Source organism: Microbacterium testaceum (genome assembly GCF_003075375.1).
Lineage (GTDB): Bacteria > Actinomycetota > Actinomycetes > Actinomycetales > Microbacteriaceae > Microbacterium > Microbacterium testaceum_E.
The window spans coordinates 1-57,214 of record NZ_QDFT01000014.1; the positions used below are offsets into that span (position 1 = coordinate 1).

General features: G+C 70.7%; 50 protein-coding genes and 4 tRNA genes (1 of these 54 cut by a window edge). 20 read left to right on the forward strand and 34 right to left on the reverse strand.

Translation table 11 applies throughout. The features are described 5' to 3' along the window. Nucleotides 1-328 precede the first annotated feature (328 nt). Both DC432_RS07420 and DC432_RS07425 read right to left on the reverse strand, forming a co-directional pair. Nucleotides 329-1,864: a tyrosine-type recombinase/integrase gene (locus tag DC432_RS07420; RefSeq protein WP_116537326.1), complete on the reverse strand. Its 1,536-nt coding sequence runs from the start codon at nucleotides 1,862-1,864 to the stop codon at nucleotides 329-331. 123 nt (nucleotides 1,865-1,987) lie between these two features. After that, nucleotides 1,988-2,074: transfer RNA gene (locus DC432_RS07425), tRNA-Ser, on the reverse strand. A gap of 116 nt (nucleotides 2,075-2,190) precedes the next feature. Between DC432_RS07425 and DC432_RS07430 the strand changes: the two genes are divergently transcribed. Together DC432_RS07430 and radA are read left to right on the forward strand one after the other, a co-directional pair. Beyond that, nucleotides 2,191-3,144 (forward strand): L-lactate dehydrogenase, encoded by a 954-nt coding sequence (locus tag DC432_RS07430; RefSeq protein WP_116537327.1) that lies wholly within the window; start codon nucleotides 2,191-2,193, stop codon nucleotides 3,142-3,144. Nucleotides 3,145-3,229: 85 nt separating this feature from the next. Further along, the gene (gene radA, locus DC432_RS07435; protein WP_116537328.1) at nucleotides 3,230-4,597 is read left to right on the forward strand and encodes a DNA repair protein RadA; all 1,368 of its coding nucleotides are present in this window, start codon (nucleotides 3,230-3,232) and stop codon (nucleotides 4,595-4,597) included. Between the two features lie 1,008 nt (nucleotides 4,598-5,605). Here radA and DC432_RS07445 read toward each other — a convergent pair. The 6 genes from DC432_RS07445 to DC432_RS07470 form a co-directional block, all read right to left on the reverse strand. After that, a complete protein-coding gene (locus tag DC432_RS07445) occupies nucleotides 5,606-6,016 on the reverse strand; it encodes a dehydrogenase (RefSeq protein ID WP_108320442.1) in 411 nt (136 codons plus the stop codon). Nucleotides 6,017-6,042: 26 nt separating this feature from the next. Then, a complete protein-coding gene (locus DC432_RS07450) occupies nucleotides 6,043-6,759 on the reverse strand; it encodes a FadR/GntR family transcriptional regulator (RefSeq protein ID WP_116537330.1) in 717 nt (238 codons plus the stop codon). A gap of 24 nt (nucleotides 6,760-6,783) precedes the next feature. Then, complete coding sequence (locus DC432_RS07455; protein WP_116537331.1) at nucleotides 6,784-7,563, reverse strand: 3-oxoacyl-ACP reductase; 780 nt, start codon at nucleotides 7,561-7,563, stop codon at nucleotides 6,784-6,786. Nucleotides 7,564-7,670: 107 nt separating this feature from the next. Further along, on the reverse strand, nucleotides 7,671-9,026 hold the full coding sequence (locus DC432_RS07460) for an aldehyde dehydrogenase family protein (protein ID WP_116537332.1): 1,356 nt from the start codon (nucleotides 9,024-9,026) through the stop codon (nucleotides 7,671-7,673). Continuing rightward, on the reverse strand, nucleotides 9,023-9,802 hold the full coding sequence (locus DC432_RS07465; protein WP_116537333.1) for a gamma-glutamyl-gamma-aminobutyrate hydrolase family protein: 780 nt from the start codon (nucleotides 9,800-9,802) through the stop codon (nucleotides 9,023-9,025). Before DC432_RS07465 ends, DC432_RS07460 begins: the two co-directional genes overlap by 4 nt. Next, on the reverse strand, nucleotides 9,783-11,138 hold the full coding sequence (locus DC432_RS07470; RefSeq protein WP_116537334.1) for a glutamine synthetase family protein: 1,356 nt from the start codon (nucleotides 11,136-11,138) through the stop codon (nucleotides 9,783-9,785). Before DC432_RS07470 ends, DC432_RS07465 begins: the two co-directional genes overlap by 20 nt. Nucleotides 11,139-11,285: 147 nt before the next feature. Between DC432_RS07470 and DC432_RS07475 the strand changes: the two genes are divergently transcribed. Next, complete coding sequence (locus tag DC432_RS07475) at nucleotides 11,286-12,821, forward strand: amino acid permease (RefSeq protein ID WP_116537335.1); 1,536 nt, start codon at nucleotides 11,286-11,288, stop codon at nucleotides 12,819-12,821. Between the two features lie 168 nt (nucleotides 12,822-12,989). Here DC432_RS07475 and DC432_RS07480 read toward each other — a convergent pair whose 3' ends face one another. The 3 genes from DC432_RS07480 to DC432_RS07490 all read right to left on the reverse strand — a co-directional run bounded on the left by DC432_RS07480 (nucleotide 12,990) and on the right by DC432_RS07490 (nucleotide 16,870). Next, entirely contained in the window at nucleotides 12,990-13,649 is a 660-nt protein-coding gene (locus DC432_RS07480; protein ID WP_207770779.1) for a hypothetical protein, read from the reverse strand. A gap of 114 nt (nucleotides 13,650-13,763) precedes the next feature. Continuing rightward, nucleotides 13,764-14,273 (reverse strand): amino-acid N-acetyltransferase, encoded by a 510-nt coding sequence (locus tag DC432_RS07485; RefSeq protein ID WP_108319684.1) that lies wholly within the window; start codon nucleotides 14,271-14,273, stop codon nucleotides 13,764-13,766. A gap of 71 nt (nucleotides 14,274-14,344) precedes the next feature. After that, nucleotides 14,345-16,870: an ATP-dependent Clp protease ATP-binding subunit gene (locus tag DC432_RS07490; RefSeq protein ID WP_108319682.1), complete on the reverse strand. Its 2,526-nt coding sequence runs from the start codon at nucleotides 16,868-16,870 to the stop codon at nucleotides 14,345-14,347. Nucleotides 16,871-17,059: 189 nt separating this feature from the next. On the opposite strand from DC432_RS07490, the gene DC432_RS07495 reads away from it, so the two are divergent. Both DC432_RS07495 and DC432_RS07500 read left to right on the forward strand, forming a co-directional pair. Next, nucleotides 17,060-17,686 (forward strand): hypothetical protein, encoded by a 627-nt coding sequence (locus DC432_RS07495; protein ID WP_116537336.1) that lies wholly within the window; start codon nucleotides 17,060-17,062, stop codon nucleotides 17,684-17,686. Beyond that, on the forward strand, nucleotides 17,683-17,916 hold the full coding sequence (locus DC432_RS07500) for a helix-turn-helix domain-containing protein (RefSeq protein WP_116537337.1): 234 nt from the start codon (nucleotides 17,683-17,685) through the stop codon (nucleotides 17,914-17,916). Before DC432_RS07495 ends, DC432_RS07500 begins: the two co-directional genes overlap by 4 nt. 231 nt (nucleotides 17,917-18,147) lie before the next feature. Here the strand turns inward: DC432_RS07500 and DC432_RS07505 are convergent, their stop codons facing one another. From DC432_RS07505 to DC432_RS07520, 4 genes are all read right to left on the reverse strand, one after another. Continuing rightward, complete coding sequence (locus tag DC432_RS07505; protein ID WP_116537338.1) at nucleotides 18,148-19,062, reverse strand: hypothetical protein; 915 nt, start codon at nucleotides 19,060-19,062, stop codon at nucleotides 18,148-18,150. 81 nt (nucleotides 19,063-19,143) lie between these two features. Next, complete coding sequence (locus DC432_RS07510; protein WP_116537339.1) at nucleotides 19,144-19,863, reverse strand: hypothetical protein; 720 nt, start codon at nucleotides 19,861-19,863, stop codon at nucleotides 19,144-19,146. Between the two features lie 76 nt (nucleotides 19,864-19,939). Beyond that, nucleotides 19,940-21,406 (reverse strand): cardiolipin synthase, encoded by a 1,467-nt coding sequence (gene cls, locus DC432_RS07515; protein WP_116537340.1) that lies wholly within the window; start codon nucleotides 21,404-21,406, stop codon nucleotides 19,940-19,942. Nucleotides 21,407-21,468: 62 nt separating this feature from the next. After that, entirely contained in the window at nucleotides 21,469-21,666 is a 198-nt protein-coding gene (locus tag DC432_RS07520) for a hypothetical protein (protein ID WP_108318032.1), read from the reverse strand. A 133-nt stretch (nucleotides 21,667-21,799) separates the two neighbouring features. Here DC432_RS07520 and DC432_RS07525 point away from each other — a divergent pair, with 133 nt between their 5' ends. Continuing rightward, complete coding sequence (locus tag DC432_RS07525) at nucleotides 21,800-22,948, forward strand: DUF4192 family protein (RefSeq protein ID WP_165801217.1); 1,149 nt, start codon at nucleotides 21,800-21,802, stop codon at nucleotides 22,946-22,948. Here the strand turns inward: DC432_RS07525 and lysS are convergent. From lysS to hpt, 12 genes are all read right to left on the reverse strand, one after another. Continuing rightward, nucleotides 22,899-24,419 (reverse strand): lysine--tRNA ligase, encoded by a 1,521-nt coding sequence (gene lysS, locus DC432_RS07530; protein WP_116537342.1) that lies wholly within the window; start codon nucleotides 24,417-24,419, stop codon nucleotides 22,899-22,901. The genes DC432_RS07525 and lysS overlap by 50 nt on opposite strands. A 99-nt stretch (nucleotides 24,420-24,518) precedes the next feature. Next, entirely contained in the window at nucleotides 24,519-25,373 is an 855-nt protein-coding gene (gene panC, locus DC432_RS07535; RefSeq protein ID WP_116537343.1) for a pantoate--beta-alanine ligase, read from the reverse strand. Continuing rightward, entirely contained in the window at nucleotides 25,370-26,089 is a 720-nt protein-coding gene (locus tag DC432_RS07540) for a DUF2520 domain-containing protein (RefSeq protein WP_108318342.1), read from the reverse strand. Before DC432_RS07540 ends, panC begins: the two co-directional genes overlap by 4 nt. Next, complete coding sequence (locus DC432_RS07545; RefSeq protein WP_243393065.1) at nucleotides 26,086-27,654, reverse strand: PH domain-containing protein; 1,569 nt, start codon at nucleotides 27,652-27,654, stop codon at nucleotides 26,086-26,088. The genes DC432_RS07540 and DC432_RS07545 overlap by 4 nt, the downstream gene beginning before the upstream one ends. Next, on the reverse strand, nucleotides 27,651-28,265 hold the full coding sequence (locus tag DC432_RS07550; RefSeq protein WP_431739676.1) for a PH domain-containing protein: 615 nt from the start codon (nucleotides 28,263-28,265) through the stop codon (nucleotides 27,651-27,653). Before DC432_RS07550 ends, DC432_RS07545 begins: the two co-directional genes overlap by 4 nt. A 34-nt stretch (nucleotides 28,266-28,299) precedes the next feature. Further along, nucleotides 28,300-28,785 (reverse strand): DUF3180 family protein, encoded by a 486-nt coding sequence (locus tag DC432_RS07555; protein WP_116537344.1) that lies wholly within the window; start codon nucleotides 28,783-28,785, stop codon nucleotides 28,300-28,302. After that, on the reverse strand, nucleotides 28,782-29,300 hold the full coding sequence (folK, locus tag DC432_RS07560) for a 2-amino-4-hydroxy-6-hydroxymethyldihydropteridine diphosphokinase (RefSeq protein WP_116537345.1): 519 nt from the start codon (nucleotides 29,298-29,300) through the stop codon (nucleotides 28,782-28,784). Before folK ends, DC432_RS07555 begins: the two co-directional genes overlap by 4 nt. Next, nucleotides 29,297-29,665 carry a dihydroneopterin aldolase gene (gene folB / locus DC432_RS07565; RefSeq protein WP_116537346.1) on the reverse strand — a complete coding sequence of 123 codons (369 nt, stop codon included), beginning with the start codon at nucleotides 29,663-29,665 and terminating at the stop codon, nucleotides 29,297-29,299. The genes folK and folB overlap by 4 nt, the downstream gene beginning before the upstream one ends. Continuing rightward, complete coding sequence (folP, locus tag DC432_RS07570; protein ID WP_116537347.1) at nucleotides 29,665-30,456, reverse strand: dihydropteroate synthase; 792 nt, start codon at nucleotides 30,454-30,456, stop codon at nucleotides 29,665-29,667. The genes folB and folP overlap by 1 nt, the downstream gene beginning before the upstream one ends. Then, a complete protein-coding gene (gene folE / locus DC432_RS07575; RefSeq protein ID WP_116537348.1) occupies nucleotides 30,453-31,040 on the reverse strand; it encodes a GTP cyclohydrolase I in 588 nt (195 codons plus the stop codon). Before folE ends, folP begins: the two co-directional genes overlap by 4 nt. Before the next feature lie 6 nt (nucleotides 31,041-31,046). Next, nucleotides 31,047-33,050 carry an ATP-dependent zinc metalloprotease FtsH gene (gene ftsH, locus DC432_RS07580; protein WP_116537349.1) on the reverse strand — a complete coding sequence of 668 codons (2,004 nt, stop codon included), beginning with the start codon at nucleotides 33,048-33,050 and terminating at the stop codon, nucleotides 31,047-31,049. 134 nt (nucleotides 33,051-33,184) lie between these two features. After that, on the reverse strand, nucleotides 33,185-33,736 hold the full coding sequence (gene hpt / locus DC432_RS07585) for a hypoxanthine phosphoribosyltransferase (RefSeq protein WP_108318754.1): 552 nt from the start codon (nucleotides 33,734-33,736) through the stop codon (nucleotides 33,185-33,187). 105 nt (nucleotides 33,737-33,841) lie between these two features. Here hpt and DC432_RS07590 point away from each other — a divergent pair, with 105 nt between their 5' ends. Further along, nucleotides 33,842-35,140: an MFS transporter gene (locus tag DC432_RS07590; RefSeq protein ID WP_116537350.1), complete on the forward strand. Its 1,299-nt coding sequence runs from the start codon at nucleotides 33,842-33,844 to the stop codon at nucleotides 35,138-35,140. Between the two features lie 7 nt (nucleotides 35,141-35,147). Here DC432_RS07590 and tilS read toward each other — a convergent pair whose 3' ends face one another. Further along, nucleotides 35,148-36,146, reverse strand: a complete 999-nt coding sequence (gene tilS / locus DC432_RS07595; protein WP_116537351.1) for a tRNA lysidine(34) synthetase TilS — start codon at nucleotides 36,144-36,146, stop codon at nucleotides 35,148-35,150. Between the two features lie 105 nt (nucleotides 36,147-36,251). Between tilS and DC432_RS07600 the strand changes: the two genes are divergently transcribed. Beyond that, nucleotides 36,252-36,785 (forward strand): inorganic diphosphatase, encoded by a 534-nt coding sequence (locus DC432_RS07600; RefSeq protein WP_116537352.1) that lies wholly within the window; start codon nucleotides 36,252-36,254, stop codon nucleotides 36,783-36,785. A gap of 60 nt (nucleotides 36,786-36,845) precedes the next feature. Here the strand turns inward: DC432_RS07600 and DC432_RS07605 are convergent, their stop codons facing one another. Further along, nucleotides 36,846-38,279: a peptidoglycan DD-metalloendopeptidase family protein gene (locus DC432_RS07605; protein WP_116537353.1), complete on the reverse strand. Its 1,434-nt coding sequence runs from the start codon at nucleotides 38,277-38,279 to the stop codon at nucleotides 36,846-36,848. A 213-nt stretch (nucleotides 38,280-38,492) separates the two neighbouring features. Between DC432_RS07605 and DC432_RS07610 the strand changes: the two genes are divergently transcribed. From DC432_RS07610 to DC432_RS07625, 4 genes are all read left to right on the forward strand, one after another. Further along, nucleotides 38,493-38,565, forward strand: a tRNA-Glu gene (locus DC432_RS07610). A 30-nt stretch (nucleotides 38,566-38,595) separates the two neighbouring features. Beyond that, nucleotides 38,596-38,669 (forward strand) — tRNA-Asp (locus DC432_RS07615). 64 nt (nucleotides 38,670-38,733) lie between these two features. Beyond that, nucleotides 38,734-38,806 (forward strand) — tRNA-Phe (locus DC432_RS07620). 352 nt (nucleotides 38,807-39,158) lie between these two features. Further along, complete coding sequence (locus DC432_RS07625) at nucleotides 39,159-41,219, forward strand: MDR family MFS transporter (RefSeq protein WP_243393066.1); 2,061 nt, start codon at nucleotides 39,159-39,161, stop codon at nucleotides 41,217-41,219. Nucleotides 41,220-41,371: 152 nt separating this feature from the next. Here the strand turns inward: DC432_RS07625 and DC432_RS07630 are convergent, their stop codons facing one another. The 3 genes from DC432_RS07630 to DC432_RS07640 form a co-directional block, all read right to left on the reverse strand. Next, complete coding sequence (locus DC432_RS07630; protein WP_116537354.1) at nucleotides 41,372-42,955, reverse strand: AMP-binding protein; 1,584 nt, start codon at nucleotides 42,953-42,955, stop codon at nucleotides 41,372-41,374. A 104-nt stretch (nucleotides 42,956-43,059) separates the two neighbouring features. Continuing rightward, nucleotides 43,060-44,268 carry a chromate efflux transporter gene (chrA, locus tag DC432_RS07635; RefSeq protein WP_116537355.1) on the reverse strand — a complete coding sequence of 403 codons (1,209 nt, stop codon included), beginning with the start codon at nucleotides 44,266-44,268 and terminating at the stop codon, nucleotides 43,060-43,062. A gap of 40 nt (nucleotides 44,269-44,308) precedes the next feature. Next, entirely contained in the window at nucleotides 44,309-45,265 is a 957-nt protein-coding gene (locus tag DC432_RS07640; protein WP_116537356.1) for a Gfo/Idh/MocA family protein, read from the reverse strand. A gap of 110 nt (nucleotides 45,266-45,375) precedes the next feature. On the opposite strand from DC432_RS07640, the gene DC432_RS07645 reads away from it, so the two are divergent. From DC432_RS07645 to DC432_RS07680, 8 genes are all read left to right on the forward strand, one after another. Beyond that, on the forward strand, nucleotides 45,376-46,527 hold the full coding sequence (locus tag DC432_RS07645; protein ID WP_116537357.1) for a polysaccharide deacetylase family protein: 1,152 nt from the start codon (nucleotides 45,376-45,378) through the stop codon (nucleotides 46,525-46,527). A 159-nt stretch (nucleotides 46,528-46,686) separates the two neighbouring features. Beyond that, nucleotides 46,687-47,814, forward strand: a complete 1,128-nt coding sequence (locus tag DC432_RS07650; protein ID WP_116537358.1) for a glycosyltransferase — start codon at nucleotides 46,687-46,689, stop codon at nucleotides 47,812-47,814. A gap of 55 nt (nucleotides 47,815-47,869) precedes the next feature. Then, nucleotides 47,870-48,127, forward strand: a complete 258-nt coding sequence (locus tag DC432_RS07655) for a glutaredoxin family protein (RefSeq protein ID WP_108319259.1) — start codon at nucleotides 47,870-47,872, stop codon at nucleotides 48,125-48,127. 10 nt (nucleotides 48,128-48,137) lie between these two features. Then, the gene (locus tag DC432_RS07660) at nucleotides 48,138-49,076 is read left to right on the forward strand and encodes an amidohydrolase family protein (RefSeq protein WP_116537359.1); all 939 of its coding nucleotides are present in this window, start codon (nucleotides 48,138-48,140) and stop codon (nucleotides 49,074-49,076) included. A gap of 37 nt (nucleotides 49,077-49,113) precedes the next feature. After that, nucleotides 49,114-50,367, forward strand: a complete 1,254-nt coding sequence (locus DC432_RS07665; RefSeq protein WP_116537375.1) for a kynureninase — start codon at nucleotides 49,114-49,116, stop codon at nucleotides 50,365-50,367. Nucleotides 50,368-50,415: 48 nt separating this feature from the next. Next, entirely contained in the window at nucleotides 50,416-52,167 is a 1,752-nt protein-coding gene (locus DC432_RS07670; RefSeq protein WP_116537360.1) for a cation:proton antiporter, read from the forward strand. A 94-nt stretch (nucleotides 52,168-52,261) separates the two neighbouring features. Then, the gene (locus DC432_RS07675) at nucleotides 52,262-53,014 is read left to right on the forward strand and encodes an SDR family NAD(P)-dependent oxidoreductase (protein WP_116537361.1); all 753 of its coding nucleotides are present in this window, start codon (nucleotides 52,262-52,264) and stop codon (nucleotides 53,012-53,014) included. Between the two features lie 99 nt (nucleotides 53,015-53,113). Next, on the forward strand, nucleotides 53,114-53,590 hold the full coding sequence (locus DC432_RS07680; RefSeq protein ID WP_116537376.1) for a dehydrogenase: 477 nt from the start codon (nucleotides 53,114-53,116) through the stop codon (nucleotides 53,588-53,590). Between the two features lie 169 nt (nucleotides 53,591-53,759). Here the strand turns inward: DC432_RS07680 and DC432_RS07685 are convergent, their stop codons facing one another. Together DC432_RS07685 and DC432_RS07690 are read right to left on the reverse strand one after the other, a co-directional pair. Then, on the reverse strand, nucleotides 53,760-56,099 hold the full coding sequence (locus DC432_RS07685; protein WP_116537362.1) for an ATP-binding cassette domain-containing protein: 2,340 nt from the start codon (nucleotides 56,097-56,099) through the stop codon (nucleotides 53,760-53,762). Between the two features lie 250 nt (nucleotides 56,100-56,349). After that, on the reverse strand, nucleotides 56,350-57,214 hold the 3' portion of the coding sequence (locus DC432_RS07690) for a DEAD/DEAH box helicase (RefSeq protein ID WP_116537363.1). Its footprint extends 695 nt past the window's final position; 865 of the gene's 1,560 nt are visible here — the last part of the coding sequence; its start codon lies beyond the right edge, outside the window; its stop codon occupies nucleotides 56,350-56,352.

Here is a 57,214-nt window from a genome sequence, read left to right on the forward strand (position 1 = left end):
GCACCGCTGCGTGCGCCTCCATGCGCGAAGCTGCGTACAGCGGCACCTCACGCCGGGCATCCTCGCGGCGCTTCTCCAGTTCGTTGGCTGCCCAGTCGCGCAAGGCGTGCCAGTCTTCGAGCGTGGGGGCTGCGGGAGCGTCGATATGTGCCATGAGCGGCCACTATGAACGGCCCTCAGCCGCTCCACAACCAACCGCTACGACTGCCCTGAGATGCGTCTGAGTAGCCGTGCAGGCTCGGGCGTGGCTAGGTGGTTCTCCACAGCTTCGAGCAACATTCTCCAGTGCATGCGGCTACCGCGTACGCCATCATGGGGCTGCGCCTGCTTAGCGTGAGACTGTCTGGAGCGATGCTGGAGGCTCATCATCATCGGGCACGACCTCCGTCGGGTCGTCGTTCTGGTGCGGTGCCACCACCGGCGCAGGGTGGAACATGTCGAAGAACACCGACACGTCGCCTGCTGCCCGCTTTGCCCGGTCATTGTGCGAGTAGGTGGCGATCTGCTGGTCCGCGCCCTTCTCGCTCCATCCCATGGTCGCCACGAGACTTTCTCGCGATGCGCCCGCCTCGATGAGCATGGTGGTGGCGACGTGGCGCAGGCTATGCACGGTCAGCCCGCTGTCCTTCTTGAAAGCTTCGATCATGCCGTAAAGCTGTTCGCGGTCGCGCTGCCCGTAGCGCGGCTGCCCGAGGTAGCTCTTGGTGCGAGGGTTGCCGTCCTTGCGTAGAGTCGGGGGACCGACTGTGAAAAGCAGCTTGTCGAGGCCTTCGCCCGCCACTGGATTGAAGAGGGGGTCCTGTCGAAGCTTGCTTTGCGCAGCCCGGTGGGTCACTAGCACCTGCCATACATGCTCGGGTATCACGATCTCTCGCACACCACTCTCCGACTTCGTCTTCACGAGCGCCCAGTAGGCCTCAGACTTCGGGTTGGTGCACCCACGGGTCTTGCGACCGCAGGGGAATGCGCCGAGCTTGGCGTCCCATTCGCCGCACCCGTGCTCACCCGCGACACGGGCGAGCTGGTGCGAGATCACCACTCGGCGCGTGCGAGTGTTACCGCTCCTTCTCGTGACGAGGCTGTCATCGGTCATGCCCAGCACCTCCGACTGCCGAATGCCGACCATGGCGAGCAGCCAGCGGGCGCTTTCACCGATCTTCTCTGCTTCTGCGAGCAGGTAGCGGTTGAGGTATTTGGCCGCCTGGCGAAGCTCTTTGACCTCTTCGGTGGTGCGCTTCTTGCGCCCATCGGGAGCTTTGATGCCCACCATCGGATGCGCAAGGATGATGCCGTCGCGCTGAGCGACATTGAGCGCCCCCTTCAAGGCGATATGCACCTGCCGGATGCTGCTATCGCCTAACCCCTTACCGGGAAGCGTGTCCTTGAAGAATGTTCGAAGCTTCGGGTAGGTGAGGGTTCGGACTGGTTCGTCACCGAAAACCGGAAGTATGTGCTGGCGAATGCGGCTGTCATACATGCGGTACGACTGCCACGCGAGGTCACCGTCGTCGTTCTTGGTTTCGAGCCACGTTGCCATCACATCTCTCACCGTGACGTAGGAAAGCTCCTCTGGCACGGTCAAATGCTCAGGCCCAAGTTGGCCATACGCTACGCGCTTTCGCGTGACTGCTTCTTCGAGTGCGCGTGCAGCATCAGCAGCGGTCTTACGCTGCACGGCAACGGTCACCGTTTTGCTTCCGAGTTTTATGCGGCGCACCGCGCGGTAATAGGTGTACACACCGCCATTCGGAGCCGGAAGCTCCCGCACATGCACGCTACCCATGCCACAGATCGCGCGCCGCGGCTGCCGTTTATGTGCCGCGTGCTTTTTTCGGTCCGCCGCCCCCACGTCGTCCGTCGTCATTGCGCCCCCCAATCGCGCTTATGTACACACATCTTGTACACATATTCAGGGGAGCGCAACAACTAAAAAGGGCGCATAATCACGCGGATTTTGACAATCTCGCGTGATTATGCGCCCAAAGTGCGGTGACGGTGGGATTTGAACCCACGGTAGGGGTGAACCTACACAACATTTCGAGTGTTGCACCTTCGGCCGCTCGGACACGTCACCGCGGACAAGCTTACGACACTCTGCGGGATGCCGCGAATCGGCGCCGGCGGCATCCATTCCTCCACCGTCGAGCCACCGCGCTGGATGCCGCCCGGGGCCGCTGCCAGGATCGAGCCATGAGCGTGATCGAGAACTCCAAGCTGACGGTCGTGGGCGCGGGGAGCGTGGGCGCGAGCGTCGCCTATGCGGCCCTCATCCGCGGGTCGGCCCGGCACGTCGCCCTGTACGACATCGCCGCCGAGAAGGTCGAGGCCGAGGTGCTCGACCTCGCGCACGGGACGCAGTTCACCGGTTCGAGCGACATCACGGGCGGTGCCGACGTGTCGATCGCCGAGGGGTCGCATGTCGTCGTCATCACCGCCGGCGCGAAGCAGAACCCGGGGCAGACGCGCACCGAACTCGCCGCCACCAACGCCCGGATCATCGGCGACATGATGCCGAAGCTGCTCGAGGTCGCGCCGAACGCGGTGTACGTCATCGTCACGAACCCGTGCGACGTGCTCACGGTCCTCGCTCACGAGAGGACGGGGCTGCCGGCATCCCGGATCTTCGCCTCGGGCACCGTCCTCGACACCTCTCGCCTTCGCTGGAAGATCGCGCAGCGCGCGGGCGTCGCCACCTCCAGCGTGCACGCGTGGATCGTCGGCGAGCACGGCGACACCGAGTTCCCCCTGTGGTCGACGGCCACGATCGGGTCGGCGCCGATCACCGAATTCGACCTTCCCGACGGTTCCCGTTTCGACGAGAAGGAATTGGATGCCATCGCCGTCGACGTGCGCGATGCGGCGTACAAGGTGATCAAGGGCAAGGGTGCCACCAACTACGCCATTGGACTGTCCAGCGCTCGCATCGTCGAGGCGGTCCTGCGCGACGAGCACGCGATCCTGCCGGTCAGCACGGTGCTCGACGACTTCCACGGCATCAGCGGCACGGCTCTGTCGGTGCCGTCGATCGTGTCGGCGCGCGGAGCGGTGCCGCTGGCGGGCACCCCCTTCTCGGACGCCGAGCTGACGCTGCTGCGCCGTTCCGCCGACGCTCTGGCCACGGTCGCGCAGTCGCTGCACGACTGAGCCGTCCGCGCGGCGGGCCCGTCGACGGACGAGGGATGCCATGCCCCGGCGCGGCGATGTCGGAGGCCCCGCGTAGCCTGAAGCCATGGCATCCCGTCGTCCTGCAACCGCCCCCGCGCCCTACCGGTGCACCGAGTGCGGATGGACGACGGTCAAGTGGGTCGGGCGCTGCGGCGAGTGCCAGTCGTGGGGCACGGTCGTCGAGGCGGCCGAGCAGACGGGCATCGTCCGCTCGATCACGCCGGTCGCGCCGGGGGCGGCGCGCGCGGCGCGGCGCATCACCGAGATCGACACGCAAGACGCCCCGCGTCGCACGAGCGGCGTCGGCGAGTTCGACCGCGTGCTCGGCGGGGGCATCGTGCCCGGCGCGGCGATCCTGCTGAGCGGCGAGCCCGGCGTCGGCAAGTCGACGCTGCTGCTCGAGGTCGCGGCGCAGAGCGCCCGGGCCGGACGACGCGTGCTGTACGCCAGCGGCGAGGAGTCCGCGGCGCAGGTGCGCCTGCGGGCCGAGCGCACCGGCGCCCTGCACGACGAGCTGTTCCTCGCCGCCGAGACCGACCTGGCCACGATCCTCGGCCACATCGACGAGGTCGAGCCCGGCCTGCTCATCGTCGACTCGGTGCAGACGGTGTCGTCGGCGCACAGCGACGGCGCGGCCGGTCAACCCGCCCAGGTGCGCGAGGTGGCATCCGCCCTCATCCGCGTCGCGAAAGAGCGCGGGCTCCCGATCATCCTCGTCGGCCACGTCACCAAGGACGGCTCGATCGCCGGCCCCCGCATCCTCGAACACCTCGTCGACGTGGTGTGCCACTTCGAGGGAGACCGGCAGACGTCGCTGCGTTTCGTCCGTGCGCTCAAGAACCGCTTCGGCCCCACCGACGAGGTCGGGTGCTTCGACATGACCGGCACCGGCATCGCCGAGGTCGCGGATCCCAGTGCCCTGTTCCTCGGCCACGGCGAGCCCGAGCCGGGCACGTGCGTCACGATCGCGATGGAGGGGCGGCGCGCACTTCCCGTCGAGATCCAGGCTCTCGCCGTGCGACAGACGGCCCCCAACCCGCGGCGCATCGTCAACGGCGTCGACTCCTCGCGCGTCGCGATGGTGCTCGCGGTGCTCGAGAGCCGCATGGGTCTCACCCTGTCGGACCGCGACGTGTACGTCTCGACGGTCGGTGGCGTCCGCCTGGTCGAACCGGCCGCCGACCTGGCGATCGCGATCGCGGTGGCCAACGCCGTGAAGAACCGCAAGGTGTCCAAGCGGCTCGCCGCGATCGGCGAGCTGACTCTGACCGGCGAGATCCGCAACGTCACCCAGGCCGCGCAGCGCGCCTCCGAGGCCAAGCGGCTCGGCTACCACACGGTGCTTGACGCCTCGTCGCGCAAGCTCGCGCAGGCGCTCAACGAGCTGCAGGTGCGCGGCGTGCCCCGCGACGACAGCGAACCGGGGTTCTGAGCGGTCGGCAGCACGCGGCACACCCGAAGCGGAGCGGCGCCCCGACGCGGCATCCGGGCGCGGTCGGCACTTCGTCGACGCTCCGGCGCGGGGCGAGGTACCGACGCGGTGCGGCATCCGGACGCGACCCGGCATCCGGACACGGTGCGGCACCCGGACACGGTGCGGCACCCGGACACGGTGCGGCATCCGGACGCGGTGCGGCGTCCGGACACGGTGCGACCGGACACGGTGCGGCACCCGGACGCGGTGCGGCGTCTCGAGCCCGTCGGACTCAGCGACCGGGAGGCGCCGAGCGGCGACGGCGGTGCGGGGAGGTCATCCCCAGCACGGCGGGGATGACGAGTCCGGCGGCGCACACGGCACCGGCGATCAGGTACTCCATGCCGTCGAGTCTTCCACGAGTCCCTCACCCGCGCGACTCGGGTTTTTCACCCCGCCGGGGTCGACGGGCAGTCGAGCGTCGCCCACCACCGCTCGGCCGCACGGCAACGTGCGTGCACAACGGCGGGCCGTGTCGAAAACAGTCGGACCCGGCGATCCAGTCTCGGCGTGTCGTCACTCCGCCCCGCCGTTGTGCTCGCACCGCGCCCCACGGCACCCGGTCGGCGCACCCGGACCGCCCGGGGTGACGAACCGACGAGCCCTCCCCCTCGCCGCGAACCAGCCGTCCCTGCTGAGCACAACGGCGGGGACTTGACGAGACACGCCGCGTTGGGCCGTCGCAGCCCCGGCGTGTCGACACTCCGGCCCGCAACTGTGCACGGGGCAAGACCCGGCCACCGCACCCGGACCGGCCGGGGTGACTAACCGACGCCCCGCCGCGAACCGGCCGTGCCTGTCGAGCACAACGGCGGGATTCGACGCGACACGCCGCGTTGGGCCGTTCCCGCCCCGGCATGTCGACACCCCAGCCCGCAGCTGTGCACGCGGCCAGACCCGGCCACCACCCCAGCCCGCAACTGTGCACGCGGCAAGACCCGGCCACCGCACCCGGCCCGCGAACCCTCAGGCGTCGAGCGCGGCGATGAGGTCGGCCGGCGCTGCCTGGATGGGGTGCGGCCCGGCGATGTCGATGAAGACCGTGGTGATGGCATCCTGGTGCGCTCCGAGGAACGACCGCAACCACTGCGGGGACTGCAGCGCCACGTGCGGGGGGAGCGTCTCGGGCTTGTGCGCGGCGTCGCTGAACAGCAGCAGGGCGACCTGGCCGGTGTCGGGGGCGCGGTAGGTCCACACCTCGCCGACGCTCAGCGGGTTGTCGGCGTCGCCCGGCGTCATCAGCGGCACCACCGTCGGTCCGTGCCGCAGCGCGAAGGCGATCGCCGCCATGTCCTGGGTCTGCAGGGCGTCGGTCAGCGCGGTGTTCTTGAAGTCCATGTCGTGCTTCTTCCCCTTGCGCTTCTTGCTCCCGGCCATCCTCCGAGCCTAATCCGGCGGAGCGATCAGGCCAGGAATCCGCGAAGCAGCGACTCGGATCCGGCGAGGTGGTCGCGCATGGCGGCGTGGGCGGCATCCGGTCTGCCCGCCAGGATCGCCGACACGATCGCGGCGTGCTGCGACGTGGAGTGGTCGATGTTGCGCGGCAGCAGCGGAAAGGTGTCGAGCCAGGCGTTCACGCGCGCGCGGTTGTCGGCCACGAGGGGAACGAGCGAGGGGATGCCGGCGAGCTCCGCGATCGTCAGGTGCAGCAGCGTGTCGAGGCGGCGGTAGTCCTCTCCCCCGGCGTGCGCGGCGGCCTCGTGCCGTGCCCACAGCACGTCGCGTTCGTCGGCGGACAGCGAGCGACCGGCCGCGGCCCACGCGGCGCCGGGTTCGAGCACGCCCCGCAACGAGATGACGTCCGAGAGTTCGGCGGGAGAGACCACCGCCGGCTCCGACGGACGCGGCACGGGGTCGACGACGAAGGTGCCGCCGTACCGTCCGCGCCGCGTCTCGAGCCAACCGGCGTCGGCGAGCTCGCGGATCGCCTCGCGGACGGTGTCGCGGCTGACGCCGTACAGCGCCGCGAGTTCGCGTTCGGCGGGCAGCGACTCCCCCGGGGCGACGAGCCCCAGACGCACCGTCTGCACGATGCGGGCCGTGGTGTCCTCGAGCGCGTTGCCGCTGCGCACGGGCCGGTAGACGGCCCGCCGCAGGTCGTCCAGGGGCGCCTCGCTCACCGCCTCAGCCTGTCATGTCGGGGATCAGAGCGGCGTCACGTAGGCGTTGGTGATACCGCCGTCGACGACGAACGCGGTCGCGGTGATGAACGAGGCGTCGTCGGATGCCAGGAACGCCACCGCCGCGGCCATCTCGTCGGGCTCGGCGAACCGGCCCATCGGTACGTGCACCAGGCGGCGCTGCGCGCGCTCGGGGTCCTTCGCGAAGAGCTCCTGCAGCAGCGGCGTGTTCACCGGCCCGGGGCAGAGCGCGTTGACCCGGATGCCCTGTCGGGCGAACTGCACGCCGAGCTCGCGGGTCATCGCCAGCACGCCGCCCTTGGACGCGGTGTACGAGATCTGCGATGTGGCCGAGCCGAGCAGCGCGACGAACGAGGCGGTGTTGATGATCGAGCCGCGACCGGCGGGCACCATGTGCCGCAGCGCCGCGCGCGAGCACAGGTAGACGCTCTTGAGGTTGACGTCCTGCACGCGGTCCCAGGCGGGCAGCTCGGTCGTCTCGATGGAGTCGTCGTCCGCAGGCGAGATGCCGGCGTTGTTGAAGGCGATGTCGACGCTGCCGAGGTCGGCGGCGACGCCGTCGAAGAGGGCGTTCACCGAATCCTCGTCGGCGACGTTCACCTGCCGGAACACCCCGCCCACCGCCTCGGCGGCAGTGGTTCCGGTGGTCTCGTCGAGGTCGGCGATGACGACGCGGGCGCCCTCGGCGGCGAAGCGCCGGGCGGTGGCCAGGCCGATGCCGCTGGCGCCGCCGGTGACGATGGCGACGCGGTCGCGCAGACGCTGGGTGAGGTCGATGGTCATGGTGCGGGTGTTCCTTTCGCGCGGGACCTCGTCCCGCTCATGGCTGGTGTGGGGCCTCGAGACCGGCCGAATGCGGGACGAGGACCGTCATCAGTGGGACGAGGGGGTCATTCGGTGGCGTAGAACACGTTCTTCGTCTCGGTGAAGTGCTCGGCGGCATCCGGTCCGAGCTCGCGACCGAGTCCCGAGGCCTTCATACCGCCGAACGGGGTCGAGTACCGCACCGACGAGTGCGAGTTCACCGACAGGACGCCGCTGCGCACCCCGCGGGAGACCCGGATGCCACGGCCCAGGTTCTCGGTCCAGATCGACCCCGCCAGACCGTAAGCGGTGTCGTTGGCGAGGCGGATGGCATCCGCTTCGTCCTCGAAGGGCAGCACGGCCAGGACCGGTCCGAAGACCTCGTCGCGGGCGATGCGGTCGCCGGGCTGGGCGAGCACCACGGCGGGGGCGAACCAGAAGCCGTCCCCCTCGGGCGCCGAACCGCGGAAGGCCACGTCGGCCCCGTCGAGGAAGCCTTGGACGATGGAGCGATGGGATGCCGAGATCAGCGGCCCCATCTGGGTCGACTCGTCGTGGGGGTCGCCGACCCTCCACGCGGCGACGGCGGGTTCGAGCAGCTCGAGGAACCGGTCGTACACGCGGCGCTCGACGAGCAGGCGGCTGCGCGCGCAACAGTCCTGGCCGGCGTTGTCGAAGACCGAACCGGGGACGCCCGCCGCCGCCTTCTCGAGGTCGGCGTCGGCGAAGACGATGTTGGCGCTCTTGCCGCCGAGCTCGAGCGTGACGGGTTTCAGCAGCTGCGCGCATCCCGCGGCGACCTCGGTGCCCACCTCGGTTGAGCCGGTGAAGACGACCTTGTGCACGTCGGGGTGCGTGACGAAGCGCTGCCCGACGACCGAACCCGATCCCACGATGACGCGGAAGAGCCCCTCGGGCAGACCCGCTTCGAGCGCGAGCTCGCCGAGGCGGACGGCGGTGAGCGGGGTCAGCTCGGCGGGCTTGAGCACGACGGCGTTGCCCGCGGCGAGCGCGGGGGCGAAGCCCCACGCGGCGATGGTCATCGGGAAGTTCCACGGAACGATGATCCCGACGACGCCGTAGGGCTCGTGGTAGGTGACGTCGAGGCCCCCGGCGACCGGGATCTGCGAGCCGATCAGGCGTTCCGGCGAGCCGGCGTAGTAGTTGAGCACCTGGGCGACGTGCTGGGCCTCCCACCGGGCCGAACCGATGGGGTGGCCGGAGTTGCGCACCTCGAGCGCGGAGAGTTCGTCGACGTGCGCCTCGACGACCCGCGCGAACGCGCGCAGAGCGTCGGCGCGGGCGACGGGGGCGAGCGCCGCCCAGGTGCGCTGCGCGCGCACGGCGTCGGCGACCGCGGCGTCCACCTCGGCGACGTCGGCGCGCTCGAGGGTGGTGATGGGTGCCCCCGTGGCGGGGTTCGTGACGGTGAACGTGCTCATGCGGGGACTCCCTGGGGCTCGGAGGAGGTGCGGGCGGCCCGGTACCGCGCGGCCGCGGCGACGAGGCCGAGGAACAACCGTCGGTCTTCGGCATTCTCCTCGGGATGCCACTGCACGGCGACGAGGTAGTCCTCTCCCGGCAGCTCGACGGCCTGCACGAGCCCGTCGTCCGTGCGCGCGGTGACCCGGAGCCCCTCGGCGACGCGGTCGACGCCCTGGTGGTGGTAGCTGTGGACGCCGAGCTCCCCGGCGCCGACGAGACCCGCGAGCCGGGTGTCGGCATCCACCTCTACGGTGTTGTCGGCGAACACGCCCCCGCCGATGCGGTATCGCTCGGTACCGAGCGCCTCGGGCAGGTGCTGGTGGAGCGTCCCGCCCAGGGCGACGTTGATCAGCTGCAGCCCGCGGCAGATGCCGAAGACCGGGATGCCGCGCTCCCGCGCTCCCGCGAGCAGGGCGAGCTCCCATTCGTCGCGGTCGGCGCGCGCGGGGTCGGTGGCGGGGTGGCGCTCGGCGCCGTAGAGCTCGGGCTGCACGTCGAGCCCGCCGGTGAGGATCAGCCCGTCGAGCCCGTCGAGCACCGCGGCGGCGGCCTGCGTGGCGCGCGGCTGCGGCGGCAGCAGCACGGCCGTGGCGCCCGAGGCGGTCACCGCGTCGAAGTACTGCTGCGGCAGGAACGAGGCGCGCACGTCCCAGACCCCCTGCTTCGCGCGTTCGAGGTAGGTCGTCAGCCCCACGACGGGGGTCCTGCTCGGATCAGAGGCGCTCGAAACCACGCACCCGCTCCCAATCGGTCACGGCGGCGTCGTAGGCCTCGACCTCGATGCGCGCCTGGTTCAGGTAGTGCTCGACGACCTCGTCGCCGAAGGCGGCGCGGGCGATGGACGACTCCGAGAAGAGCCGCGCCGCCTCGCGCAGGGTCGTGGGAAGGGTGTCGACGCCGGCCGCGTAGGCGTTGCCGGTGAGCGGGGCGGGCAGGGCGAGTTCGTTCTCGACGCCGTGCAGTCCGCCCGCGATGATCGCCGAGATCGCGAGGTAGGGGTTCACGTCTCCGCCGGGGACGCGGTTCTCGACGCGCAGCGACGAGCCGTGGCCGACGACGCGCAGCGCGCACGTGCGGTTGTCGACGCCCCACGCGACGCCGGTGGGCGCGAACGACCCCTTCGCGTAGCGCTTGTACGAGTTGATCGTGGGCGCGTACAGCAGCGTGAACTCGCGCAGGGTGGCCAGGATGCCGGCGATCCAGTGCTCCATGAGCGGGCTGAAGCCGTGCTCACCGTCTCCGGCCATGACCGCGGCGCCGTCGTCGCCGCGCACCGAGAGGTGGATGTGGCAGCTGTTGCCCTCGCGCTCGTTGAACTTGGCCATAAACGTCAGCGACTTGCCGTGGCGGTCGGCGATCTCTTTCGCGCCGTTCTTGTAGAGCGTGTGGTTGTCGGCGGTCTCGAGCGCCTCGGCGTAGCGGAACGCGATCTCCTGCTGGCCGAAATTGCACTCGCCCTTCACGCCCTCGCAGTACATGCCGGCGCCGTCCATCCCGACCCGGATGTCGCGCAGCAGCGGCTCGAGCCGCGTGGTGGCGAGCAGGTTGTAGTCGACGTTGTAGTCGGTGGACGGCGTCAGCCCGGTGTAGCCCTTGGCCCAGGCGCCGCGGAACGAGTCGTCGAAGACGATGAACTCGAGCTCTGTTCCGGCGTAGGCGGTGAGTCCCCGCTCGGCCAGCCGGGATCTCTGGGCGTTCAGGATGCCGCGCGGCGACTGCACGACGGCGGCGCGGTCCTCCCACGCCAGGTCGGCCATGACCAGGGCGGTGCCGGGCTGCCAGGGGATGCGGCGCAGCGTGTCGAGGTCGGGCACGAGCAGCATGTCGCCGTAGCCCTTCTCCCAGCTCGACATCGCGTAGCCGTCGACGGTGTTGAGGTCGACGTCGACCGACAGCAGGTAGTTGCAGGCCTCGGCGCCGTGACCCTGCACTTCGTCGCGCCAGAATCGCGCGGCGACGCGCTTGCCGACGAGCCGTCCCTGCGCGTCGGGGAAGGCGACGACGACCGTGTCGATGTCTCCCGCGTCGATCGCGGCGTTCAGCTCTGCGGTGGTGAGATTGCCCGCCATGGTGTCCCTCTCGCCTTCTCGTCGCCCTCCGCGACGAAGGACGTAACGAGGAACTTACACGCCAAAGGTAGACAGGTCGACCAATAGCGGGCCATGATCTTGCGCAAAGGCGAGCCCGAAGCCTGCCCGCATCCTTCCGGAGGTCACATGTCCACCTCGAGCAGTTCCCGCAAAAAGGTCGCTGGAGCCACCTATACCGCCACCGACGCCGCCTACTTCGAGAAACGCACCCTGAAACGGTCGGCCGGCGTCTGGGGCCTGTGGGGCCTGGCCGTCGCCGCCGTCATCTCGGGCGACTTCTCGGGCTGGAACTTCGGCATCGGCTTCGCGGGCTTCGGCGGCATGCTCATCGCCTTCGTCATCCTCGTCGTCATGTACTACGGTCTGACCTTCTCGATCGGCGAGATGGCGGCGGCGATGCCGCACACCGGCGGCGCCTACTCGTTCGCCCGCTCGGCGATGGGGCCGTGGGGCGGTCTGGCGACGGGTCTCGCCGAGACGATCGAATACGTCGCGACGACCGCCGTCGTCGTCTACTTCTCGGGGCAGTACGCCGACTCGGCTCTCGAACTGCTCACGGGCGTCAGCCTCCCGGCGTTCGTCTGGTGGATCATCCTCTACGCCCTGTTCATCGTCCTCAACGCCGCGGGCGCGAACATCTCGTTCGGCTTCGCGATCGTCGTCTCGATCATCTCGATCGGCATCATCGTCGTCTTCGGCGCGATGTCGCTCATGACGGGGGCCTTCGACTGGGGTTCGCTCTGGAACATCGCCCCCACCGACGGCAACTCCGAGTTCCTCCCCTTCGGCGTCGGCTCGATCCTGCTCGCCCTGCCCTTCGCGATGTGGTTCTTCCTCGGCATCGAAGAGCTCCCCCTCGCGGCGGAGGAGTCGCACGACCCCGCCCGCGACATCCCCCGCGCCGGCCTCTGGGCCCGCGGCACCCTCATCGTCACCGGTCTCATCGTGCTGTTCCTGAACACCGGCGTGCTCGGCGCCGAAGAGACCGGCGGCTCGCTCGAGCCCCTGCTCGACGGCTTCCGCGCGATGGTCGGCGATCAGGCGGCGGCCCTGCTGTCGCTCCTCGCGCTCGTGGGGCTGCTGGCATCCCTCATGGGCATCATGTTCGCCTACGGCCGCAACATGTACTCCCTCTCGCGGGCCGGGTACTACCCGCGCTGGCTGTCGCTCACCGGCGCGCGCAAGACCCCCTGGGTCGCACTCGTCTTCGGCGCCGTTCTGGGCTTCCTCGCCCTGGTCGTGGTGCAGGCCGCGGGGGGCAACGCCAGCCCCGCCGGGGCGATCGTGCTGAACATCGCGGTGTGGGGAGCGGTGCTGGCGTACTTCCTGCAGATGGTGGCGTTCATCGTCCTGCGGCGGAAGTTCCCGAACGCGGTGCGTCCGTACAAGAGCCCGTGGGGCCTGTTCGGGGCGTACTCCGCGGCCGTCATCGCCGCGGTCGTGTTCTTCGGACTGCTGCTCAACCCGGCCTACCTGCTCGCCATCGTCGCGATCATCGTCGTGTACGCGGTGATCTTCATCGGCTTCGCCGTCTACGGCCGTCACCGCCTCGTGCTCTCGCCCGAAGAGGAGTACGCCCTCTCGGGCGGACTGCACGGCGACCCGCAGAAAGAGGGCTACGACGCCATGGAGGGAGAGGTGTTCGGCGACCGGCGTTCCTGAACGGCAGAACGAGGGGCGGATGCCGTGGCATCCGCCCCTCAGTCCTACCCGTCAAGGGCGTGCCCGGGTTCGGGGCGCGTTCGTCCGTTCGGGGCGCAGGAACAACGCCCCGAACGCAGGATCCCGCCCCGAACGGGTGCGGTGAGCCGGCGCCGGGGCAGAGATGCGTCAGCGCAGGACGAACGACGCCGTTCCCGCGGACGGGATGCCGCCGATCGACACGCTCAGGTGGTAGGTCGCGCCGCCGCCGGGGGCGTAGGGGCGCTCGCTCCCGCACGAGCCGACCGAGGATCGCGTGCGATCCCACGTCAGCGGCGCGGAGCTCGAGACCGTCTGACCGGGCTCAAGGGTGACCTCGAGGTCGCTCGGCTCGGTCTGGCAGTCGGTCGAGCGCCACCACACGTCGGAACCACTCGTGACGGTGAAGGACTGGGCGCTCGTGCCGACGTTCATCGTGCAGGCGGTCGCCGACGAGTTGGTGAGGCGGATCGACAGCTGGGGGTTCTCGCCCTGGGCGTACTCGGCCTTGTCCGACAGGGCGTCCACCGTGATCTCGCTCGGTCCGCACTCCACGGGGCCTGCGGGGGTCGACGGCGACGCCGTGGGGGACGGCGACGAGGACGCGGGCGAGGTCGGGGCGGGGGCGACGGGGGAGGCGCTCGCGACGGGCGCGGGGGTCTCCTGCGCGGTCGGGGCGGAGCGCCACGGCGGAGCCGCGACGAGCCACACGACGAGGCCGATCACGAGCAGGGCGAGAAGCCCGGCCGCGAGACGGCGTCGACGGTAGACCGCCGGGGACTGCCTCCGCCTACGGGGGGCATCGGTCATGGTTCCAGGGTAGGCGCCCCGGACGGGAGCCTTTCCCGCGGCGCGCGCGTTCAGCTCTTTGCCGGGTGCGCTGACACGGCCCGGGGGCGTCGCCGCCCGCACGAGCGGGGTCGGTCAGAGCTGCTTGAGCATCCGCGTGTTGCCGAGGGTGTTCGGCTTCACGTGGGCCAGGTCGAGGAACTCCGCGACGCCCTCGTCGGGGCTGCGGACGAGCTGCGAGTAGACGTCGGGATCGACGACCTGCTCGCCGATCGGGGCGAACCCCCGCCGGGTGAAGAAGTCGACCTCGAAGGTCAGGCAGAACAGCCGCGCCACGCCCAGCTCGCGGGCGCGGTCCTCGAGCACCTCGACGATCGCCCGGCCCACGCCGTGATGCAGCCAGTCCTCGTGCACGATGAGCGTGCGGATCTCGGCGAGGTCGTCCCACATCACGTGCAGCGCCCCGCAGCCGATGACCACGCCGTCGACCTCGGCGACGACGAACTGCTGCACCGAGCCGTACAGCACGACCAGGTCCTTGCCCAGCAGGATGCGCTTCTGGACGAACGGCTCGAGCAGTTCGTGGATGCGGCGGACGTCGGCGGTTCCGGCGGGGCGGACGACGAACGGCGCGGAAGAGGTCATCCGACAAGCGTACGCCGCAACGACGAAGGACCCGGATGCCGTGGCATCCGGGTCCTTCATTCGCTAGGCGGTCAGCTGCCGGCGAGCGTGTCGGGGGTGGCGGCGATCTCGCCGGCCGTTCCGACCCCGATCGCGACCTTGTCGCCGCGCGGAGCGCTGTCGAAGGTGAACTGTCCGTTCTCGACGCCGACCTTCACGTGGTCGCCCGACTCGAGCTCCCCGTGCAGGATCTTCTCGCTCAGACGGTCCTCGACCTCGCGCTGCATGGCGCGGCGCAGGGGACGCGCACCGAGAGTGGGGTCGAACCCGATCTCGATCAGCTTGTCCTTGGCGTCGTCCGACAGCTCGACGGTCATATCGCGGTCGAGCAGACGGTCGGCGAGACGCTTGACGAACAGGCCGACGATCTGGCGCAGCTCGTCCTTGTTGAGCTGCGGGAACACGATCACGTCGTCGACGCGGTTGAGGAACTCGGGCTTGAAGTGCCGCTTGAGCTCCTCGTCGACCTTGCCCTTCATCCGCTCGTAGGACGTCTGGGCGCTGCCCTCGACCTGGAAGCCGACCGGTCCACCGGCGATCGCCGACGAACCGAGGTTCGTCGTCATGATGATCACCGTGTTCTTGAAGTCGATGACGCGTCCCTGACCGTCGGTCAGGCGACCCTCTTCGAGGATCTGCAGCAGCGAGTTGAAGATGTCGGGGTGCGCCTTCTCGATCTCGTCGAAGAGCACGACCGAGAACGGCTTGCGGCGCACCTTCTCGGTGAGCTGGCCGCCCTCTTCGAAGCCGACGAACCCGGGAGGGGCACCGAACAGCCGCGAGACGGTGTGCTTCTCGCCGAACTCCGACATGTCGAGCGAGATCAGCGCGCCCTCGTCGTCGAAGAGGAACTCGGCGAGCGCCTTGGCGAGCTCGGTCTTTCCGACACCGGTGGGGCCGGCGAAGATGAACGAGCCGCTCGGACGCTTCGGGTCCTTGAGGCCGGCGCGCTGACGACGGATCGTGCGCGACAGGGCGGCGATCGCCTCTTCCTGGCCGATGACCCGCTGGTGCAGGGCCTTCTCCATGAACATGAGGCGGCTGGACTCCTCCTCGGTGAGCTTGAACACCGGGATGCCGGTCGCCTGGGCGAGCACCTCGGCGATCAGGCCCTCGTCGACCACCGCGTGCGAGGCGACGTCGCCCGAGCGCCACTGCTTTTCGAGGCGCAGGCGCTCCGCCAGGAGCGACTTCTCCTCATCGCGCAGCGAGGCCGCCTTCTCGAAGTCCTGCTCCTCGGAGGCCTGCTCCTTCTGCTCGCGGACCTTGGCGATCTTCTCGTCGAACTCGCGCAGCTCGGGCGGCGACGACAGGATCGACAGACGCAGGCGGGCGCCGGCCTCGTCGATCAGATCGATGGCCTTGTCGGGCAGGAATCGGTCGCTGATGTAGCGGTCGGCCAGGTTCGCGGCGGCGACGATCGCGCCGTCGGTGATCTGCACCTTGTGGTGCGCCTCGTAGCGGTCGCGCAGCCCCTTCAGGATGTTGATCGCGTGGGGCAGGCTCGGCTCGGCCACCTGGATCGGCTGGAAGCGGCGCTCGAGAGCGGCGTCCTTCTCGAAGTGCTTGCGGTACTCGTCGAGCGTGGTGGCACCGATCGTCTGGAGCTCTCCGCGGGCGAGGAGGGGCTTGAGGATGGATGCCGCGTCGATCGCGCCCTCGGCAGCACCGGCACCCACGAGGGTGTGGATCTCGTCGATGAAGACGATGATGTCGCCGCGCGTGCGGATCTCTTTGGTGACCTTCTTCAGGCGCTCCTCGAAGTCACCGCGGTAACGCGACCCGGCGATGAGCGAGCCGAGGTCGAGCGAGTAGACCTGCTTGTCCTTCAGCGTCTCGGGCACGTCGCCCTTGACGATGGCCTGCGCGAGGCCCTCGACGACGGCGGTCTTTCCGACACCGGGCTCGCCGATGAGGACGGGGTTGTTCTTGGAACGGCGCGACAGGATCTGCATCACGCGCTCGATCTCTTTCTCGCGCCCGATCACGGGGTCGAGCTTGTTGTCGCGCGCGGCCTGCGTGAGGTTGCGACCGAACTGGTCGAGCACGGCCGAACCGCCCTGGGCGGCGCCCTGGGTCTGCTCTCCGGCTCCGGATGCCACGCCCGCGGGCTCCTTGCCCTGGTACCCCGAGAGCAGCTGGATGACCTGCTGGCGCACCTTGTTCAGGTCGGCACCCAGCTTGACGAGCACCTGGGCCGCGACGCCCTCGCCCTCGCGGATGAGGCCGAGCAGGATGTGCTCGGTGCCGATGTAGTTGTGGCCGAGCTGCAGGGCCTCGCGCAACGACAGCTCCAGCACCTTCTTCGCGCGCGGCGTGAAGGGGATGTGGCCGGTCGGCTGCTGCTGCCCCTGCCCGATGATGTCCTGCACCTGCTCGCGGACGGCGTCGAGCGAGATGCCGAGGGACTCGAGCGCCTTCGCGGCGACACCTTCGCCCTCGTGGATCAGCCCGAGCAGGATGTGCTCGGTGCCGATGTAGTTGTGGTTGAGCATCTTCGCCTCTTCTTGGGCGAGGACGACCACACGACGGGCACGGTCGGTGAATCTCTCGAACATCTCAGTCCCTCCAGAAATGGGCTGACAGGCACGCCTCCGCGCGCCGTACATCGAGAGTAACCAGCGGCCGCGAGCCAGGGACCCGTGTTCGCCGTGGGCATACCGTCGCGGCGACGGGTCTTGCGGAACCCAACGACTGTCGTTACGTTATCGACAACCGATAACAACGATCATCGATAAGGAGCGATCATGGCCACCCCCGGACCTTCCTCGCGCATCCTCTCTCGCGGCGACACCGCCGGCATGCTCTTCTTCGTCGTGCTCGGCGTCGGCCTGGCCCTGTGGGCGGTGGTGCAGAGCACGGTGAACATCGTCGCCGCCCTGCCCAACCGCGACGTGCGGGTCGCAGCCCCCTTCCTCGACACTGTCGCCCAGGCTCCGCTCGGCCCCGACGGCGCCCCCGTGAGCGTCGAACTCGGCAGCGGTGTCGTCGTCGCCCCGGAGCTGCCGATCGCCTCACTCGGCGCGCTCGTCATCGCGCAGGTGCTCTTCGCCGCGACGGTCGTGACCGTGGTGGTTCTGCTGCTGATCCTGGTCGTCGGCATCCTGCGCGGACGCATCTTCAGCCGACGACACACCGCCCTCGTCTCGGCGGCGGGCATCGTCTCGCTGGTGGGGGTCGCGGGCGTGCCGTTCTTCCAGAACATGGTGGCCAACGGCGCCCTCGCCTGGATCTCGGACCGCACCTACGAACGCGGACTCGTGCAGACCATCGACCTGCCGGTGCTCTTCGGCCTCGCATTCGTCGTCGCCCTCGCCGGGACGGTGTTCTCGGTGGGCGACCGTCTGCAGCGCGACACCGAGGGCCTCGTATGACGCCGGCGGCCGCGGATGACGGGCCCACCGGCATCCATTGCCGTCTCGACGAACTGCTCGCCGCTCGGGGCATGACGCTCACGCGGCTGAGCGAGCTGGTCGGCGTCTCGGTGGTCAACCTCTCGGTGCTCAAGAACGACCGCGCCCGCGCGATCCGCTACTCGACGCTCGCCGCGATCTGCCGCGCCCTCGAGTGCGAGGTCGGCGACCTCCTCACCGTCGCCCCCTGACCCCCCTCTCCCCCTCCTCCCCCTCCTCCCTTCCCCCTCCGCTCCATCGGCGCCAAATGGCACCGACGAAGAGCACCCACAACACTTCGACGCCAACCAACCACGCCCCCCGCACCGCAGCGCGATACGCGCCGCGCCCCCGCAACGCCGCCTTCATCGGCACCAAATGGCACCGATGAAGAACTCCCACGACACTTCAGCGCCACCGAAGCAGCGCGTGAGCCCGCGGCGTCACCCCAACAGCCGCCCGACACGGGCGAGGAAGGGACCCGGATCGGTGAAGACGTCCAACGAGGTGATGCGCACGACGCGCCACCCGAGGTCGGCGAGCAGCTCGTAGCGGCGCAGGTCCCGCTGCCACTGCCGCCGGTCGCGCAGGTGATGCTCGCCCTCGTACTCGATTCCGACACGTTGATCCGGGTACGCGAGGTCGAGGCGCGCGACGAACGATCCATCCGACGCGCGCACGACGTGAGCCGGGCGCGGCTCCGGCAGCCCCGCGTCCACGAGCAGCAGTCGCGTCCACGACTCGGGTCGCGATGAGGAGCCGTCGCGCACCCGGTCGAGAGCCGCGCGCAAGGCGCGGGCGCCGTGTCGACGGGATGCCGCGACGGCGGCCTCGAGCAGGTCGAGCGATCCGAGAGCTTCGGGGTCCCGCCGATGCTGCGGCCGGCGGACGATGGCGTCGCCGAGGGCGACCAGGTCGTAGGGGTGGTCGATGTCCGGGGCGAGGTGCACCCACGTGGTCGCCGGCGAGGTGAGACGGATGCCGTGAACCGGGTGCTCTCGCACCGAAACCGATTCGGCACTCAGGGAGTGTCCCCGCACGCCACGGCCGTCGGGAGCGCGGCGGGGCTGCGCGACCGACACGTGCACCTGGTCGAGCCGAAGCGCCGTGGGAAGGGGGAGGTTCCACGCCGTCGCCGCGCTGCCGTGACTGAAGAACGCGTGCGGGGACATCCGCGTGGCGTACGCGAGCATCAGATCGAGATGAGTGCGTGGCTCCTCGGCATCCACTTCTCGTACGCCGTGGAACGGACGACGCAGCTCAGCGGAGCGGAGCCGCCCGGCCGTCACGCCCGACCGACGAGCCGCGCCGACACTGAAACGGGAGCCGAGCTCCGGGGGAAACGATCCGACCGCCATCCCCGCATGCTGGACCACTTCCTCCAGGGCGGCGCGCGCCGCAGGACATCCGGTGCAGAACGGCCCCGTGGGGAGGAGCGGTCAGCGGGTTCCGAGCACGGGTACCGGATCGGCGACCTGCACCCCGCCGCCGGAGAGCACGAGCGACACCTCGCCCTGACCCGCCTCGCGGCCGATGTCGGCCAGGGTGACCCGGGGCGCGAAGTCCATCGTGCAGATCTGGTCGGCCGGCGGCGTGGCGAACTGCACCTCGACGGTCTCGCCCTGCGAGGTCACCGACTCGACCGTCGGCACGCACCCCGAGCTGCCGTACGTCACGATCGCCACCATCGAACGGTCGACCCAGCCGGCGCTGGCGGTCAGATCGGTCGGCGCGGCGGGGACGCTCGCGAGGGCGTCCAGACGCGTCTTGCCCTCGACAGCACCCGACACGGTGACGGCGAGCGGCTGCGCCGCATCCACCCCCGCCGGAAGGGGCACGAGCGTGGCGCGAGGCGCCATGTCGCGCGTGCACGCGTCGCGCTGCGCGTCCGCCAGGGTCACGGTGACCACGCCGTTCGCGACGGTCGGCTCACCCTCGACCACGGGAACGCACGACGAGCTGCCGTACGTCACGACCGCGATCGCGCGACCGGCGTCGACCCACGCGGCCGCGATGTCGGCGCCCGGGGCCGAGGTGACGGCATCCGGTGTCGACGATGAAGGGGCGGAGGCCGCTCCCGAGGCGCAGCCGGTGAGGGCGCCGGCGGCGAGCAGGCTCGCGCCGAGCAGGCCGATGAGGGTCAGGCGGTGACGGGACATGCGGACCTCCGGGGGGCGGGTTCGGCATCCATGATGCCGAAGAATCCTGGATGCCGACGGCGAACGCCGCGCCGGATCACTGCAGCGCGGAGGTGAGGCGCGCGAGGTTGTCGAGGATCGTGGAGCGCAACGGCTGGCGGCGCCACTCCTCGATCGTGAGCTGGCGGCTGAGGGTGCGGTAGGTGTGCTCGACGGCGCGCATGTCGCGGACGAACTCCTCGCCCCGCACCAGCATCGAGACCTCGAGGTTGAGACCGAACGACCTCATGTCCATGTTGCTCGAGCCGATGACCGCGACCTCGTCGTCGATCGTGACGCTCTTGCTGTGCAGGATGAACGGCTTGCGGTACATCCAGATGATGACCCCCGCGCGTAGCAGGGCTTCGTAGTAGCTGCGCTGCGCGTGGTAGACCATCGCCTGGTCGCCCTCTTCGGACACGAAGAGCTCGACGTGCACCCCGCGCTGACAGGCGGTCGTGATGGCCAGCAGCAGTGCCTCGTCGGGGATGAAGTACGGGCTGACGATGATGATGCGCTTCTGCGCCGCGAAGAGCAGGCCGAGGAACAGCTTGAGGTTGTTCTGAAAGTCGAAGCCGGGGCCCGACGGCACGATCTGGCAGTCGAGGTCGCCCGGGCCGGACGTGACCGAGAACAGGTCGATCTCGTCGGTGAGGGTCTCGTCGGTCTCGCTGTACCAGTCCGAGAGGAAGACCGCGTTGATGCTCGCGACGACGGGGCCCTCGACCCGCACCATCAGGTCGACCCAGTGCAGGCCGCGGCGGATGTTGCGGCGCAGGTTGTACGACGAGTCCGTGACGTTCTGCGAGCCCATGTAGGCCACGTCGCCGTCGATGACGAGGAGCTTGCGGTGGTTGCGCAGGTCGGGACGCTGGTAGCGCCCGCGCAGCGGCTGAACGGGCAGCATGAGGTGCCAGTGCGCCCCCATCGCGTCCAGGCGCCGCAGGGTCTGCTTGTAGCGGGGCTTGCCGCGGTTGGCCCAGTGATCGAGGAGCACACGCACGACCACGCCGCGCTCCGCCGCCTCTTCGAGCGCGCGGAAGAAGTTGTCGGTCGAGTCGTCGGTCTGCAGGATGTAGAACTCGACGTGCACGTACCGTTTCGCCTGGCGGATCGCGTCGGCCATGGCATCCAGGCTCTGCTGGTAGTCGGCGATGAGGGTCGCGGCGTTGTCGCCCGCGATGGGCATGGCCCCCAGGTTGCGGTTGAGCTGCACGAGAGAGCGGAACCACTGGGGGGCGTTCGGCCGCAGCGTGCCGAAATCGAGCGACGCACTCGTGTCGTGGATGTAGTGGTTGATGTCGGCCTGCTTGCGGCGGCGCTTGCGCGGCAGGCGCGGGTTTCCGATGAGCAGGAAGAGCAGGACGCCGACGAACGGGATGAAGTAGATCGCGAGCAGCCAGGCCATGGCGGCGGTGGGGCGGCGATTGCGCGGCACGATGATGATCGCGGCGATGCGCACCACGAGGTCGACCACGAAGAGCGTGATGACGAGCCAGCTCGCGTCGAACGTGGCGGTGAACACGGATCCTCCTGGGCGGGTTGTGCACCCAGCGTAGCGACGACCTCGGACAGAGGTCGCGGTCGTCAGTTCGCGGAGCCGTCGCCGGCGGGAGCCGCGGGCGGGAGGCCGCGCTTGGCGCGCTCCTGCGCCTCGATGCGGGCGTAGGCCTTGCGCTCGGTGCGGTCCATGCGGATGACGTTGCGGAGGATGAAGAAGAACACGACCGACACGACGAGGGTCGGCAGAATCGCCCACAGCATCGCGGTCCAGGTCTCGTCCATGCCCTCAAGGATACCCGCGGTGTCTGGGCGCCCGCCCCGGACGACTCCTCCCCACCCGGTCGAGCGGCGAAGTCATCCACCGTCGAGCTATCGGGCTCCGCGCACGATACGGCGGTGCGGCCATTCTCGACCCATGACCACCACCATCGTCCGCGCCACCTCGTCGTCCGCGTTCCTGTCCGTCGTCCCCCACCTGCTCGAATGCACGCCCCGGCAGAGCCTCGTCATCGTGCCCTTCGACGGCAACCAGTCCCTCGGGGCTATGCGCGTGGACCTGCCGCCCGAGGGCGACGCCGCCGAAGACGGGCTGGCCTCGACCGTCATCGGCATGGCCTGCAAGGTGCGCCGCACCGACGGTGTCGCGATCGTCGTCTACGCGGACGCCCCGCTCGCGGCGGGGCTGCCGCATCTCGGATTCGTGGATGCCGTGCGCTCCCGCGCGCAGATCTGCGGCTTACGCCTTGTCGACGCCCTCGTGGTCGGCGCGGACGGGTGGGCCAGCTTCTTCGAGCCGGCGGCGATCCACCCGCTCGCCGAGATCGCGGCTCACCCGGCGCCGACCGTCGACGGCGTCGAGGTGCACCCCGATCAGACGTCCGCCGCGGCCCTGCCCGACGTCGACGCCGAGTCGGCCCGCGCGTTCGGCCGACTCCTCGACGATGTCGAAGTCGCGCTGCACCGCACCTCCGCGCGGCGACGCGTGGGCCCCGCGCGTCGCGCCCGGATCGACGAGGCCGTGGCCGGGATCGGCGATCCGCCGGCGCTGTTCGAACGGATCGCGTCGACGCCGACCGACCAGCTCGGTCTGGGCCACCTGGCGGCCCTCGGCTTCTGCCTCGAGCGCCCGGCCCTGCGCGACGTCGCCCTGGTGCAGTGGGCCACGGATCTCCCGACGGGAGATGCCGTCCTGCACGCGCAGACGGAGTACCGCACCGGCACGCCGATCCCTCCGGATCTCGCGCGTCCCCTGTACGGCGAGGGCGCCCTGCCCGACCCGTCGCGACTGCGTGCCGGCCTCGACGCGTGCCGGCGGGTGGCCGCGCTCACGCCGGAGGACCGTCGACCCGGACCTCTCGCGGCCTGCGCGTGGCTCGCGTGGGCGGGCGGCCGCGCCAGTCACGCTGCCACCTACGCCGAACGGGCCCTGCGCATCGACGCACGGCACGGTCTCAGCGAGATCGTGCTCACGCTGGTGTCGGCCGGACAGCTGCCGGAGTGGGTGTACGAACGCCCTACTTCACCAGCGGGAACAGGATCGTCTCGCGGATTCCGAGCCCGGTGATCGCCATCAGCAGGCGGTCGATCCCCATGCCCATGCCGCCCGTGGGCGGCATGCCGTGCTCGAGAGCACGCAGGAACTCCTCGTCGATCGGCATGGCCTCGTCGTCGCCGCGCGCGGCGAGCTTGGCCTGCTCGGTGAAGCGGTGACGCTGGATCACGGGGTCGACCAGCTCGGAGTACCCCGTGGCCAGCTCGAAGCCGCGGACGTAGAGGTCCCACTTCTCCACGACGCCCTCGATGGAGCGGTGCTCGCGCACCAAGGGGCTGGTGTCGACGGGGAAGTCCATGACGAAGGTGGGACGCGTCAGCCCGCCCTTGACGAAGTGCTCCCACAGTTCCTCGACCCACTTGCCGTGCGTCTCGTGCGGGGGTGCGTCCACGCCCTGCTCGGCGCCGAACGCGCGCAGCTCCTCGACCGGGGTCTGCGGGGTGATCTCGCGCCCGGACGCCGCCGACAGGGAGTCGTACATCGAGATGCGGTCCCAGTCGCCGCCGAGGTCGTACTCGGTGCCGTCCGCCCACGTGACGGTGGTCGAACCGGCGACGGCGATCGCGGCATCCTGGATCAGGGTCTGCGTCAGGTCGGCGATGCCGTTGTAGTCGGTGTAGGCCTGGTAGGCCTCGAGCATGGCGAACTCGGGGCTGTGCGTGGAGTCGGCGCCCTCGTTGCGGAAGTTGCGGTTGATCTCGTAGACGCGGTCGATGCCGCCCACGACCGCGCGCTTGAGGAAGAGCTCGGGGGCGATGCGCAGGTACAGCTCGGTGTCGAAGGCGTTCGAGTGGGTCGTGAACGGACGGGCGCTCGCGCCGCCGTGCTGCACCTGCAGCATCGGCGTCTCGACCTCGACGAAGTCGCGCTCGGTGAAGGTGCGGCGCAGACTCGCGTTGACCTTGGCGCGGGCCAGGACCGTCTCACGGGCGCGGTCGCGCACGATGAGGTCGAGGAAGCGGCTGCGGACGCGGCTCTCTTCGCTCAGCTCGGAGTGCAGGTTGGGCAGGGGCAGCACGGCCTTCGCCGCGATCGTCCACTCGCTCACCATGATCGACAGCTCGCCGCGACGGCTCGAGATCACCTCGCCCGAGACGAATACGTGGTCGCCCAGGTCGACGAGCTCCTTCCACGCCTGCAGCGACTCGTCGCCCACGTTGGCGAGCGACACCATCGCCTGGATCCGGCTGCCGTCGCCGGCCTGCAGCGAGGCGAAGCACAGCTTGCCGGTGTTGCGGCTGAACACCACGCGTCCGGCGACACCCGCCGTCTCGCCCGTCTCGGCCCCGGCCTCGAGGTCGCCGAAGCGGGAGCGCAGCTCGGGGATGGTGGTGGTGATCGGCACCGAGACCGGGTAGGCGCCACCGGCGGCGTCGACGCGCTCGGCGAGCAGACGCTCGCGCTTGGCCAGTCGCACCGCCTTCTGCTCGAAGACCTCGTCTTCGGTGGGTTCGGCGGCGTCGTTCGCGGGCGCGTCGGTCATCGTCAAGCTCCTCGGGGTCTCGCCCATTCTATTCGGCGCGTCCGAGCGCTCCGCGGCGCGCACCCCCGCCCGATCGGCCGGCGCCGCCCCGGCTCCGCCTCAGCGCAGCGAGATCTCGGCGTTGTCGATGAAGCGGTGCCCACCCACGGTCGCGGCGATCAGCGCCAGAGCCCGGCCGTGGTGGCCCTCGTCGACGGGCAGGAACGTGGCGGGATCGACCACGCTGAGGTACTCCAGCGAGATGCGCTGCTCGCCCATCAGCGACGATTGCGCGGCGGCGATGCAGGCGTCGACGCCCATGTCCGCATTGGATGCCGCCGCCTCGAGCGCGCGCGGAAGCTTGGCAGCGGCGCGGCGATCCGCCTCGTCGAGCAGGGCGACGCGACTCGAGATCGGCAGACCGTCCTCGGTGCGCACGGTCGGGACCGAGACGACCTCGACGGCGAAGTCGAGATCGCGCACCATGCGTCGCACCAAGAAGATGCGCTGCGGATCGCGCTCCCCGTAGACGACCACGTCCGGCGCGATCAGGTGGAAGAGCTTGGCCTCGACGGTGAGGACGCCGTCGAAGTAGAACGGGCGCACCCGTCCCTCGTACCGCAGGCCCACGTCACCCGCCGACACCCGCGTGGTGGCCGTGCCCGCGGGCAGGAATTCCGCCGCGGACGGGGCGAAGACCACGTCGACGCCCAGCTCGTCGAGCACGCGCGCGTCCGCCTCGGGCGAGCGCGGGTAGGCGGCGGTCTCATCGGCCGTGCGGAAGCGCAGCGGGTTGACGAACGTCGAGACGACGACGATGTCGGCGCGCTCGCGCGCCTCGCGGATGAGGTCGACGTGGCCGTCGTGCAGCGCACCCAGCGTCGAGACGAGCGCGACGCGCGGACGGTCGGTGGGTCGGTCCGCGCCGCGGATCTCGCCGAGTCGAGTGCGCAGATCGTCGAGGGTGCGGATCATCCGTCGATCGTAGCGTCGCCGTCACGCACGCTCCGGCCGGCTCCCTCGGCGAGGGCCTGGTCGACGGTGGAGCGGACGAGGGCCGAGAGGTACCCGCCGGGGTTGTCGACGCCGACACGCGTCAGCAGCTCGGAGCTCTGCCGCACGATCGAGCGCGAGAACTCCGTCGCCGTCGCGATGGCCTCGGCGTACGTCGGCCGGTCCTCTTCGGCGACGACCACCGGTTCGCACCCGAGCTCGACGGCGAGGGCCTGCGCGATCGGCAGCACCGGCCCCGGGGCGGTGACGGCGGCGTACGCCTGGGCGAGCTGTCGCAGGTCGACGGACGACGCTCCCGTGAACGAGATGGCCGGGTGGATCGCGAGGGGGATCGCCCCGCGCAAAGCCGCCGGGTCGAGCACGCGCGCCCCGTACCCCGCATCGGTGTGCAGCACCAGCTGCCCGGGCTGCCAGGCGCCGAGGTCGGCCAGCCCTGCCACGAGCCCCGGGATCTCATCGTGCGGGACGGCGATGACCACGAGCTCGCTGCGGCGCACCACCTCGTCGGCGGCGAGGACGGGCAGTCCCGGCAGGATGGCCTCGACGCGGTCGTCGTCCGATCCCGAGGTGATGCCGGTGAGCGCGTGCCCGGCTCCCGCGAGGGCCGCACCGATGACGGGCCCCACCCGGCCCGCGCCGATGACGCCGACGCCCAGACGTCCGTCGCGGCCGCTCATCCGGCCCACCGGTGGCTGCGGTCGCCCGCCGCCGCGACGACGGCCGCGTGCGCCGTCTTCTCGAAGAGCGCGACGGCGTCATCGCGGTCGAGTGCACCCACCGCGGTCTGCACGCTCCCGGCGATCACGTGGCCGACGACCGTCGCCGTGCCCAGGGCCCGCGCCACCGGGCCCTGATGGATCCCGACCGACTGCAGGCGGGCGAGGGGCAGGATGCTGAGCGAGCGCCGCACCCATCCGTGGCGCAGCAGCAGGGCATCGGCCGTCACGAGGGCGCCGTTGCGCCGCCACGACAGCGGCCGCAGCCACCGCGCACGAGCCGGGGTGGTCGTGTAGGGATCGTCGTCCACCGGACCCAGGATGCCGTCCCGGAACACGAGTGTCCATTCCTCGGCCGACAGACCCGGGGCGAGGATCCGGAGCACGCGTTCGACGTCGTCGCGCGTGCCGATGGGCAGGACGGCGGCGAACTGGTCGGTGCTGGTGTCCGTCGACGAGCGACCCGACAAACGGTTGACCGAGACGGCCCACCATCCGAACGGACGCCACAGCAGCGGCTGATGCACCTCTATCGCGTGCACCCGCCCCGGGGGAACGACCTCGGACACCGTCGTGAACAGCCCGAACGTGACGCGCACCCCGTCGGGGGTCGGCGCGATCGAGTAGCGCAGCCCCCGCGCAATGGACCGCACGTAGTACGCACCGAACGCCAGGAACATGGGGACGACGGTGAAGAGCAGCCACAGCGTCGAGACCGAGGCGGCCACCGCGATACCCCCCACCAGGGCGATGAGGACGAGCGTCGATCCGCTCAGGACACGGGATGCCACGAGACGGCCGATCGGGATGCGGACAATGGTCTCGGGCTCCGCGTCGCCGAAATCCTCACCGTCGACGAGCTGCTGCAGCCCCGAGCCCACGGCATCCGCCGCCTGGCGCACGAGCGACCCGCGTTCGCCGTCCTTCGCCCGCGCCTCGGCCAGTCGCCGGCCCGACGCGAGGCGCAGGATGTCGCCGCGGATGGCCTCGGCATCCTTGCCCGAGAGGTATTCGAGCCGGACGTTCGCGTCCAGGCCCGCGCCGACGACCTCGAGCTTGGCCAGACCGAGCAGTCGCGCGATCATCGGGCGCGTCAGGTTGACGCCCTGGACGCGGTCGAGCGGCGCCCGCCGATGCGTGCGGAACAGCACCCCGGAGCGGACCTCGACGTCGTCGTCGCCGATGCGCAGAGTGTGGAACCTCCACGACAGGCGGAACAGCACGAGCAGCACGACGAGCACCCCGAGGGTGATCCCGCCGGCGATGAGGATCAGGTTGTTCGCGAACAGGAAATCGACGGGGTCGGGCGGCAACTCCCCCGGCGGCAGGTCGGTGAAGACGGGGAAGAACAGCTCGATCAGGCGCTCGCGCAGGTTCGCCACGATCACACCGATCACGACGAGCAGCGTCAGTCCCCCGCGCAGCAGCGGCGTCAGCGGGTGCAGGCGGTGCCACTCGCCGTCGCTGTACGGCGAGCGCACGACGGCGCGCGGCGGCGCACCGGTGCCGGCGGCCGGATCGCTCACAGGCCCGTCCGGCGCGTCTCGGCCACGGCGACCAGGGTGTCGCGCAGCTGCTCGACCGCCTCCTGCGTCAGACCCGGGATGGTCACACCCGACGCCGCCGCGGCGGTCACGAGCTTGAGCTGCGCGATGCCGAAGCCGCGGTCGAGCGGTCCGTGGGTGATGTCGACGAGCTGCATGCGCCCGTACGGAACGGCGACCACGCGCTGCCACAGGATGCCGCGGCGGAACACCAGGTCGTCCCGCCGCAGCTGGTAGCCAAAGGAACGCGCCTGACGCGGAGTAATGAGCAGCCCCACGAGCGTCACCGACAGGACCACGCCCGCGGGAATCCAGTGCCAGACGAACCCGGTCCAGGTCTGGACGATCACGGCGACGGCGAGCACGGCCAGCAGCACCGCGCCCTGCGTGATGAGCTGCACCCGCACGTACGCGCGCGCCAGCTGGTGCCACGTCCCGTCGCCCAGGGGCAAGCGGCGCGGCGAGCGCGGTTCGAGGATCCGGTCGTACGTCCGCGTCCCGAGCGCACCCGCGTCCGGCGCCGCACCCGCCACGGACGGAGCAGCCCCGTCCGGCACGGCACCCGCCACGAGAGGAGCGCCGGCGCCCGGCACGGTACCCGCCACCGGCGGAACGCCGGCGTCCGGCTCAGGCCCCGACGGGTCCGGCGGGGGTGTTCCCGGGGGTGTCGTCATCGTCGTCCTTCCGGATGGTGCACAGCTGCTCGGCCACGAGTCCCGCCACGACCAGCACGGCGCCGGCCGCGAGTGTCGCGATGATCGATCCCATCGAGCCTATCGACGGCGTCACCGGTCGGGTCAGCAGGAACCCCAGCAGACCGGCCGCGAATCCGGCCGCGACGGCGCCCAGCAGCGACGAGGCCTTCGCGAGCATCGCGATGCGCAGTGCCCGGAAGGGGTCGATGCGCTGACCGCTGCGCCCCCGCGAGGCGCGGAAGATCGGGATCGCGAGCACCACCACCACGGCCCCCAGCAGCACCAGGATCGTGGGCAGGCTCGCCGCCGGCGAGAAGGTCGTCCGTCCCATCGCGGTGAGCATCGTGTCGACGACGAACCCGACCACCGCGCCGATCACGAGGGCGATGATCAGGATGCCGGCCCCCGTCCGCTTCATCGCCGGAGCCCTTCGAGCAGGTCGACGACGCGCCCGCGGCCGGGGATCTCGGCATCCGGATCCACATCCGCCCACGGCGCGAGGACGAACGCGCGCTCGTGAGCGCGCGGATGCGGAACGACCAGGTCGTCGCGCCGGATCACCTCGTCTCCGTAGGCGATCAGGTCGAGGTCGAGGGTGCGGTCGCCCCAGCGCTCGCGGCGCACACGGCCGTGGCGCGCCTCGATGCGGTGCAGCGACGCGAGCAGTTCGGCCGGGGCCAGGCGGGTCCGCAGCACCGCGACGGCGTTGAGGTAGCGGGGCGCATCCTCGTCCTCGCCGTCGAGCGTCACCGCGATCGTCTCGAGAGGCGTCGACACCCGCACGTCCGAGGTCAGCGCGAGGTGGCGCAGCTCGTCGAACGCCGCCTCGAGGGTGGCGGCGCGCTCGCCCAGGTTCGCACCGAGGGCGACCACGGCGCGCACCGGCGTCGATCTCGGCGCCTCGCCGATGCCGTGCGCCAGCCGGACGCTCACGAGCGCCCCCGGGCGATGGTGACCGACACGTCGCCGAACGGCACGGTGATCGGAGCCTGCGGCTTGTGCACCGTGATGGTGACCGCGTCGATCCGGGTGTCGCTCATCACGTCGTCGGCGAGGCGCTGGGCGAGCGTCTCGAGCAGGTCGACCGGCTCCCCCTCGACGACGGCGACCAGGCGCTCGGCGAGCTCGCCGTAGTGCACGGTGTCGACGACGTCGTCGGTCTCGGCGGCGCGGCGCAACGAGAGCTCCAGCACGGCGTCGACGACGAACTCCTGGCCCTCGCGCTTCTCGTCGGGGTACACCCCGTGATAGCCGAAGGCGCGCACCCCCGTCAGGGTGATTCGGTCGGCGGCATCCATCAGGACTCCCAGGCGCGGGCGACGGCGAGAGCGTCGCGGGTGGTCGGTACATCGTGCACGCGCACGGCCCACGCGCCGGCTCCGGCGGCCAGAGCACTCGTCACGGCGGTGGCCAGATCGCGGCGGGCGAGGTCGACGTCCTCGCCGAGCGTCTCGGCGAGGAAGCGCTTGCGGCTCGTGCCGACGAGCACGCGGTGCCCGCGGGCGGTGAGGGCCGGAAGCGCGCGGAGCGTCTGCCAGTTCTGCGCGCCGCGCTTGCCGAAGCCGATGCCCGGGTCGACGACGATGCGGAACGCGTCGATGCCCGCGTCCGCGGCGGCGGCGACGCGCTCGTCGAGCTCGTCGGCCACCTCGCGGGCGACGTCGGCGTAGTCGGCGCGGGCGTACATCTCGGCGGACGGGCCGCGCCAGTGGCCCAGAGCGATGTCGGCACCGGTCTCGGCCATGGCCGTGAGCATGTCGGGGTCGGCGAGCCCGCCCGACACGTCGTTGACCAGGCGCGCACCGGCGCGCACCGCGGCGACCGCGGTGGCGGCGTTCATCGTGTCGATGCTGACGAAGGCCCCCTCGGATGCCAGCGCCTCGACGACCGGCAGGACGCGCTGCTGCTCCACGCGGGGTGCGACCCGCTGAGCACCCGGACGCGTCGACTCTCCGCCGATGTCGAGAAGATCGGCGCCCTGCGCGCGCAGGAGGCGCGCATGGGCGATCGCGACGTCGGGGTCGAGGTAGCGACCGCCGTCGCTGAAGGAGTCGGGGGTGACGTTCACGATCCCCATGATCAGGGTCACGCGCGCGCTCCGATGAGGGCGACCAGCTCGGCGCGGGCGACCGGCTCGGCGTAGACGCCCCGCGCGGCGATGGTCACGGTCGAGGCGTCGGGTTGACGACCGCCCCGCATCGTGACGCACTCGTGCGTGGCATCCAGGACCACGAGCACGCCGCGGGCGTCCAGGGCCGTCGCGATCGCGTCGGCCACCTGCTCACCGAGGCGCTCCTGCACCTGCGGGCGCGCCGCGAGGATGTCGATGACGCGCGGCAGCGCCCCGAGACCCACCACCTCTTCGCCCGGCAGGTACGCCACGTGGGCGCGGCCGCGGAAGGGGAGCAGGTGGTGCTCGCACATCGAGCGGAACGCGATGTCGCGCAGCATCACCGCCCCGGAGGGCAGGGTGTCGGGCGCCGGCCCCCGCGACACCGAGATGGTGTGGGCGAGCGGGGCACCGGCATCCTGGTTCACTCCCGAGAAGAACTCGGCCCAGCTGTCCGCGACGCGCACCGGGGTCTGACGCAGACCGGGGCGATCGGGGTCCTCCCCGATCGCCTCCAGCAGCTCGCGTACCAGCGCGGCGACGCGTTCTCGATCGACGGCCACGGCGCCTCAGGCGGTGGCCGGGCGCGTCTGTCCGCTCGGACGGGGCTGCGCCGCGGGCGCGGCCTGCGCCTCGGCCTCGGTCGCCGCCGCGACGCCGGCGTGCTGCGGGCGCCGGGGCACGTCGACCGGAGGCAGCGTCGAGACGGGACGGTCGCCCGACGACAGCCACTGCGGGCGCGGCGTCAGGCGCTTGACGTCCTTGAAGATCTCGGCGAGCTCGAGGTGGTCGAGCGTCTCTTTCTCGAGCAGGGCCAGGGCCAGGCGGTCGAGCACCTCGCGGTTGTCGTTGATGACCTGGTACGCCTCGTTGTGCGCCTGCTCGATGAGCGCGCGCACCTGGGCGTCGACGCGCTCGGCGATGCGCTCCGAGAAGTCGCGGCCGTGGCCCATGTCGCGGCCCATGAAGACCTCGCCCGACGACGAGCCGAGCTTGACCGGGCCGACCTCGTTGGTCATGCCGTACTCGGTGACCATCTTGCGGGCGATGCTCGTCGCCTTCTCGATGTCGTTGGACGCACCCGTGGTCGGGTCGTGGAAGACGATCTCTTCGGCGACGCGACCGCCCATGGCGTAGGTCAGCTGGTCCTGCAGCTCGTTGCGGGTGACGGAGTACTTGTCGTCGAGCGGCAGCACCATCGTGTAGCCCAGCGCCTTGCCGCGCGGAAGGATCGTGACCTTCGTGACGGGGTCGGTGTGGTTCATCGCCGCCGCCGCGAGCGCGTGACCGCCCTCGTGGTAGGCCGTGATGAGCTTCTCTTTGTCCTTCATCACGCGCGTGCGCCGCTGGGGGCCGGCGATGACGCGGTCGATCGCCTCGTCGAGCGCGCGGTTGTCGATCAGCTGCGCGTTGGAGCGGGCGGTCAAAAGCGCGGCCTCGTTCAGGACGTTGGCGAGGTCTGCGCCGGTGAAGCCGGGCGTCTTGCGCGCGACGACCTCGAGGTCGACCGAGTCCGACAGGGGCTTGCCGCGGCCGTGCACCTCGAGGATGCGCTGACGACCCTTGAGGTCGGGCGCGTCGACGCCGATCTGACGGTCGAAACGGCCGGGACGCAGCAGGGCGGGGTCGAGGATGTCGGGGCGGTTGGTCGCCGCGATGACGATGACGTTGACCTTGGGGTCGAAGCCGTCCATCTCGACGAGCATCTGGTTGAGCGTCTGCTCGCGCTCGTCGTGACCGCCGCCCATGCCGGCGCCGCGGTGGCGACCGACGGCGTCGATCTCGTCGATGAAGATGATGGCCGGCGAGCTCTCTTTGGCCTGGTTGAACAGGTCGCGAACGCGGCTCGCGCCGACGCCGACGAACATCTCGACGAAGTCCGAACCCGAGATCGAGTAGAACGGCACGCCCGCCTCGCCCGCGACGGCGCGAGCCAGCAGGGTCTTACCGGTTCCGGGAGGGCCGTACAGCAGCACGCCCTTCGGGATGCGGGCGCCGACCTCTTCGAACTTCTTGGGGTCCTTGAGGAACTCCTTGATCTCGTCGAGCTCCTCGATCGCCTCATCGGAGCCGGCCACGTCTTGGAAGGTCACGGTGGGCGTCTCTTTGGTGACGAGCTTGGCGCGCGACTTGCCGAACTGCATGACCTTGCTGCCGCCGCCCTGCGCGCTCGAGAGCAGCCACCAGAACAGCAGGCCGAGCAGGATCAGGGGCAGCAGCAGTCCGATGAGCCCGTCGAACCAGCTGGGCTTGGGCACGACGTCGTTGAAGCCGTCCGAGGGGGCCGCGGCGTCGATCGCGCTGGCGACCTCGTCGGCGCGGGCCTGGCCGAAGTAGAACTGCACGTCGTTCGCGCCCTCGAAGGGCGCGGAGAGCTTCAGGTCGACGCGCTGATCGGGGTCGTTCGTCACGACCTGGGTGACCGTGCCGCCCTTGAGCAGCTCGAGGCCCTCTTTGGTCGACACCTGGCGGGGTCCGCTCAGGTTGGACATGAGGGAGAAACCGATGACCAGAAGCAGACCGACCAGCAGAACGTAGACGATCGGATTTCGCGTGATCTTCTTGAAATTCATGGTGGGCGAGCCCAGCCCTTTCGTGATCCTCCGCAGAATGCGGTCGCATCAGGCTAACGCGGCAGGACTATGCCGGGCCTGTGCGTTCGTCGAGGGCGTACGGGGAACGGATGCCGCGCCCCCGGCGGCACGCGTCAGGAGTAGACGTGGGGCGCGAGCACGGCCACGTCGCGCAGGTTGCGGTAGCGCTCGGCGTAGTCGAGTCCGTAGCCGATCACGAAGTCGTTGGGGATGTCGAAACCGACGTACCGGCAGTCGACCTCGACCTTCATGGCGTCGGGCTTGCGCAGCAGCGCGAGCACCTCGACCGAGGCGGCCCCGCGCGAGGCGAAGTTCTCGAGCAGCCAGCTGAGGGTCAGGCCCGAGTCGATGATGTCCTCGACGATCAGCACGTGCTTGCCGGTGATGTCGGTGTCGAGGTCTTTACGGATCTGCACCACACCGCTCGAGCGGGTGGACGCGCCGTACGACGACACGGCCATCCAGTCCATCGAGACGTGGACGGGCAGGTGACGGGCGAAGTCGGCCATGACCATGACCGCCCCCTTGAGCACGCCCACGAGCACGACCTCGCGGCCCTCGTAGTCGGCGACGACCTGCGTCGCCAGTTCGGCGAGCTTGCCGTGGATCTGCTCCTCGGTGAGGAGGACTTCGCTGATGTCGTCGGAGATGTCGGCCGCGCGCATTGGAGAAGTCTACGTCGCCGGATTCCGGATGCCGCGCCCCGGTCCGGCCGAGCGCCTCCGCGAGCGGGTAGCGTCGGCCTCCGTAGCTCAGCCGGAAGGGAACAGATGACCTCCACCCCGTCGTCCACGGCGCGCACGCGCGGCACCGGCGCCGTCATCGTGGCGCAGCTGTTGCTGCGGACCGCGTCGGCCGCGGGCGCGCTCGCGCTGGGGTCCTACTTCGTCGAGCTCTCCCGACAGGGGGCGTCGGTGGGGCCGCTGCTGCTCGGCATCCTGTCGGGTGTGAGCTTCCTCGCCGAGCTGGTGCTCGCACCGGTCGCGGGGTCGGCGAGCGATCGGCGCGGACGCCGTGTCTTCCTCGTCGCGGCGCCGCTGCTCGCCGCGGTCGGCATCCTGCTGACGCCCGGAGCGTCGCTCATCGCGACGGCACCGTCGATCGCTCTCGTCGTTGTCATCGTCGGCACGTCGCGGCTGCTCGACGGCGCGGGAGCGGCGATCTCGGCGCCCACGACACTCGGGCTCCTCGCCGACGCGAGCGACGGCGACCCCCGACGCCGCGGGCGGGTGACGAGCCTCTACGAGCTGTCATCGTCGGGCGGGATCGCCCTGGGCGCTGTCGCGGGACCGCTGCTCTACGGCGCGCTCGGGCTCTGGACGTTCGTCGCCCTCGCCGCGGTCTATGTCGTGGCCGCGCTGCTGGTGCTGGCGTTCCTGCGGCCGGCGACGGTCTCCCGGACCCCTCCCTCCCGCGCGTCGCTCCCGGATCGCCTCCGCGTACTCGTGCAGCCGCGGCTGCTGGCGTTCCTTCCGGCGTGGATCGCGGTGAACGCGATCCTGGGCACGTGGGTGACGTCGCAGATCACCTTCGTCCTGGCCGGTGACGTGCGGGCGGACGGGCAGCTCTTCCCCGGGGCGTTCCGCGGCGATGAGGCGGGGCTGTCGCTCGTGCTCGGGGTCTACGTGCTGTTCTTCAGCCTGTGCATCGTCGCATGGGCGTTCTTCATCGGACGCCTCCCCACCGTCCCGGTGCTCTTCGTCACCGTGTCGGGCGCGCTGATCGCCTCGGTCGGCCTGATGCTGGCCAACCGCGGCGCCCCCTGGTTCGTCGCCGTTCCGCTGGTCATGGTGGGGGTGTTCCTCGAGGCCGGCTTCACCCCGGCCGCCCTGACGCACCTGAGCGACATCTCGGCGGAGTTCCGCGACGACCGCGGGCTGATCATGGGCGCGTACTCCGTCGTGGTCGGCGCCGGCTACCTGCTGGGCAACGTGCTGGGCGGGGTGTTCGCCGAGTGGCTTCTTTTCGACGGACTGGCGCTGCTCACGATCGGGTTGGCGATCGTCGCGCTGGTGTCGATCACCGCGATGGCGCTGGTCGAGTCCCGCCACCGCCGCGTCGCCGCATAACCCCGCCTCAGCCGCGCTCGCGCGCCACGATCTCGATGCGGTTGCCCACCCGCCGCGCGACGCACGACGGCAGGTCGATCGGGCCCTGCCCGCGCCAGTCGACGGCGAGACGGGCGACCTCGAGGGTCTGCGCGCGCGTCAGCGAGACGCCGAACTCGCTCTCGACGACGTATCGCACGATCCGGTTGCGCAGTGCCGCGGGGTTGGCCGCGAGGGCGGCGACCGAGATCGAGATCCCCGCCTCGGCGTGCTCGACGATGTCCTCGATCGTCTCGTCGATCATGTCCTGGAAGGCCGCGGCATCCTCGCGCAACTGCTCGGCGGTGCGCGCGAGAGCCTCGGCCACGCCCGGCCCGAGCTCGGCCTCGAGCACCGGCAGCACGCGCTCGCGCACCCGCACGCGCGTGAACGCGGGATCGACGTTGTGGGGGTCCGACCACGGCGCGAGCCCCTCGGCGGCGCACGCCGCGACGGTCGTCGAGCGGCGCACGGCCAGCAGCGGTCGCACCCAGGCCGGGCCGGTGGCATCCCGCCGCTCGGTCGGCATGCCGGCGAGGCTCGTCGCGCCCGACCCGCGCGCGAGACCCAGCAGCACGGTCTCGGCCTGGTCGTCGAGCGTATGCCCCAGCAGGACCGCATCGGCGCCGGTCTCGGACGCCACCCGCGCGAGTGCGGCGTACCGCGCGGTACGTGCATCGGCCTCGGGACCGTCCTTCACCGCGACCTCGACCGTCACGACCCGCGCGTCGATGCCGCGCCCACGCGCCGTCTCGACGGCCCGCGCGGCCACGGCATCCGATCCCCGCTGCAGACCGTGATCGACGACGACGGCTTCGACCCGGATGCCGGCCCGCCCCGCCTCGAACGCGGTCGCCGCCAGGAGGGCGAGCGAGTCGGCTCCGCCCGAGAGCGCCACGATGACCGCTCCCGTACGTCCGTCGAGCGCCGTGCGCACGGCGCGGCGCACCTCGGCGACGGCGGGGTCCAGGCCCGGGCGGTGATCCATCCCTCCACGCTAGCGGCGGGCCCCCGCGTGTCGCCGCGCCTCTCGCCGCCAGGCCTCTCCGACTAGGCTGGGCCGCGGAAATCCACAGATCTAAGGAGCACGAGTATGGGCGCGTACGACGCCGTCATCGAGATCCCCCGCGGCAGCCGCGTGAAGTACGAGGTCGACCACGGCACCGGCCGCGTCTACCTCGACCGCATTCTCTACACGGTCTTCGGCTACCCGGCCAACTACGGCTTCTTCGAGAACACCCTCGGCGAGGACGGCGACCCGCTCGACGTGCTCGTGCTGCTCGACCGCGACCTGCACCCCGGCATCCTCGCCAAGGTGCGCCCGGTCGGCGTGCTCAAGATGAGCGACGAGGCCGGCGGCGACGACAAGGTCGTCGCGGTGCTCGCGAAGGACCCCCGCTGGGACCACATCCAGGACGTCGGCGACATCGACGAGTGGACCAAGAAGGAGATCTCGCACTTCTTCGAGCACTACAAGGACCTCGAGCCCAACAAGTGGGTCAAGGTCGACGAGTGGGCGGATGCCGCCGAGGCCGAGCGTCTGGTTGCCGAGGCCTTCACGCGCTTCGAGGAGCACGACGAGCAGACCCGCACGCAGGGTGAGGGCGAAGCGCCCAACACGCTCTGACCTGCCGCGCAGACGAAGAAACCCCCGGTCCGTGGACCGGGGGTTTTCTCGTGCTCTCGATCAGACCGAGACGCCGCGGGCGCGCAGCCACGGAGCGGGGTCGGTCGTGCCGCCGCCGGGAGGGTAGACCTCGAAGTGCAGGTGGCATCCGAAGGAGTTACCGGTCTGTCCGGTCGCGGCGATCTGCTGCCCGGCCTCGACGCGCTGGCCGTACGACACGTAGATCCCGCCGTTGACGATGTGGCCGTAGCCGGTGCCCGACCCGTCGTCGTGCTGGATGCGGATGTAGTTGCCGAAGCCGCCGTTGACACCGGCGTACGTCACGCGACCCGCGGCCGCGGCGTAGATCGGCGACCAGCAGCTCGCGCCGAAGTCCAGACCCAGGTGCCAGGTGCTCGCGCAGTAGCTGGAGTTGCACTGCCCGGAGCGGGGGCCGTAGCCCGACGACGTGTAGGCCGAGGACGGACGCGCCCAGCCGCCGCCGCTGACGCTTCCGCCGCCACCGCCGCCGCCGCCGCCACCACCACCGCCGCCGCTGTTGGAGGCAGCCGCGGCCTGCCGGTCGCGGGCCTCCTGCTCGCGGCGCGCGCGCTCGGCGGCGTCACGGGCGGCGGCCTCTTCGCGGGCGCGACGCTCGCGCTCCTCGCGGGCCTTGCGCTCGGCCTCGACCCCGGCCTGATACTCGGCGACGGTCTTGGCCGTGGTGTCCTGCAGAGCGGCGAGCTGCGCCTCGAGCACGGCCTGGTTGGCCTGCTGCGCCGCGAGGGCCTCTTGCGCGGCCTGAGCGGCCTGCTGAGCGGCCTGCATCTTCTCTTCGGCGGTCACGCGCAGACGCTCGCGCTCGGCGGTCGCATCGTCGGCCTGGCTGCTCAGGTTCTTGGCGCTGTCGCGCGCCGACACGGCCGCGGCGTACACCGAGCGGTTGCGCTCGAGCAGCTTGTCCATCGTGCCGAGCTTGGCGAGCAGGTCGTCGGCGCTCGCGGCCGAACCGGCGAAGAAGAGATTGAGCGAGGTGTCGTCACCCCCCGAACGGTAGAGCTGGGCGGCGACCTTGCCCGCCTTGTTGGCGGCGTCGGTCGCCTTGGCCGCCTCGGCGTCGGCCTGCTGGCGCAGCAGCTGCGCGCGGTAGTCGGCGTCCTGGTAGGCCTGCTGGGCGGCGAAGTACTCGTCGGAGCGCGCCTGCACCTCGGCCTGCGTGCGGGCGACCTCGGACTGCAGCCCCGCGATCAGGCCCTGGATGCGCGAGATCTCGCCGGCCTTGGCCGCCTCGTTCGCCTTGGCGGCTTCGACGTCGGCCCACGAGGGGTAGTCGGCAGCGGCGGCCGGGGAGAAGACTCCGGATGCCGCTCCCCCGAACGCACCGAGGGCCACGGCGCCCAGAGCGCCGAGCTTCAGCGCGTGGCGTCGGTCGAAGGTGGGCCACAGGCGCCGCTGCTCACTCGCAGTGGGCGCGCAGCCGCAGTCGTCTGTCTGTTCGGGGCGCTCGAGCGTCACGGGACTACCTCATCTCACCGGTCGCAACTCGGCCCACAGTAGCAACACGAGTCACACGGACAACAGGGCGAGTCCCGCTGTTAACTACTGATTCTGGACCGCGACACGCGCGGACGACAGAACGCCACGCCCCCGATTGGCAATCTCGAAAGATGTGAAGTAGGCTCGGTCGTCGGCAAGCGAGGATGAAATCGCAAGGTTTCAGGCTCATCCGGCCCCATCGTTTAGCGGCCTAGGACGCCGCCCTTTCACGGCGGTAGCACGGGTTCGAATCCCGTTGGGGTCACTTTCCGGTGAAGTACAATTGAAAATGCATGGCCCTGTAGCGCAGTTGGTTAGCGTGCCGCCCTGTCACGGCGGAGGTCGCGGGTTCAAGTCCCGTCAGGGTCGCTCCACAGCGACGGGCCTTCTTTCGAGAAGGCCTTTCGCTTAGGAAGCGGCAGACATGCCGCTCGGCTCTGTAGCTCAGTTGGTAGAGCGCACGACTGAAAATCGTGAGGTCACGGGATCGACGCCCGTCGGAGCCACACGGATCATCATTACAGTGATCCCAGAAACCCTCGCCTAGCTTCTACATGGCGGGGGTTTTGCTTTTGCCGGACGCCGCTCTGCGTCGGCATCCCCCGCCCTTCCTGTCACGAGAACAGGATGCGCGACCAGATCAGGCCGCTTGCGGCGCAATCGCCCTGTGTGAGATACACCGCCCTGTTCTCGTGACCGCGCGCACGCCCGACGCGCGCCCCGCGACGCGCGCATAGCGTTCGCACAGCGGCCGGTGGTTACGCCGCGCAACCGGACAGCGCTACTATTTGTTGACTTTCAGCAAATACTTGACGCCCGGCCCACGCGACCGAGCCTCGCCTTTCTCGATGAGGACAGATGTCAGACATCACCCGCAGCCGGCGCGCGCACACCGGCACCACCGACACGGTCATGACGCACCGCATGATCATGTTCGTGATCTTCGGCCTCATGGCCGGCATGTTCCTGTCCGCGCTCGACCAGACGATCGTCGGCACCTCGATCCGCACGATCGGCGACGACCTGCAGGGGCTGAGCCTGCAGGCGTGGGTCACGACCGCGTACCTGATCGTCTCGACGATCTCGACGCCCATCTACGGCAAGCTCTCCGACATCTTCGGTCGGCGTCCGCTGTTCCTCATCGCCATCGTCATCTTCATCGTCGGCTCGGTGCTCGCGAGCTTCTCGACGTCGATGGCCGAGCTGGCCGCGTTCCGCGCGATCCAGGGCCTCGGTGCCGGTGGCCTGATGTCGATGCCGTTGGCCATCATGGGCGACATCCTCGCCCCGCGCGAACGCGCCAAGTACCAGGGCTACTTCCTCGCTGTATTCGGCATCTCGAGCGTCATCGGCCCCCTCGTCGGCGGCATCTTCGCCGGCGCGAGCGAGATCCTCTTCATCACCGGCTGGCGCTGGGTGTTCCTCATCAACGTCCCGATCGGCATCGCGGCGCTGGCGATCGTCTGGCGGTTCCTGCACATCCCGCAGCAGCCGCGCCGCTCTGTGCGCATCGACTGGTGGGGCGCGACGACCGTCATCGTCGCCCTCGTGCCGCTGCTGCTCGTCGCCGAGCAGGGACGCGAGTGGGGCTGGGGTTCGCCCATCGCCCTCGCCTGCTACGTCGTCGGGGCCCTCGGCATCCTGGCCTTCGTCATCGCCGAGACCAAGATGAAGGATGACGCGCTCATCCCGCTGAAGCTCTTCCGCTCCCCCACCTTCTCGATGGCCACGATCATCGGCGTGCTCGTGGGCTTCGGCATGTTCGGCGCGATGCTGACCCTGCCGCTCTACCTGCAGCTCGTGCTCGGCTCGACGCCGACCGAGAGCGGCTTCGAGATGCTGCCGATGATCCTGGGCCTGATGATCGCGTCGATCGCGAGCGGTCAGATCATCGCGCGCACCGGCCGCTACCGCATGTTCCCGATCCTCGGCACCGCACTGATGTCGCTGGGCTTCTTCCTGCTGACGTTCCTGCAGTACGACAGCCCCTACTGGCACGTCGCGATCGCCATGCTCGTGATCGGCCTGGGCCTGGGTCAGCTCATGCAGACGCTGACGATCGCGAGCCAGAACTCCGTGGGCGTGCGCGACATGGGCGTGGCCACCAGCGGATCGACGTTCTTCCGTCAGATCGGTGGAACCCTCGGCACCGCGGTGCTGCTGTCGCTGCTGTTCACCTTGATGCCCTCGAACATCATCGGCTCCTTCTCGGACCGCGGCACCCTCACCGACGCCCTCGACGCGGCCTTCGATCCGACTGTCTCGTCGGCTCCCGCGAACCAGAAGATCATGGACGCGATCTACACCCCGATCGTGACGCAGACCGAGGACGCGGTGACCCAGCAGGTCCAGCAGGGTGTGCAGCAGGCTCGGGATGCCGCGACCCAGGCCGTGGCCGCGCAGGTCGCCGCCGGGCAGCTCCCGGCCGCCGCGCAGGCGCAGGCGACCCAGGCCGCGATCGCGCAGGCGACCTCGGCGGCGGCCGCGCAGATCCAGCAGCAGGTCCCCGTCGCTCGCGTCGGCTCGGACGGATCCGTGAGCCTGGACTTCTCGAACGCCGGTGACCGCGCCGCCTTCGTGGACCAGGTCGCGACGACCCTGACCGACCGCTTCACCTCGGGCGACGGCGGCACCGCTGTGGGCGGCTCGACGCTGGACGACACCTCGTTCCTGGTCGGCGCCGACGCGCGACTGACCAAACCGTTCCTCGTGGGCTTCAACTCGTCCGCGACGACGGTCTATTGGACGGCGATGGGCGTGGTGCTGCTCGCCTTCGTGCTGGCGCTGTTCTTCCGCACGCCTCCGCTGCGCGCCAAGTCGGCGCTGCAAGAGGCCGCCGACGAGCGTCGTACCAAGAAGGACGAGGAGACCGCCGCCGACGAGGCCGCCGCGCAGACCGGCGCCCTGCTCACCCCCTGAGGACGCATCCGGCATCCATGTCCCACTTTTGGTCGGCCGACAGGGCTCCAACCGACCAGAAGTGGGACACACACCGCCAAAAGTGGGACGAGGGGGATGCTGAGACGCCGAAGGGCGGGGCCGTCACGACGACGCCCCGCCCTTCGGCGTTCTCATACGGCCTCGCGCGCGCGCAGGTCCTTGCGCAGGATCTTGCCCGACGTCGACTTCGGCACGACCTCGATGAACTCGACGCGTCGCACCTTCTTGTGCGGGGCGACATGACCGGCGACGAACGTCATGACGTCCTCGGCGGTGAGGCCGGCGTCGGGTGCGGCTACGACGAAGGCCTTGGGGATCTCTTCGCCCTCGTCGTCGCGGACGCCGATGACCGCGGCATCCTGGATCTTCGGGTGCGACAGCAGCAGGGCCTCGAGCTCGGCCGGGGCGATCTGATAGCCGTGGTACTTGATGAGCTCCTTGAGCCGGTCGACGATCGTGAAGTAGCCGTCGACGTGGTGCACGCCGATGTCGCCGGTGTGCAGGAACCCGTCGGCATCCAGCGTCTCGGCGGTGGCGTCGGGGCGGTTGAGGTAGCCGAGCATGACGTTGGGCCCGCGCACCCAGATCTCGCCGGGAGGGGTCAGACCGTCGTCGCCGTGCTGCTCGAGCTCGGCCCCCGTCTCGGGGTCGACGAGCTTGGCGTCGCAGCCGGGGATGAGTACGCCGACCGAGCTGACCGGAAAGCCCGAGTCCGCCGGGATGGCGTGCGACACGGGGCTGAGCTCGCTCATGCCGTAGCCCTGGTAGAACCGCGCCCCGATGCGCCGGCCCGCGGTCTCGGCCGTCTCGCCGTCGAGCGGAGCCGCTCCCGAGAACACGCTTTGCACGCTCGAGAGGTCGAAACCGTCCACGGCGGGGTGCTTGGCGAGGGCGACCGCGATCGGCGGCGCGATGAACAGGAACGTGCAGCGGTGATCCTGCACGACGCGCAGGAACTCCATCAGGTCGAACCGCGGCATGGTCACGAGCGTCGCGCGCTGACGCAGCGCGAGGTTGAGCAGCACCGTCATGCCGTAGATGTGGAAGAACGGCAGCACCGCGAGGACGCGGTCATCGGGCGTGATCTCGATGATCGGTCGGCACTGGTGCACGTTGGCGACCAAGTTGCGGTGCGACAGCATCACGCCCTTGGGCACGCCCGTCGTCCCCGACGAGTACGGCAGCACGGCCACGTGGGTGGCCGGGTCGAACGACACCTCGGGCGGTGTGCGTCCCTCGCCGAGCAGCGCGCGCAGGTCGGGGTGACCCTCGGCGCCGTCGAGCACGATGACGTGGTCGTCGGCGATGCCCGCCGCCTGCGCCGCGGCCGACGCCTGGGGCAGCAGGGGCGAGACGGTCACGAGCCAGGTGGCGGCGGCATCCCTCAGCTGGTTCTCGATCTCGTGCGCGGTGTAGAGCGAGTTGATCGTCGTGATCGACGCCCCCGCCCGCAGGATGCCGTGGAACACCGTCGCGAAGGCCGGGACGTTCGGGCACAGCATCGCCACGACCGAGCCGACCCCCACCTCGCGCGCGGCGAGCGCGCCCGCGAACGCGTCGACGTGGGCGCGCAGCGTGCGGTAGGTCGTCTCGGCGCCGCTGGAGGGGTCGACCAGGGCGACGCGGTCGAGGTCGGGCTCGTCGAGCGAGGCGAAGAGGTAGTCGTAGATGCTCTGGTCGGGGATCTCGATACTCGGGTACGGGCTGTGGAACACGGGTTCTCTCCCTCGAAAACGCGGGCGGCGTCGTCGCCGTGCGCTCATCCTGGCACCGGTGAGACGCGGTGTCACCCATGGCGACACCGGCTCTCGGCGGCCGCTCAGGTGAAGGCGAGCACGACGCCCCCCGCGGCACCCAGGATGACGACCGCCCACGCGGGCGCCTTGAAGGCCGTCAGCAGCACGAAACCGATGGCCGCGAGCAGCAGGGGACCCGGCCCCGTGATCGCGGTGGTGAACACGGGGGTGTACAGAGCGGCGCCGAGGATGCCGACGACCGCCGCGTTCGCGCCGCGCATCGCCGCGCGCACCCGGGGTCGCTCGCGCACGGCGTCCCAGAACGGCAGCACGCCGACGAGCACGAGGAAGCCGGGCAGGAAGATCGCGGCCAGGGCGAGGCCCGCGCCGAGGACTCCCCCGGGTCCCACGTTCGAGACGGCGCCCAGGTAGGCCGAGAAGGTGAAGAGCGGTCCCGGCACCGCCTGCGCCGCGCCGTAACCGCTGAGGAACGCCTCGGCCGAGACCCAGCCGGTCTCGACGACCCCCGCCTGCAGCAGGGGCAGCACGACGTGGCCGCCGCCGAAGACCAGCGCCCCCGCGCGGGAGAACGCATCGGCCAGGGCCACCGCGCCCGACCCGGTCGTCGCCGCGAGCACCGGCAGAACCACGAGCAGCACGACGAACAGCGCCAGGCAGGCGATCGCGACGCCGCGCCGGATGCCGAAGGGGGGCAGCGTCGTCGGCGACGACTCCTCGATCCCGCGCAGCAGCACAACCCCCGCCAGGATGCCGACGCCCAGCGCCCCGAGCTGCCCCGGCGCCGCGGGCAGCAGCAGAGCCATCGCCAGCGCCACCACGGCGATCCCGGCCCGACGCGCGTCGGGCGTGAGCGTCCGTGCCATGCCCCAGACCGCGTGCGCGACGATCGCGACGGCGACGATCTTCAGCCCCGCGAGCACCCCCTCGCCGACCGGACCGGCGACGAGCGCGGCACCCGCGGCGAACGCCACCAGCAGGATCGCGGACGGCAGGGTGAACGCGGCGAAGGCCGCGAGCGCCCCGAGGGCGCCGGCGCGCTGCAGTCCCATCGCGAACCCCACCTGGCTCGAGGCGGGGCCGGGCAGGAACTGGCACAGCGCCACGAGGTCGGCGTAGGCGCGATCGTCCATCCACCGACGGCGAACGACGAGATCGTCGCGGAAGTAGCCCAGGTGGGCGACCGGACCCCCGAACGACGTGACGCCCAGCCGCAGGAACGCGAGGAAGACCTCGCCGGGTGTTCCCGCGCGCGGCACGGTCGGAGTCTGCATCCCCGCATCCTCCCGTCGTGGGGGAAACAACGGGTGAACCCTACGACAGCGGCACGTCGAGCAGGGCGTCGACGAGGCGCAGCGTCCGGGACGTCGCCTCGTGGTCGGCGACGATGTCGCGCCCCGCGATCGCGTCGCGGAAGAACGCGACCTCGCCCACCATCGGGTTCGACGGCGCCTCGACGAACGTCACCTCGGGGGCGCCACCCCGCGGCGTGAGCACGAGACGGCGCGGGGCGTCGATCGCATCGATCTCGAGCGTGCCGTCCTCGCCCTGGATCTCGCTCGGCAGGCCGGTGTCGGTGATCTTGGACCACGCCACGTCTGCGACGAAGCCGTCGTACGCGGCGAGCGCGCTGCCCGCCCCGTCGGTGTGCGCCGCGATCCCCACGCGGACGCCGTGCAGGCTCCGCGGGACGCCGAACAGTCGAACGAGCGCGTGCAGCGGATACACCCCCAGATCCCGCAGGGCACTGCCGCCGAGCGCGGGGTCGAAGATGTTGGTCTGCTCACCGGCGAGCACCTGGTCGTACCGGGCCGAGCGCTTCTCGTACCGCAGCGCGACGCGACGGATCGTCCCCAGCCGCGGCAGGAGTGTGCGCACCGCCTCGAGACCGGGGTCGTACGCGGTGCGCATCGCCTCGAGCAGCACGACGCCCCGCGCGCGGGCGCGGGCGACCGCGGCATCCCAATCGTCGCCCGACAGCACGGCGGGCTTCTCGACGAGCACCGGGATGCCGGCATCCACCGCCTCGTCGATCTGCGCACGGTGCACGGCGTTGGGGCTGGCGAGATACACCGCGTCGACGTCGTCGGCGGCGAGCAGGGCGGTCAGGCCCGCCGCGGTGCCCGGTGCGCCGATCTCGTCCGCGAAAGCGCGGGCGCGGGCGAGGTCGCGCGAGGCGACCCGAGTGATCTCGACCCCGTCGACGGCGGCGACCGCCTCGGCCAGACGCGCGGAGATGGAGCTGGTGCCGACGATGCCGATGCGGATCATGCCTCTATCTTGGCGACCCTTCTCACCACGCGACTCGCGCTCACGGGTTCGGGAGTGCGTTTCGCGGCCCGGATAGGATCGCGGCACTCGCCACCCGAACCCGAGGCAGCATGACGACCACCCGAGCCCAGCGCCGTCGGCGCGCCTCGCAGCGCGTCCGCGCGCGCCGCACCCTGGTCGCGACGCTGGCCGTGGCCCTCATCGCCGGAGCCGTGACGGCGTTCGCATTGACCCGCCCCGAGGCGCCGACGCCCGACGTCGACGTCGCGGCGCCCGCCACCCCGAGCGCGACGCCGACTCCCACGCCCACGCCCCTGACACCGGCGCAGAAGCTGCTGGCCGGCTCGACCGACCCCCACGCGTGCGCGGTGTCGTTCGCGGGCGACGGCATCGCCCTCGACCCCCTGCTCGAGTCCGAGGGCTCCCGCTACCAGTCGCTGCCGATCCCGCGCACCGCGGGGCGCGTCTTCGCCGGGTGGTACGACACCGCCGACGACGCCGGCGCCCTGACCACCGCCGCCCGGATCAACGGCGCCGATCTCGTCGCGTGCACCGCGCGCGAGCGCGTGCTGCACGCGGGGTGGACGACCCCCGAGCGCAACGCGGCGGAGGATGCCGGCATCCCGATCCTCATGTACCACCAGTTCACGCAGAAGCCCGAGGGCGAGGACAACTGGCTGCGCGGCAACTACGTGTATGTGCCGGACTTCGATGCGCAGATGGCGCACATCCAGCAGGGGGCCTTCTACCTGCCGACCTGGGACGAGATCAGTGCCTTCATCGACGGCGCCCTCTTCCTGCCCAAGCACTCCGTCGTCATCACCGATGACGATGCCGACTCCACCTGGCTGCAGTGGGCCGCCCCGATCGTGGCGCAGCGTCAACTGCTGACGACGTCCTTCGTCATCACCTCGGCCCGCACCGAGCCGACCCCGAATCCCTTCGTGCTGCAGCGATCGCACAGCCACGACATGCACCGCGCGGGGCCGAACGGCAAGGGCCGGATGGTCAACGACGACGCCGCCACGATCGCCGCCGACCTCGAGCATTCGGCGCAGATCCTGGGGGCGAAAGAGGTCGTCGCCTACCCGTTCGGACACTACGACGAAAGGACGAAAGAGGGCGTTCGTCAGGCGGGATTCGAACTAGGACGTACCATTGAACCCGGATACGTGCGCATCGGCACCGACAAACTGGCGCTGCCCGTCATCCGCATCAACTACGGCACGACCGTCGACGAGCTCGCAGCGAAGATCGGGTGATTCGCCCCCGTCCTTCCGCGGATCGCAGATCGGTTCCCACCGGGCGCTGGGGTGAACACCCGCTAGCTCCCAGGTAACTGCTCCACAATCCCAATTCGAGCACGCGTCGGCCGGTCTACGCTGTGTATTTCTGGCTATCGACGAAAACGCGAGCATTTCATGGACCTTTCCGTCATCGTTCCGACCTTCAACGAAGGTCCGAACGTCGCCGAACTCGTCCGTCGGACGTCCGACGCGCTGACCGGTCGCGCGGTCGAGGTCATCTTCGTCGACGACTCCACCGACGACACCCCTGACGTCATCCGCGCCGTCGCCGCCTCCGCCGACATCCCGGTGCGCCTGATCCACCGCGACAACCCCGTCGGAGGTCTGGGCGGCGCCGTCGTCGAGGGGATCCGCGCGGCCGAGAGCAACCGCTGCGTCGTCATGGACGGCGACCTGCAGCACCCGCCCGAGGTCATCGCCGATCTGCTCGCCCGCGCCGAAGAGGGCGACGCCGACGTGGTCGTGGCATCCCGCTACATCGCCGGCGGCACCTCGGACGGCCTGGCCAATGCGGTGCGCACCGCCGTGTCGCGCGCGTCGACGCTGCTGACCAAGGCGATGTTCCCCAAGAAGCTGCACAACTGCTCCGACCCGATGACCGGGTTCTTCCTGGTGCACCGCGACTCCCTCGAGGTCGAGACGTTGCGTCCGCGCGGCTTCAAGATCCTGCTCGAGATCCTCGCCCGCAAGCAGATGCGCGTCGCCGAGGTGCCCTTCTCGTTCGCCCCCCGATTCGCCGGCGAGTCCAAGGCCTCGTTCAGCCAGGGCATGCGCTTCCTCACGCAGCTGACCATGCTGCGCTTCGGCCGCATGTCGGCGTTCGCCCTCGTCGGCGGTCTCGGCGCCGTGGCCAACCTGCTCATCATGGGCGGGCTGCAGCTGCTCGGCGTGCAGTACCTGGTCGCCGCGGTCATCGCGAGCATCATCACGATCGTGGCGAACTTCCTCGCCCTCGAGTACCTGGTCTTCGCCGACATGCGCGAAGAGTCCGGGCTCATGCGCCACCGGTTCATCAAGTCGTTCACCTTCAACGGCATCGAGGCGATCGTGCGCATCCCCGTGATCTGGGTGCTCGTGAGCCAGGCGCACATGCCCAGCGTGATCGCCGCCGCTCTCACCCTCATCGCCGCGTTCGTGGTGCGCTTCGTGTTCCACGCGCTCGTGGTCTACGCCCCCAAGAAGAGCCGCGTCGGCCGCGCCGTCCGTGCCGTCGAGCCCCTCGAGGACGAAGTCACCGCCTGAGCCCGGGGCCCCGGCATCCAGCGCCCGTCCGGACGGGGCGGCGTAGGCTGGGACCATGTCCTCCGACGCAACGATCCGCATGTTCGGCGCCGACTGGTGCCGCGATTGCATCCGCACCAAGAAGCAGCTCGACGAGCTCGGCATCGACTACGAATACGTCGACCTCGTCGCCGACCCGGCCGCGGCCGACGTCGCGAAAGAGATCTCGGGTCGCACGAGCATCCCTGTCGTCGTCTACCCCGACTCGAGCCACCACGTCGAGCCCTCCAACGCCGACGTCGAGGCCAAGCTCCGCGAGCTCTCGCTGATCTGATCGGGTCCCCGTGACCCTCGCCGCCGCGTGGCCCGTCCGGCGGTCCCTCACCGCCGAGGCCGGCACAGCCCTGCCTCCCTTCGTCGACCATCACGTGCACCTGCACCTGATCGACGCGTCGTCGTTCGCGCGGCGCGGGATCGCCGCGGTGGTCGACCTCGGCGGTGACCCCGTTCACCTCGCGCGGCGGGGCGACGGCATCCCTCATGTGCGATACGCGGGCGCCTTTCTGACCGTGCCCGGCGGGTACCCGCAGGGTCGGTCGTGGGCGCCCGCGTCCATCGTGTGCGAGGTGACCGACGCCTCGTCGCACCCGGGAGTACCCGGAGGGGCGCGCACGGCGGTGGACGCCCAAACGGATGCCGGGGCCGCGGTCATCAAGGTCGCCCTGCACGCCGACGCGGGACCCGTGCCCGACGACCCGACCCTCACGGCCATCGTCGCCGCCGCCCGCGCCCGCGGGCTCGCCGTGGTGGCGCACGCGCAGGGCCCCGGTCAGGTGGAACGCGCGATCGACGCCGGCGTCGACGTCCTCGCTCACACCCCCGCAGACGCCCCGTTGTCGCGGCGCGTGCTCGCTCGCGCCGTGGCCGCGGGCCAGGCGTGGATCTCGACGCTCGACATTCACCGCGGTGACGCTCGCGATCGCGCCATCGCCAACCTGCGGGCCTTCGCGGCGCGCGGGGGGCGCGTGCTCTACGGCACCGACCTCGGCAACGGCGACCTGCCCGTGGGGCTCAACCGCCGCGAACTGCTGGCCCTGCACGAGGCGGGCGTCCGCGGCGACCGCCTGATCGAGGCCCTGAGCGACCCCTGGCCCGCCGCCGCCCCGACGGCCGGCCTGTCGACCTTCATCCCGGGCCCCGCGCCCACCCATCCCGACGACCTCGCGACGTGGCTCAGCCGCGGCACGGTCGTCGCCACCGAGGAGCTCGCCCGTGTCGACTGACCCCTCCCCCGACTTCGGATCCGTCGACCGGCTCGAAATCCCGCACCACCGCGATGCCGACGACGGCCTGGCTGCCGAGGCGGCCTCCCTCGACGCCGCCGACCCGCTCGCCCGCCACCGCGACGCGTTCGTCGGCGCCGAGAGCGCGCTGGTGTACTTCGACGGCAACTCGCTCGGTCGTCCCCCGCGCGCCACGGCCGAGCGGCTGTCGCGCTTCGTGACGGACGAGTGGGGCGGCCGCCTCATCCGCGGGTGGGACGAGGCGTGGATGCAGCTCCCGTTCGCGATCGGCGACCGCATCGGGGCGATCGCGCTGGGCGCGGCATCCGGCCAGACCGTGATCGGCGATTCGACCACGGTGCTGCTGTACAAGCTGCTGCGGGCCGCGCTCGACGCGCAGTCCGCTGCCGACCCCGATCGCGTCGAGATCGTCGTGGGACGCGACGACTTCCCCACCGACCGCTACCTGGTCGAGGGCATCGCCGCCGAACGCGGAGCGCGAGTCGTCTGGGTGGACGTCGACACCTCGCGAGGGGTGGATGCCGACCTGCTCCGCGCCGCGGTCGGACCGCGAACCGCAGTGGTGCTGTTGAGCCACGTGTCGTACCGCTCCGGATATTTGGCGGACGGGCCGGGGTTGACCGCGATCGCCCACGAGGCCGGCGCCCTCGTGCTGTGGGACCTGTGCCACTCGGCGGGGTCGGTCCCGATGGATCTGGACGCGTGGGGCGCCGACCTCGCCGTCGGCTGCACCTACAAGTACCTCAACGGCGGACCGGGCTCCCCCGCCTTCGCCTACGTCGCCTCCCGGCACCAGCACCGGCTCGTGCAGCCCGTCCAAGGATGGATGGGTGCCGCCGACGTCTTCTCGATGGGCCCGGTCTACCGACCCGCCGACGGCATGCGCCGCTTCCTCTCGGGGACGCCGCCGGTGCTCGCCATGATCGCCATGCAGGACACCCTCGACCTGCTCGAGGACGCCGGGATCGCCGCCGTGCGGACGAAGTCCGTCGCCCTGACCGACTTCGCGATCCGGGTGGCCGACGGCATCCTGAGCCCTCTGGGGGTGCGCCTGGCCTCTCCGCGCGACGCGGCCGAGCGCGGCGGCCACGTGACGCTGTCGCACCCGGCGATGCGGGCCGTGACGGCACGGCTGTGGCGCGACGACGTCATCCCCGACTACCGCGACCCGCACGGCCTGCGGATCGGCCTGTCTCCGCTGTCGACGAGCTTCATCGAGACGCTCACGGGCCTGCGTGCCGTCGCCGAGGCGGTGCGCGCGGAGTCCTGACCCGGGACCGACTCCCGGCGGGTCGAGACCGAGGGCTAGCCTCGGAGGGTGATCGATCCGCTCATCGTCGTCATCGCCGGTGTGGTGGTGGTCGCCCTCGCCACCGTCATCGGACCGCGGTTCAACATCGCGGGTCCCCTGATCCTGCTCGCCATCGGCGCCGGGGTCAGCCTGCTGCCGTTCATCCCGCCGTTCGCGGTGAATCCCGAGATCATCCTGGTCGGTGTGCTGCCGCCCCTGCTGTATTCGGCCGCGGTGCAGCTGCCGGCGGTCGAGTTCCGCCGCGACTTCGCCCCCATCGCGGGGTTGTCGGTGCTGCTCGTCGTCTTCAGCTCGATCGTCCTCGGCCTGTTCTTCTGGGCCGTCATCCCCGGCCTGGGGCTGGCTCTCGGCATCGCGCTGGGGGCGATCCTCAGTCCCACGGATGCCGTGGCCACCTCGATCGCGAAACGCCTGGGCATCTCGCCGCGCGTCGTCACCCTGCTCGAGGGCGAGAGCCTGCTCAACGACGCCACCGCGCTGGTGCTGCTGCGCACGGCCACGGCGGCCGTGGCATCCGGATTCGCCTTCGGCGACGCCCTGGCCTCGTTCGCCTGGGCGGTCGTGGTCGCCCTCGCGGTGGGAGCGGTCGTCGGCTGGGTCAACCTGCGGGTCCGCGAGCGCGTGTCCAACTCGGCCGCCAACACGGCGTTGAGCTTCACGGTGCCCTTCATCGCCTACCTGCCGACCGAGCACCTGGGCGGATCGGGCCTGGTCGCGGCGGTGGTTGCGGGCATCGTCACCGGACAGGGCGCCGCCCGGCGCTTCACCCCCGAGCAGCGCATCAGCGACCGCCTGAACTGGCGGACGGTCGAGTTGATCCTCGAGGGCGGCGTCTTCCTGGTGTTCGGCCTCGAGCTCAAGGACATCGTCATCGCGAACGTCCGCGCCGACGAGGGGCTCTGGCACGCCGCGTGGCTCGCGCTCTCGGCGCTCGGCATCGTGCTCGCGGTGCGGGCCCTGTACGTGTCGGCGCTCATCTGGGTGCAGGGTCGGCGGAGCCGCCGGCGTCTGCGCGAGGCGCATCGCGTGACGGGCGCGCAAGAACGTCTGGACCGGTTCGAGCAGGCGTACCGCGAGTCGCCCGAGCAGTTCGGCGCGCGGGCCGCCGACCCCGCGCGCACCGCGCGTCGCGTCGGCTGGATGCGCACGCGCATCGCCCGCACCATGGCCGACCTCGACTACTACCGCGACACCCCGCTCGGGGCGCGACACGGCACCGTGATCGTCTGGGCGGGCATGCGCGGCGTGGTGACGCTGGCCGCGGCTCAGACGCTGCCCGAAGATCTCGGCCCCCTTCGTCCGCTGCTGATCTTCGTCGCGTTCCTCGTCGCGCTGTTCAGCCTGGTCCTGCAGGGCCTCACCCTGTCGCGCGTCGTCAGCGCCGCGGGTCTGGCCGGCGAGGGCGGCGAGGGGCCGTCGCGCGAGGAGCAGCGCGCCCTGGACGGGGAGCTGCGGGATGCCGCGATCGCGGCGGTCCGAGCGGGTTCGCTGACGCGCCGCGACGGCGGCACCTTCCCCGCTGAGCTAGTCGAGCGAGCGGGAGCGCGGCTCACGCAGCCGCCCGATGACGACGCGTCGGCGCGCGTCCGCGACTTCCTGGAACTGCGGTTGGCGTCGATCGAGGCGATGCGTCGGCGATTGCACGCGCTGGGCCGCGACGGTCGTTACAGCACCGCGGCGCTCCGACACGCGCTGGCCGAGCTCGACGCCGATCAGCTGAGCCTGGAACTGCGCATCGACGACGGCGAGGACGACTGAGTGGAATAGGCCACCACCGGCCCGGGTTTTCATTCACGTGCATGCGGTCGCCGCGAAAGCCGCGGTGACTCGACGGCCGGAGAGAAGATCACCCATGAGCAGGTTCACCCACAAGGTCGCCCTCGTCACCGGTGCCGGCAGCGGGATCGGCGCCGCCATCGCCCGCGGACTGGCCGCCGAAGGCGCCTCGGTCGTCGTCACCGACATCGATCGGGATGCCGCCGACTCCGTCAGCCGCCAGATCACCGAGGCGGGCGGAACCGCCGCGACGTTCGTGCAGAACACCGCGAACTGGGAGGACTCCCGGGCGGCCGTCGACTTCGCGCAGCAGACCTACGGCGGACTGCACCTCGCCGTCAACAACGCCGGTATCGGCGGTCCGGCCGCACCCATCGGCGACTACGACGTCGACGCCTGGGACCGCGTACGCGCCATCAACCTCGACGGCGTCTTCTACGGCCTGAAGTTCCAGTTGCCCGCCATCGTCGCCTCCGGGGGTGGAGCGGTCGTGAACATGGCATCCGTCCTGGGGTCCGTCGGAATCGCGCAGAGCGCCGCCTACGTGGCCGCGAAGCACGCCCTCGTCGGGCTCACCAAGGTCGCCGCGCTGGAGTACACGGCCCAAGGTGTGCGCACGAACGCCGTCGGACCCGGCTTCATCGACACGCCGCTCGTCCGCGCGAGCCTCTCGCCCGAGGCGCTGACCCACCTCGAGAAGGAGCACGCGACCGGACGTCTCGGCAGCGACACCGAGGTCGCGGCCCTCACGCTGTTCCTGCTGAGCGACGACGCCTCGTTCATCTCGGGCAGCTACCACCTGGTCGACGGCGGGTACTCGGCGCACTGAGCCCCGGCCCGGGTCGGCGGCTCGCATCGAGCCGCGGGCCCGGGAGATCGGCCGGGCGCTTTCGCAGGACCGTGGGGCACAATGGTCGCGGAGGTTCCCATGAGCGATTCGACACCGACGTTGCCCTCGTCCGCGGGCTCCGCCGAGGGCGCTCACGTCTCTATCGAGCACGCGGCGGCCGAGTGCCCGCGGTGCTTCACCGAGCTGCAGAGCGACCGGGACTGGTGGCGCGCTCGCCCCGCCGGTTCGCGCCTGGTCGGTCTGGTGGTCTCGCGCCCGGACATGCCGACCGTCAAGCAGCAGCGCGACGACCTGACGCGGTTCGGCGTGCCGATCGAGGGCTTCCGGCATCCCGCACCCGAAACGCTCGAGGGCTGGGCCAACCGTCTGGACCGCTTCTTCGGAACCCTCACCCACGGTGACGTCCTGGTCGTGGCGAGCATCCACGCCCTGGGGCTCACCCGCGAGGACGCCAACCGTGCCGTCGCCGACCTGCGGCGTCGCGGCGTGATCGTGAAGGTGCTGTCGCACGGCGAGCGGCATCTGCACGACGCGGCCGTGCCCTCGCGCGGCTGAACGCGCGCGGCGAACGGCCATCGGTCGCGTCGCTGTCGTCTACGACCTCTTCGCCTCGTCGGGGTCGTTTCACCGACCGCGGCGTGGTCGGGACGGACCGCGGAACGCCTCTCGACGCGCCGACGTAGCGCGCCAGGGCCGTCACGCGCCGACGTAGCGCGCCAGCGCGTCACGCGCCGACGTAGCGCGCCAGGTGCTCGCCCGTGAGCGTCGAACGCGCCGAGACCAGCTCGGCGGGCGTGCCCTCGAAGACGATCGTCCCGCCGTCTCGCCCGGCGCCGGGCCCGAGGTCGATGATCCAATCGGCGTGAGCCATGACCGCCTGATGGTGCTCGATGACGACGACGTTGTTGCCGGCATCCACCAATCGATCCAGCAGTCGAAGCAAGGTGTCGATGTCGGCGATGTGCAGACCCGTCGTGGGCTCGTCGAGGACGTACACCGCCGCCGGCTTGGACATCGAGATCGCGAGCTTGAGCCGCTGACGTTCGCCGCCCGACAGCGTGCTCAGAGACTGCCCCAGGGTGATGTATCCCAGGCCGACGTCGCGCAGGCGTCCGAGGACCGCCGCCGCCGAACCCTTCGTGAGGAAGGAGGATGCCTCGCCCACCGACATCGCCAGCACCTCGGCGATGTTCTTTCCGTCGAGCGTGTAGGTGAGCACGTCGTCGGAGAACCCCGTGCCCTCGCACAGCTCGCAGACGGTCTCGACCGTCGATTGGAACCCCAGCTGGGTGACGATCACCCCGAGTCCGCGGCACGCGGGGCACGCTCCCTCGCTGTTGGCGCTGAACAGGGCGGGCTTGACGCCGTTCGCCTTGGCGAAGGCGGCGCGCACGGCGTCGAGGATGCCGGTGTACGTCGCCGGGCTGCTGCGACGCGACCCTTTGATGGCGGTCTGGTCGACGACCACGACGTCGTCGAAGGCGGGCAGATTGCCGTGGATGAGGGACGATTTGCCCGATCCCGCCACTCCGGTGACCACCGTGAGGACGCCGCGTGGGACGTCGACGTCGACGCCCCGCAGGTTGTGCTGTGTCGCGCCGCGGATCGGCATCGAGCCGGACGCCACGCGGACGGTGTCTTTGAGGTGCGCGCGATGATCGAGGAAGCGTCCCGTCAGGGTGCCGGACGCGCGGAGCCCGGTGACGTCGCCCTCGAACTGCACCGTGCCGCCCTCGCGGCCCGCGCGAGGACCGAGATCGACGATGTGGTCGGCGATCTCGATGACCTCGGGCTTGTGCTCGACGACCAGCACGGTGTTGCCCTTGTCTCGCAGCTGGCGCAGCGTCTCGTTCATCCGTTGGATGTCATGCGGGTGCAGCCCCGCGGTGGGCTCGTCGAAGACGTAGGTGATGTCGCTGAGGCTCGATCCGAGGTGGCGGATCATCTTGGTTCGCTGGGCCTCGCCGCCCGAGAGGGTGCCGCTCGCACGGTCGAGCGACAGGTAGCCGAGCCCGATGTGGACGAAGGCGTCGAGCGTGTCGCGCAGCCCCTGGACGAGGGGCGCGACGGTGGGATCGTCGATCCCCCGCACCCAGGCGGTGAGATCGGTGATCTGCATGGCCGCGGCATCCGCGATGTTGACGTCGCCGATGCGGGACGATCGGGCTCCGTCGTTGAGGCGGGTCCCGGCGCACGCGGGGCAGGCGACGAAGGTGACCGCCCGGTCGACGAACGCCCGGACATGAGGTTGGAGCGCGTCGCGATCCTTCTGCAGCATGCTCTTCGTGACCTTGGGGACCAGACCCTCGTAGGTCATGTTGGTGTTGGCGATGCGCACCTTGACCTGCTCTTTGTAGAGGAAGTCGTCGCGTTCTCGCGCGGTGAAGTCCCGAACGGGCTTGTCGGGGTCGAAGAAGCCGGATTCGCTGAAGACACGCACCATCCACCCATCGGCGGTGTAGCCGGGCACCCGGATCGCACCGGCGTTCAGCGACAGCGTCATGTCGACGAGCTGGTCGAGATCGATGTCGCTCACCTGGCCGAGCCCCTCGCATTCGGGACACATGCCGCCCGTGATCTCGAACGATCGGCGTTCTCTCGTGCCCTTCTTGGCCCCGGTCGTGTGCGTGACGGCCCCGGCGCCGGAGATCGACGGCACGTTGAACGAGAACGCCTGCGACGAGCCCACGTGCGGCTGGCCGATCCGGCTGAAGAGCACGCGCAGCATCGCGTGCACGTCGGTGGCCGTGCCGACGGTCGAGCGGGCGTTGGCCGCCATGCGCTCCTGGTCGACGCGGATCGTGGCGCTCAGATTCTCGAGCGCATCGACATCGGGGCGGGAGAGTTCGCCCATGAACTGCTGCACGAAGGTGGGGTAGGTCTCGTTGATCAGCCGCTGCGACTCGGCGGCGATCGTGCCGAAGACCAGGGACGACTTGCCGGAGCCGCTGACACCGGTGAAGACGGTCAGGCGGCGCTTCGGCACGTCCAGATCGACGTTCTGGAGGTTGTTCTCACGCGCACCGCGCACGCGAATGACGTCGTGGGTGTCGGGTGCGGCCATGAGCGCCTCCTCGGGGTCGTCACCAGTGTGGCGCACCCCTCCGACACCGGCGACAGTGCGCCGCGGTCCCGTGCAGGCCCGGTGCACAACGGCGGGCGCAACGGCCGACACGCCGCACACCGAGCCGCGCACACGGCGCGCCGGCCCCGGCGCCCGCCGTTGTGCACGCGCGTACGGCACGCACGTACGGCCCGGGCCGCGTACGACGGTGCCCCCGCGGACGAGTCCGCGGGGGCACCGTGACGAAAGATCAGCCCTGGGCGCGACGGTTGGTGCGCGGGTTGCGCGCGCCGCCGACGACCATGCCGGTCGTGGGGGTACCGGATGCCGAGCGCCCAGCGCCCTGCGGACGGGCGGTGCCCGCGCCGGCTCCGGCGCGCTGCCCGCCGCCCTGGCCGCGACCGGCCCCGGCCGAACGCTGGCCCTGACCCCGGCCGCCCTGCGGAGCGTGCGCGGCGGCCGCGGGAGCCTCGGCGCCCTGGCCGCTGCCACCCCGACCGCGACGGCGACGACCGCCACCGGCGGCGGGGGCCGCGGCATCCTGGCCCGGGGTGCGCGCGGCGCGCTTGCGCTGCGCGTTGGCGCCCTGCGAGCGTCCGCCGCCCTGCGGCTGCGCCACGACGGGCTCGGGCTTGACGTAGGGGGCGACCTCGCCGACGAGCGCAACGACCTCGGGCGAGGTGGGCGTGACGGGCTGCGGGGTGGCCGAGATCTTCGCCTTGCGCAGGATGTCGAGGGTGTCGCGACGCTGCTCGGGGAGCATGATCGTCACCACGTCACCGGCGGTGCCGGCACGCGCGGTGCGGCCCGAGCGGTGCAGGTACGCCTTGTGCTCGACGGGCGGGTCGACGTGAACGACCAGCTCGACGCCGTCGACGTGCACGCCGCGGGCGGCCACGTCGGTCGCGACGAGGACCTTGGCGCGGCCGTCGCCGAAGGCGGCGAGGTTGCGGTCGCGCTGCGGCTGCGACAGGTTGCCGTGCAGATCGACCGAGGGGATGCCGGCGGCGGTCAGCTGCTTCGCCAGCTTCTTGGCCTGGTGCTTGGTGCGCATGAACAGGATGCGGCGCGCGGTGCCCGAGGCGAGCGTCTGCACGAGGTCCTTCTTGGCGTCG

Coding starts and splice junctions, on each gene's coding strand:
- DC432_RS07625 (WP_243393066.1), top strand. CDS start 39,159: ATGTCAGACATCACCCGCAGCCGGCGCGCGCACACCGGCACCACCGAC.
- panC (WP_116537343.1), bottom strand. CDS start 25,373: ATGATCCGCACCCTCGACGATCTGCGCACTCGACTCGGCGAGATCCGC.
- DC432_RS07555 (WP_116537344.1), bottom strand. CDS start 28,785: ATGAAGCGGACGGGGGCCGGCATCCTGATCATCGCCCTCGTGATCGGC.
- DC432_RS07475 (WP_116537335.1), top strand. CDS start 11,286: ATGTCCACCTCGAGCAGTTCCCGCAAAAAGGTCGCTGGAGCCACCTAT.
- DC432_RS07525 (WP_165801217.1), top strand. CDS start 21,800: ATGACCACCACCATCGTCCGCGCCACCTCGTCGTCCGCGTTCCTGTCC.
- lysS (WP_116537342.1), bottom strand. CDS start 24,419: ATGACCGACGCGCCCGCGAACGACGCCGCCGAACCCACCGAAGACGAG.
- ftsH (WP_116537349.1), bottom strand. CDS start 33,050: ATGAATTTCAAGAAGATCACGCGAAATCCGATCGTCTACGTTCTGCTG.
- DC432_RS07455 (WP_116537331.1), bottom strand. CDS start 7,563: ATGACCATCGACCTCACCCAGCGTCTGCGCGACCGCGTCGCCATCGTC.
- DC432_RS07675 (WP_116537361.1), top strand. CDS start 52,262: ATGAGCAGGTTCACCCACAAGGTCGCCCTCGTCACCGGTGCCGGCAGC.
- DC432_RS07420 (WP_116537326.1), bottom strand. CDS start 1,864: ATGACGACGGACGACGTGGGGGCGGCGGACCGAAAAAAGCACGCGGCA.
- tilS (WP_116537351.1), bottom strand. CDS start 36,146: ATGGATCACCGCCCGGGCCTGGACCCCGCCGTCGCCGAGGTGCGCCGC.
- chrA (WP_116537355.1), bottom strand. CDS start 44,268: ATGCAGACTCCGACCGTGCCGCGCGCGGGAACACCCGGCGAGGTCTTC.
- DC432_RS07460 (WP_116537332.1), bottom strand. CDS start 9,026: ATGAGCACGTTCACCGTCACGAACCCCGCCACGGGGGCACCCATCACC.
- DC432_RS07685 (WP_116537362.1), bottom strand. CDS start 56,099: ATGGCCGCACCCGACACCCACGACGTCATTCGCGTGCGCGGTGCGCGT.
- DC432_RS07645 (WP_116537357.1), top strand. CDS start 45,376: ATGACGACCACCCGAGCCCAGCGCCGTCGGCGCGCCTCGCAGCGCGTC.
- DC432_RS07470 (WP_116537334.1), bottom strand. CDS start 11,138: ATGGCGGGCAATCTCACCACCGCAGAGCTGAACGCCGCGATCGACGCG.
- DC432_RS07505 (WP_116537338.1), bottom strand. CDS start 19,062: ATGGCGGTCGGATCGTTTCCCCCGGAGCTCGGCTCCCGTTTCAGTGTC.
- DC432_RS07500 (WP_116537337.1), top strand. CDS start 17,683: ATGACGCCGGCGGCCGCGGATGACGGGCCCACCGGCATCCATTGCCGT.
- DC432_RS07485 (WP_108319684.1), bottom strand. CDS start 14,273: ATGACCTCTTCCGCGCCGTTCGTCGTCCGCCCCGCCGGAACCGCCGAC.
- DC432_RS07510 (WP_116537339.1), bottom strand. CDS start 19,863: ATGTCCCGTCACCGCCTGACCCTCATCGGCCTGCTCGGCGCGAGCCTG.
- DC432_RS07590 (WP_116537350.1), top strand. CDS start 33,842: ATGACCTCCACCCCGTCGTCCACGGCGCGCACGCGCGGCACCGGCGCC.
- DC432_RS07490 (WP_108319682.1), bottom strand. CDS start 16,870: ATGTTCGAGAGATTCACCGACCGTGCCCGTCGTGTGGTCGTCCTCGCC.
- DC432_RS07540 (WP_108318342.1), bottom strand. CDS start 26,089: ATGAGCGGCCGCGACGGACGTCTGGGCGTCGGCGTCATCGGCGCGGGC.
- hpt (WP_108318754.1), bottom strand. CDS start 33,736: ATGCGCGCGGCCGACATCTCCGACGACATCAGCGAAGTCCTCCTCACC.
- folB (WP_116537346.1), bottom strand. CDS start 29,665: ATGGATGCCGCCGACCGAATCACCCTGACGGGGGTGCGCGCCTTCGGC.
- radA (WP_116537328.1), top strand. CDS start 3,230: ATGGCATCCCGTCGTCCTGCAACCGCCCCCGCGCCCTACCGGTGCACC.
- DC432_RS07520 (WP_108318032.1), bottom strand. CDS start 21,666: ATGGACGAGACCTGGACCGCGATGCTGTGGGCGATTCTGCCGACCCTC.
- DC432_RS07650 (WP_116537358.1), top strand. CDS start 46,687: ATGGACCTTTCCGTCATCGTTCCGACCTTCAACGAAGGTCCGAACGTC.
- DC432_RS07495 (WP_116537336.1), top strand. CDS start 17,060: ATGGCCACCCCCGGACCTTCCTCGCGCATCCTCTCTCGCGGCGACACC.
- DC432_RS07640 (WP_116537356.1), bottom strand. CDS start 45,265: ATGATCCGCATCGGCATCGTCGGCACCAGCTCCATCTCCGCGCGTCTG.
- DC432_RS07480 (WP_207770779.1), bottom strand. CDS start 13,649: ATGACCGATGCCCCCCGTAGGCGGAGGCAGTCCCCGGCGGTCTACCGT.
- DC432_RS07430 (WP_116537327.1), top strand. CDS start 2,191: ATGAGCGTGATCGAGAACTCCAAGCTGACGGTCGTGGGCGCGGGGAGC.
- DC432_RS07600 (WP_116537352.1), top strand. CDS start 36,252: ATGGGCGCGTACGACGCCGTCATCGAGATCCCCCGCGGCAGCCGCGTG.
- DC432_RS07655 (WP_108319259.1), top strand. CDS start 47,870: ATGTCCTCCGACGCAACGATCCGCATGTTCGGCGCCGACTGGTGCCGC.
- DC432_RS07680 (WP_116537376.1), top strand. CDS start 53,114: ATGAGCGATTCGACACCGACGTTGCCCTCGTCCGCGGGCTCCGCCGAG.
- DC432_RS07445 (WP_108320442.1), bottom strand. CDS start 6,016: ATGGCCGGGAGCAAGAAGCGCAAGGGGAAGAAGCACGACATGGACTTC.